The following is a 57671-nucleotide window of genomic DNA, read 5'->3' as shown; positions in this document are numbered from 1 at the left end:
TGTGAGAAGATATGGCAAATATCATATTCCAGAACATTTAAAAGGCATGATTGCAAAATACTATTTGGTTGATGCAAGAAAAGATAAGAATTCTAAAGATTTTCAAGACAGTGTAAAATTTGAAGAATATATGCAAGAGTTAGGGCTTAGAGCAGAAACTGAAAGAGGTTTTGGACTTGTGCCACTACGCTTTGCAGCTATGAAAGCTGGACTTGGAATAGTTCGAAAGAATAATTTCTTTTATACTGAAAATGGCTCATCAGTGTATTTGGATGCATGGCTTATTGATAAGGAATTAGAAGCAGTAGAAATACCAAATGTAAGACCTTGTTCCGATAAATGCAATCTATGCATGAAGGCATGCCCTTCAGCTTCATTATCAAAACCATATACAATGAATCCTATAGCATGTGTATCTTGTATAACTACATTTATGGGAAGAGATATGATTAATGAAAAATATAGAGAAGAAATAGGAAATTGGGTTTATGGTTGTGATGCCTGCCAAGATGCATGCCCTATGAATAAAAATCGTTGGCAGGAAACAGAAGAATTTCCTAATCTGCAGGAATTAAGTGAACAAATATCTCTAGAAAAAATAATCAAAATGGATTATAAATTTTTAGAAGAAGTTATGCAGCCTAAGTTTTGGTATATAGATAAATCAAGTGTTTGGAAATGGAAAGTTAATGCTATCAATGTAATGGTAAATGACTATAAAGAGCAATATAAAGAACATATACTGTATGCTTGTAATGATAGTAATCCAAAGGTACGAGAAATGGCAGAGTGGGCAATTGAAAAATTGAACTTAAAATAATTTTTTAAAACCAAAGAAGTTATTTAATGATGGTCGCTTACGCTGTGACTACTCAATAAGTGTGCACAAGTTAAGTTTACTTTATAAATTGCAATTTAATAATATATTTAAGTAATGGAGGAGAACCAAGTCCGGATTATGGATGTGGTTCTCCTTCTTATTATCTTGTTTATGCAAGAAAGTTTATGATAAATGTTGTGAATATAAAGATTTATATAATATTTTGCAAAACTAATTCTTCATCATAATTCTAAGAATATTACAAGAATTTTAGCCGTAATTGTGGAATGTGCATTGTGAATTGTAGTATATATAGATTTTACTAAATCGTAGTTAAGAAAAGGCATGAACGTAGTGAGATTTTTATATCATGGCTCAATAAAATACAATAAAGTATAACAAAGTACAATAAAGTGCTTGACGTAAGTAAAAAGAATTATTATAATTTGACCATAGATCAATTTTGAAAGGGTAGATTTTTTATGGAGAATCAATTTTATACAATAGATAAAGTAGCAGAAATATTAGGCATGCATCACAAAACTATTAGAAAGTTTATAACAGAAGGAAAACTTGCTGCAAGTAAAGTGGGAAAGCAATGGAGAATTTCTGGTCATGATTTAAGTCTTTTTATGGAAAAGAATAATGTTAATATAAATAATAAAAAAACTAGTGATGAATCAAGTATTGATTTTCTTACTAATGGAGAAGTTAAAGAAGCAGAAAAACAAAAAATAAATGTATCTACTGTTGTTGATATAAATGATGTGGATAAAGAACAATACTTTAGAATATCAAATACGCTTATAGCAGTAATGAATTGTAAAGACCCCAAAATGGGGAAATCAACAATTAATATGAAATATGATGAAAAAGAAAACAGGCTAAGGGTTTTATTATGGGGGAATGTAAGCTTCATTGAAGAAATGCTAAAATCTATTTCTATGCTTGTGGAACAAACTAATATATAGAGGGGAGTGAATATTTTGAATTATAAAGTGGTAAATAAAAATAATGTTAAATATATAGAATTTGCTTCTGAAGTATGGAAACTTTCTTCAGAGCAAGATGTGGTGGATTGTATATCTATTTGTATGGAAAATGACGTTTATACAATTATGTTTCATTCAAATGTATTATCTGAAGATTTTTTCAATCTTAAGACTAGACTCGCAGGTATGGCGTTGCAAAAATTTATAAATTATCACGTGAAAGTCGCAGTTATTATAGAAAATGAAGAAAAACTTAATGATAGATTTAAAGAAATGATCATGGAATCTAACAAAGGAAACAATTTTAGAACTTTTAAGGATATTGCAGAAGCTGAAAGTTGGATTTCGAAATTATGATACTAAGGAGAAAATAGATGGAGATGGGTAAAGTATTTAAAACAAATGAAGGAAAAAATGATGTTATAAAATTTTATGATAAATTCCTTCAAAAATTGGCACTATCATATGAAAAGTTTTATGTAGATACGAGATATGGAAAGACGTTTATTATAGCTAGCGGTGAAAAAAGTAAAGATAGGCAAAAAGGCTCGGGGATTTAAACCTGGAGTCTTTTTTTTATCCTATAATAATCAAAATTTGCTATAGGGTTGAGCTAATAATAGTTGTTATGTTTTTAATGAACATAAAATTCTAATAGAAATAAGATTATTAAAGAACAAATATAAATTGATGGATAAGGTTTGTAATTAAATGAAAACAGTAATGATGAATTTTATTAAAAGATAATAAGAAATCTTAGGCTGGCTGCGGAATATTTAAAGAAATATGACTTATGGGAGCAAATTCGACCATGTATAGAGATGCTTTTTCAATAATATAGAGAATAGCTTTAAAATAACAAAATATTTCATGAAAACCAATGATAATAATAATACGAATTTTGATGAAAAGATGGTATAATAATATTATTAGGTCAAAAAATGTATAAAATATGAATTTAGGATCGATATTAAAGAGGATTAATCATCTTAAGTTCAAGTATTAATTATATTAAAGGGGGATATTATGAGAAGTATAAAAACAAAATTAACAGTATTCTTTGGGCTGATAATAGGAATTGCATGTATTGGATTAGGCATAGTTTCTGTTATAAGCGCATTAAATGGATTAAAGTCAAATTTAAATAAGACTTTACCTAGAATTGCAGAGCAGACTGCAAGTAATATTCAAGGAAGAATTGAGGGAGAATTAAATTCACTAGAGGCTATTGCTGCAAGGCCAGATATAAATAATCCTAATAGCTTATTACAAGACAAAGTATCGATTCTTTCAGGTGAAGTTAAGAGGACTGGCTGCAATAGACTAAGTTATATAGATAAAGATGGAAATCTTATAAATACATTGGGATTAACAGCCAATGTAAAAGACAGAGACTATTTTAAGAAAGCTATGAGTGGTACAAGGAGTGTATCAGATCCATTAATAAATAAAACTGATGGAACTCTTCTAGTTATATATGCAGTTCCTATTAAATACAATAATGAGATTGTAGGAGTATTAGCTGAATCACAAGATGGTAACGACTTAAGTGATTTAACAGATCAAGTTAAGTTTGGGCAAACAGGAGCTTCATTTATGATAAATAACAGTGGAGTGGTAATAGCCCATAAAAATAGGGATTTAGTTACTCAAATGTATAATGGAATTGAGGCAGCAGAAAAGGATGCTAATTTACAGGGGTTAGCAAATATTGAAAAGAAAATGATCTCTGGAGAAACAGGGTTGGGCGAATATCAATATGAAGGTGTAGATAAGTTTGTAAGTTATGCTCCAGTAAAAGAAACTAATTGGTCTGTAGCAGTTACAATAGCAAGAAATGAAATATTATCAGAATTAAGCACTTTGGAAATTTCAGTTGCATTATCATCCATAGTATTCATATTAATTGGACTTGGTATAATATACATAATTTCAAATAGTATATCTAAGGGAATAAAGTCTACATCAAAGCACATGGAATTACTAGCGGAAGGTAATCTATGTGAAGAAGTTTCTAATAGGTATTTGAATTCAAAAGATGAAATCGGTGCTATGACTAATGCAATGAAATCAATGCAAGAATCTTTAGGAATAATGATTAAAAAAATAAAAGAAAATTCTTCCAATATTAATTCACAATCAGAAAATCTAGCATCGATATCAGAAGAGATAGCAAGCGTATCACATAATGTTGCAGAAGCAATATCTGAAGTTGCGAAAGGGACAAGTAATCAATCTGAAGAGTTAATAAATATAACAGATATTCTTGATGAATTTAGTAATAAGTTATCGAGAATGGTTAAAGAGATACAAGTTGTAGATTCGAATTCTAGAGAAATAAGTTTAATGGCAAATGATAGCAGTAGCGAAATGAAAGGATTAAATCAATCAGTAATAAATGTGAGTAATTCATTTAAAGAGTTTTATAGTAAAGTTATATCACTTGGAAAAGACATAAATGAAATAAATGAGATTACAAGCCTTATAAATAGTATTGCAGAACAAACAGATTTATTGGCACTAAATGCTGCTATTGAAGCAGCTAGGGCAGGAGAAGCAGGAAGAGGATTTTCAGTAGTTGCTGATGAAATAAGAAAGCTTGCTGAACAATCAAAAGAATCATCTGAAAATATTAGTAAATTAATAAGTTTAATATCTAATAATGCTGATATCATAGTTCAAGAATCGACCACTATGGATGATGAAATGAGAAATCAAGGTAAAATTATAGATAATTCAATAGCATCTTTCAAGAAAATAATACAAGCAGTGGATGAAGTAATTCCTAAAATTGAAACAGTTAAAAGTTCTGCTGATAATATAGAAAATGATAAGAATGCCATTTTAAATAGAATAAATGGATTATCTTCAATTTCAGTAGAAGTCTCGGCATCAGCAGAAGAAATTTCAGCATCATCAGAGGAAGTGAATGCTTCAACAGAAGAAGTATCTTCTTCTGCACAAATGCTTAGTGATATGACTAATGAAATGATAGAGGAAGCAAATAAATTTAAAGTTTAGAATAAAGAATTCTAATGGGATATGATGGAATATGAATTTGAGAAATGTATTTCTAAAGTTTTAAACACTTTGTTTATGGAATGAATCATTAAGATGTTCTTGAGTCTCTTAAATTAATAGACACAAGAAATTATGTATTTAATAATAATTTAAGATTCTTAATAAAATGAAGCCTCACTATAAATTAGATATCTATAGTGAGGCTTCATTTGTTTAAATAAATATCAGGTATCTAGATTTAGACTATAACTTTGATATATTTATTTAGATAATTGAATCTCATCCCCAACAGTATATGCATTAATTAAACTTATAGTTGGATCATAGTCTATTTGAGTATTTACATCTTTTTTTACATTACTAAATTCTACAATATAACCCAAAGAATCATTTGGGTCCTTAGAGAAAGTAGTGCGTTCGTTACCGTCGTAATAATCATGATCATAATAATCTTTTTTACTATTCTCATGTTTATAATCCATAAACAAACTACTTGCAAGTAATAAACTTTCTTTTTCATTTACGCCTTTTAGATAAACTTTTACGCTATTATCGTCTCTTTGAATATTATAGATTTCGCCTTTACTTCCATCAGAAAAATCAAAAGTCTTGGCATAACTTACATTATTGATAGTCTGCATGTCTTTATCATTATGTTCTTCTTTATATAAGTTTTTTTGATCCTTTGAGTTAATAGTAAAACTTATAGGGATTAAGCTTATAGCTGTTTGATCTTTGATCTTTTCATAAGTTGCTCCTTCTGCGTCATAAGTAGTTACCATTGACCTGTCATTTTCATCACTGCCAGATGAATAGCTATTAGAATGTCTCAACAAATACATTTTATCTCCAGCTTTTAAGATAAAGGAATGTTCTGTTAATACATCATTATTCCTCATTAAAGAAGTTTCTTCCGGTTCACTGAAAGAAAGATGAGTCCCCAAAATATCGGATTCTAACTTATTAAATGTAGAATTAAATTGAGGAATTTTAATTGAATAATCCTTTTCCATTGAATTTTTTAATGAGTCTGAAAAATCAACGTTTGCATCTAATCCAACATTAACCTTGTATTTTTGCATTACTACATCAATTCTTAAAGGGCCTTTTTCAGGTAATACAGATTTATTCAATCTATATTCAATGGTTATAACTAATGTCTTGTCATCTGTATGTATAAATGACGTACTTCCACCATTAAATTTATTGTCACCATAATTTAATAAAACATTTGTTTCTTCTCTGTCATCTTTATCAAAAGGCGTTGGGGTTTGTATTGTGATTGTAGCTTTGAGGTCATTTTTTGTTCCAACAACACTGTTTAGAGTTATCTTGACTCCATTTTGCTCAACAGAATTGTTATTTCCAATTAATCCAGAGTTAACTGCATAGGATGATTGAGCTTGTACATTATCAACAGCAAAGGCAGGCATTTGAATAAGGCCAACAATTAAAGCAGCCCCCAGTATGGAGCTTAATAGCCTATTTGTTTTTTTGTTTATCATAAAATCTCCTCACTTTAATAATTTTTTATATTGATACAATTTTCCATAAACTTAATATAGGGTTCATTAATTTGATAGTTTTATTTCATCACCCATTTTGTACATACTAATTTCTTTTAGCATATAACTAATATTTAAAGTAGCAGCTTTATCCTTATCAACATTATCAAATTCTACAATGTAGCCAAGAGAATCTTTTGGATCTTTATAAAAACTTACAAATCTATTGTAATGATAAATAGTAGCATCCTTTTGTCCTTTAACATGATTATAGTTCAAAGAAATATTGCTTGCTATAATTAAACTTTCTAACTCAGAATGTCCTTTGCAATATACCTTTACACTATTATCATTTCTTTCAACATTGTATATTGTGCCTTTCAATCCGCTAGAAGAGCTGAACTCTTTTTCGTAGCTTAAGTTGTTTGCAGAGTCGGTGGTAGTGTTTTTATTACTATTATTGGATATTATATCAGAGTCATCCATTGACACTTTATAAAGCATTGAAATTACACTAATATCCTTTCCGTTTTTAATATTATCATAAGTTGGCAATTTAGATGAATAATGTCCAATAATTGTTCCGTCGTCTCCAATGCTATCGCCCCTAGAATCTAATTTATAAAAATTGTTGTCAACTTTTAATAATATTTGTGAATCCCAAAAATCATTATTGTCATCAATGTTATGTCCACTGTGTTTAGGTCGAGTATAACTTACGGTTGTCCCCATAGAATCTGAATCTAATTGTTTTAAAGTATAATTAATTTCAGGTATTGTGCCTGTAATATCTTTAGTAAATACTTTATTAATAGAATTAGTGAAATCTACAGGTACATCCATGCCAATATTAACTTTATAATTTGAAAGTACTACATCAACTCTTAAGTTTCCACTTTCAGGATATTCACCTTCATAATTATTCTTTTCTAAGGTTAAAAACATAGTTTTATCATCTGCATATTGTCTAGAAGAGGTAGAGCTAAAGCCGTAATCTTTGTCACCATATGATACTTCAAAAAGCGAATTATTATGTTCAATTGCTTTAGGATCAGTAATTCCTTCAATTTTAAGAGTTACTTTTAAATTATGTTTTGTGGCTAGTGCACTATTAACAGTCACCTTAATTCCATTTTCTTCTGAACTTTTATTTATAGCTATAGAATAATCTTTAATTGGTGTGGCTGTATTATCTGTATAAGTAGCACTAGCACTAGTGGTTGTAGCAGTAGCAGGCGCCATTGCTGCTATAGTATCATCAGCAAAAGCTGATGTATAAGTTATACCGGAAGCTAACATAAATGTCATAATCCCCAATATAGGACCAAGAGTTTTAATCAATTTTTTATTTATCATAAAAATATCTATCTCCTTTACTGTAGTTTGTATGTAAAACTTTGTAAGCAATTTTGTCTTCATTGGTATTGTATACCATTTCTTAAAATTTTTCATCTTAAATTTACCATAATTTTTACAATGAGTAACTAGAAAATAATAGATCAGTATGCTAGTCTATTTATTATTTATAGGAGGATATTAATCTTCATAAAATTGTGAATACCAATGGTATAAATTCAAGTGGTAAAAATTTTTTCTAAAAATGAACCAATTAGTAACTTAATGTCTCTAATATATAGATGCATCGATAAGAATCGAAGGGAGAGAGCAAAGTGTCTGAAGAAGAACTTGTCATAAAAATCCAGTCTGGTGATATGAACGCATTAGGTGAACTGTTTGAAATATATAAAAATGAATCATTCAAATACTCATATCTTATTACAGGTAGTAAGTATACAAGTGAAGATATTGTACAAGAAGCATTTATAAGCTGTTACAATAATATAAAAAGTCTTAAAAATCCTGAATTTTTTAAATCATGGTTTTTTAAAATGCTTACTAGAATTGCATGGAGATATGCAAAGAAAGATAAAAAATCACTGCCAGTTGATAATATTTTTGAAAAGGTAGATGAAAAAAGTATTGATACTTCTATAGAGCAATATTTGAGAAAAGAGAAAAATAATAATCTTTATGCAGAAATTGAAAAGCTTGATTTAAAACAAAAAACAGTAATAGTTCTATATTATTTTAATGGTCTTACAGTTAGTGAAATTGCAAAAGTAATGGGGTGCTTTGAAGGAACGGTCAAATCGAGGCTTTATAGTGCAAGAAAAAAATTAAAAAGCAGTTTAATTAAATGTGACGATGAATATAATCATAGAAATTTAAAGAGGGTGGGACTTGATGGATAAAAATTTTGATGAAAATATAGATCAAAAAATTAGAGAAGCCTTAATTCATAAAGCAGATGATGCTTCAGTATCTGAGAATATGTTTTTCAAAATTAGAAATGAAATATTAAAAGAAAAAGATAATAAAGGAGTTTTTACTATGAAACATAAATTCTTAAAGCCAAAGACATTTATAATTGCAGGAATGGTCATTATTGCAACAACTGTAACATGTGTTGCAGCAACTAATCTTTCTGGAATATTTAGTTCATCATCTCATCTAACTGAAATTAAAACTTTTCCAAGTAAAGATAAAGTAAAAGAGTCTGTTGGCTTTACCCCTAAATATGTTGAATCCTTTAATAATGGTTTTAAATTTGATACATTTAATTATGTAAACAATGAAGTTCGTAATCAAAAAGGAGATGCTACTGAAAAATACAAGAGCGCAGATTTTGATTATAAAAAAGATGGTTCTAAAAAAGGACAGATTTTATCTATGTCTGCTGAAAAAACAGATGAGAAATCTTTTTATGGAAGCACACGAAAAAATGCTTCTGAAGTAGAATATAATGGAGTTAAAATCATATATACTAGTAGTCAATACAAATCAGTTCCAGAAGGATATAAACCAACAGACGAAGAAAAAGACTTAGAAGATAAAGGGCTTCTTGAAATTGGATATGGAAGTGAAAAAGATGAAATAAAGGTTAGTCAAGATCAATCAGTCATGTGGTATGAAGATGGACTATCTTATTGCATTATTAATATGGATTATACTGAATTAAGCAAGGATGATATGATTAATATGGCAAAGGAAGTTATAGGATAAAAATAAGCTCCGAGGAATTACACGAAGGGCTTTATTTAGTAAATGTATAAAGATAGGCTACATTGTGGATATAAGTTCCAAAATGTAGCCTGTTTTATTTCAATATATTATTTTGAAATTTCTTTATTCTTTATATAATCATCCCACCAAACTGTTAATTCATAAAGTAATGGCAATAGATTTCTTCCCTTATCAGTTAAAGTGTATTCTACTCTTACAGGCATTTCATTATATTGATTTCTAATAACTAACTCATCATTCTCGAGTTCACGTAATGAATTTGCTAGCATTGTATTTGTTATTCCTGATACGTCTCTTTTTAATTGATTAAAGCGACATACGTCCTTTCTTAGTAACTGCCCTAATATATTCAGTTTCCATTTGCCTCCGATTACTTCCAAAGCATATTTTATAGGGCAATTTTCATTAAAATCTGATTCTCTCAATATATTTAAATATTTCTCTAATTCTTGTTTGCTTGCCATATCTATTCCTCCTAGGTAAGAAAAATAATACCTGATCATTAAATTCTGCGTTCTTGTTAATATAAATTTATTTAAGTACAATAATTATACCAAGTACTTTTATTTGAGTAAATATCAAATGAAGGAGAATAAATATGGTAAGTAGATAGTTAATCTAATTTAAGAAATATTTGTATTTAAAAGGAGAGATATTAAATGTCAAAAGTGGTTATTTTTAATGCTAGTCCAAGAAAGAATGGATATAATTCAAAATTATTAGAACAAGTGGCAAAAGGTGCTGAGTCTAAAGGTGCTGAGATTATAGAATTTAATTTAAACGATACTGGAATTCGTGGATGTCAAAGCTGCTTCTATTGCCGTACTCATGATGGTTGTGCTATCAATGATTATCTTAAACCAATGTATGAGGCTATTAAAGAAGCAGATGCTATTGTATTTGGATCTCCAATCTACTACTATCAAATTACAGGTCAAGCAAAAGTTTGGTTAGACCGTACATTTCCATTGATTGACCATGATGGAAACGCCATTACACCTAGACATCCAGGTAAAAAGGTAGTAACAATATTCACTCAAGCTAATTCAAATCCTGAAGTAGGTGCAGAAGGTATTAAATATGTTACTAATGTCTTCAACACATATGGCTGGAAACTAGAGGATAATATTCACGTTTGTGGAGCTACTCTTGTTCCTGATTCAAAAGCGTTAGAGGAATTTTCTTTAAGAGCATTTAAGGCTGGGGAAAATCTAGTTGGATAGAATCCTAGAAAAATATTATAGATAATAATATAGGAAATCAATATAAAACTTATAAAAAATAAAGCGTAATGAAGATAGAACATTTAGAGATAATTGTTCTATCTTTTTTAATATTTAAACATAAATTATACAGAATTATTTATGAACTTCTCACTATACTAGTATGTTAGATATAATTTAAATAATAAAAAATAACTTAAAATGAAAGGCGTAATTATTTATGGAAAAAAGTAAATATGATGATAAGATCTTTTTTGATAAGTATAGTAAGATGTCAAGGTCGATTTATGGTCTACAAGGGGCAGGAGAGTGGGAAGTATTTAAAAGTATGTTACCCAAATTTGATAATAAAAGAGTATTAGATTTAGGATGTGGATTTGGATGGCATTGTAAATATGCTATTGAAAATAAGGCTAGTGAAGTAATAGGAGTAGATCTATCAGAAAAAATGTTAGAACAGGCTAGAAAAATTAATGCAGATAAGGCTATAAAATATATAAAGTCAAGCATAGAGGAAGTGAAGTTTGAAAGTGAATACTTTGATATTGTAATAAGCTCACTTGCATTTCATTATGTTAAAGATTTTGATAAAGTATGTAAAAGTATATATACTATGTTGAAAAAAAATGGGGATTTTATATTTTCAGTGGAGCACCCTGTATTTACAGCCTATGGAAGTCAACAGTGGCATACTGATGAGAAAGGTAATAAAGTCCATTGGCCAGTAGATAATTATTTTTATGAGGGCATAAGAGAAAGTATTTTTTTAGGTGAATGTGTTACTAAATATCACAAAACCTTAACTACATATATAAATGGCTTATTAAAATGTGGCTTTGTGATAAAAGAAATTATAGAACCTACCCCAACAAATGAAATGTTGAATGAAATTGAGGGTATGAAGGATGAGTTACGTAGACCAATGATGTTGTTAATTTCAGCTAAAAAATAGATAGCATAGATACTGGTTCCAACTTCACTCGGAGTAGGTATGGAGAACTGTATCGTAAATAAAGACGAAAACAGCCCAGAAGCAATATATTATAATGTTTCTGGGCTTCTTTATATTAAGAAATATTAATGATAAGCAGAAAGATTGGAACTTGAATTACAAAAAAGAGGCATCAAGCTTTTCATGCAGGTTTTATTACAAGTATAATATTCATGGTGATAGGCATTATTCCAGATTTGTTTCTAACCAACAATCTGATGGAGGACAACAAAATATCAGCAATGACTGACAATGAATCAGAATAAAAAAGATGAGTTCTATTATTTGCCGATGTTACGGAGAACTTCATCATAAGCAAATAATAAAGCAGAGAATGTTTGATATTAAAATTACTTTTTTACAGAATGCAACTTTTAGTTGTCAACTGTGTTATATTTAGGTGGTAGAAATATGATAATATTGTAAGTATACTAATACCAGGAGGGATTAAACTATGAGTTTTCAGGAACAATTGCAAACACTTAGAAAAGCAAAAGGTCTATCGCAAGAAAAATTAGCTGAATTCTTAGGCATATCAAGACAATCAGTTGCAAAATGGGAAGTAGGGCAGTCCTATCCAGATATAGCTAGATTAATTGCATTAAGTGAGTTCTTTAAAGTAAGCATTGATAAATTAGTCAATGATTATGAAGAAAATTGTAGGTTATCAATAGAAGAAAATAAAATTAATAATATAAATAAAAATATAATTGATTTTCTATGTAGGGCTAAAAAAGCTACGTATTCTGGAAATGGTGCAGAGTGTAAATCTTCAAGACCAAATTCTCATGATTTAGAATATGTAGAAGGAAACTTAAAATATATTGATACCTATTTAGGTGGAGAAAGATTTTCAGGGGAAGAAGGTTTGTGGCAAGATGATATTCCATTTTGGTCAATGAATTATACTGGAAGAGTTTTGGATGAAAGATTTTCAGGTAGTTTTTTAAAGGAAGCTTTGAGTTTAGTAACTGAAGATAATCCATATAGAGGTCCTATTATTTATCAAAATGGACAGTATAAATATCATTGCATTATAAATGGTGAATTTAAGTGGTTTCAAGGGCATGAGGAAATATATTTTGATAATATTAAAGTTTATGAATGTTATTTTCATGGAGGATCAATTAAATAGTTAAAACAAGGAGTAATATTATGATATTAAATAGGAATGATTTATGTTGGTGTAAAAGTGGCGTGAAATATAAAAATTGTCATTTAGAATTTGACAAAAAGTTAAGTGATTTAAAAAGAAAAGGACATATAGTACCAACAAAAGATCTTATAAAAACAAAAGAGCAAATTGAAGGAATAAGAAAGAGCGCAGAGGTTAATAATGGTCTTTTAGACTTGATTAGTGAAAACATCAGGGAAGGCATGACAACAGAGCAAATAGATAAATTAGCATATGAGTATACTACATCAAAGGGTGGAATTCCAGCAGACCTTAATTATGATGGATTTCCTAAAAGTATTTGTATATCAATAAATAATGAAGTATGTCATGGAATACCAAGTGACGATGTTGTCCTTAAAAATGGAGATATTGTAAATGTAGATGCAACTACTATATTAAATGGATATTATTCAGATGCATCAAGAATGTTTATGATTGGTGAAGTAAGTGAAGAAGCCAGAAAATTGGTTCAAGTAACTAAAGAATGCGTAAATAAAGGACTGGAAGCAGTTAAACCTTGGGCATTTTTAGGAGACATTGGAGCAGCAATTCAGGAACATGCGGAAAGTAATGGCTATTCAGTAGTTAGAGAATTTGGAGGACATGGAGTTGGTTTAGATATTCATGAAGATCCATTTGTTTTTCATTTTGGAAAAAGGGGAACAGATATGGTTTTGGCGCCTGGAATGGTGTTCACAATTGAACCAATGATAAATGCTGGAAGTCATGAAATATTTATAGATGAGGATAATGGATGGACTGCATTGACAGCTGATGGTTCTCTTTCAGCACAATGGGAGCATACAGTTCTTGTAACAGAAGATGGGGTAGAAGTTATTTCAAAATAGTTGTTTAATTTCATTTATATATTATATAAATAAGCAAACAATTAGATAGTTCTTATTTGACAAATAAAATCTATTATTGATATAATTTCTTTATGATTTAAGAATGGGAGGTATTATATTAGCTATGATTTACTAATTCACTTTCAAGCCTAATTTTATAATGAGCACAAGTTTGTGTTTTTTTGTTATACGCTGGAGTGGATGATTAGTTAATAATATACCTTTTATGTATAGGATTATTATAATATTTTAAAAAATATATTTTTTCTATTTAGGGAAGTGTAAGGAAAATTAATGGATTAAAGTTGAGTTGTCAGCTTTTCTATAGTTTTAGGTATATTTCATAGCATTTAAGGGTATTTTTAGATATGAAAACAATTGACATCCTCTCCAGTAAAATGGAGGGGATTTTTTATGCTTTTGCTATTATTAACTTAATAAATATTTTAATATAATTCCTAATAAATTGTATATATGGTTTAGGGAAAAAATATATATTGATATTGTTCAATAAGAGAAAATTTATAAAATATAAGGAGATAAAATATAATGAATATAAAGATTAATGAATATTCAATTCGGACCTCTCAATCAGGTCCGTATGGAATCACTGCAGGTATTGATGAAGCACTATGGTTTACAGAAAATAAAGCGAATAAGATAGGAAGAATTACTGTAAAAGGTGAAATAGAAGAATACCTTGTTCCATCACAGGAGGCTGGACTTTCTATTATAGTCTCTGGAGCAAATGGAGACTTATGGTTTACAGAATATAAGGCTAATAAAGTAGGGAAAATCACAATAAAAGGCGAAATTGAGGAATATAGTATCCCAACTGCTGATTCAGGACCTTTTGGAATAACTGAAGGACCTGATGGAGCAATATGGTTTACAGAAATTACAGGGAATAAGATAGGTAGAATTTCAAATTTAGGAGAGATTATAGAATATAAATTACCTAATGATAGTTCATATCCGTCTTCTATAGTATGTGGCAGCGATGGTGCACTTTGGTTTACAGAGAATCAAGGTAATAAAATAGGCAAAATTACTATGTTTGGAGAGATTACTGAATATCCTATACCTACAATAGGGTCAGGACCAGTTGGAATTACAAGTGGGCCTGATGGAGCATTGTGGTTTGTAGAAATAAACGGAAATAGAATAGGAAGAATTACAACGGAAGGAATTATTAATGAGTATGATTTGAAAACTGTAAAGGCCAGACCGCATGCAATTATTACTGGTAGTGATGGAGCACTTTGGTTTACTCAATGGGGAAGCAATCAAATAGGCAGAATTACAACAAATGGAGAGGTTAGTGAATATGAAATTCCTACAGCAAATTCAGAACCACATGGAATAGCAGTAGGACCAGATAAAGCAATTTGGTTTGCTGAGGAATGCAATAAAATAGGACAATTAATACTTTTGTAAAATTCCAGAAATAAGACTGACTCTGAGACTTTCTTTGGGTCAGCCCACAAATGAATCATATGCGAACTTTGATTAAAGGAGTTGTCTGTGGTGTTCAAGTGGAAGAGATTGAAGAACCAACTATTCAGGAAATTCGCTATTTAGATAAGCTAATAGATGAATTAGAAAAAGCAGCTGATAAACCATTTAAAGTAGATACTTTCCCAGTAAATATGAGCGGATTTTCAGGGCTCCCTTGTAGGGTGATTGCTGAAGTATAGTGGTGTGAGAGGATGGAAACAAAATAATTGTTTTCATCCTACTCCATTTATTATAATGTATTTTGCTATAGCTTATTTTTAGGTTATAGTGATTAACTTGATTGATTATTTTCAGTAGCTTTCATTTCTCCGTAAACATCATATTATAAACCAATTCCAAATCTCATTTTACTCATACATTGAATAATTGTTACTTTAATCTCTCATCAAAACATAATTGAATTTTAATACCAAATGGGTCTTCAACAATACCATATGCTTTACTAAATATATTACTGGATAATGGTACAATTATTTTAACTCTTTCATCTGTAATTAAGCTATTGTAGAATTGTTGGATTTCCTCCAAATCAGCACTTTGAATACATAGAGAAGTATTATTGCCAGCTTGGTACTTTTCATTAGCATCCATTGGATTTTCATTAAGCATAATTTTAGTCTTACCTATTTTTAAAACAGAGTGAGAGATGTGATTTTTATTTTCGTCATTAATTTCTATTGATTTATCCCCCATCTTTACCAGGTCTGCATATGTTACAATCATTAACTGTTCTGCATTAAAGTGTTTCTTGTAAAAATTAATAGCATCTTGTGCTTCTCCATTCATTGAAAGGAAAATAGCAATTTCTAGCGTTGTACTCATAATATTAATCTCCTTTGTATAATAAATTAGATATCAATGACTATATTATTGATATAATTAGAGTATAATACTCAAAGGTGTCAAAATATGAAACCTTTATTCAGAAAAATTTTACAACGGAGGATATATGAAAAAATCAGAAAGATTAAACCATATGATGATGTATTTGAATGACTTCGATTACTTTAATTTAAGTGATTTAATAAATAAATATAGCATTTCAAGAAGTACAGCTTTGCGTGACATTGCTTCATTAGAAGAATTGGGAATGCCTATTTATGCAGAGCAAGGTAGGTACGGAAGATATGTTATATTGAAAAATAGATTATTGTCACCTATTATATTTACCATAGATGAAGTATACGCTTTATATTTTGCAATGCTCACACTGAAAGCCTACGAGTCTACACCTTTTCATTTAAGTATAGAAAAATTAAATGAAAAATTTGAAAACTGCCTATCAGGAGAACAAATAAAAGAAATTAATAAGATGAAAAAGGTCTTAAAATTTGAAGCATCCAAGCATAATAGTGTTAGTCAATTCTTAGATAAGATTTTAGAAAGCATTATTAATGAAATTAGCTGTAAGATTAAGTATTTGAAAAATAACAAAACTGTAAATTATCATATACAGTTTTTTGAAATTTCCTCTAAATTTGGACAGTGGTATGCTAGTGGAATAGAGCTTAAGAGTAATAAGTACAAAGTTTTTAGATGTGATAAAGTGACCTCATTAGAATTTAGCAATGATAAGTTAGAATTTCCAATTGAAAAATTAATAAATTCTCCCTTAGAGTTCTACCAATCTGATAAAAGTATTCAATTCGAAGTAGAAATTTTAGATAGTGCAAAAGATATTTTTTATAAGGAAAACTATCCTTCTATGAAAATAGAATTAGGTACAAAGACAATTATAAAGGGATTTTTTAATGTGGGTGAAGAAGAATTCATATCTGATTATTTCCTTAGATACGGTACGTCTATTAAGTCAGTGAAACCACAATCATTAAAATCTATTATTTATGAAAAAATTAAAAAGATTCTAAATCATTATGAAGAAATTTAAGGCTTATATATACTAAAATATTAATTTTATTAAAGTCCTAATTTATAAGTTTTCTATTGAGGATATTAAAAAATTATGAGCGATAAATTCAAATTTCTCGTTAAGGTAATTTACAATCTGTAAAAAGTGTGTATTAAATTAAGAAATGCTCTCTGAAAATTGAGTAATATAGCTTTTACAAGATATGTTATAATCAATTTTCAATGGTAAATTATTGTAATGAAACAAAATTTATATTTCAAATTGATTTGGAGGTGATACATATGGATATTACTATTGAATTTGGGCAAGTAAATGATATTGATGAATTAGAAAATCTTTATAATGATTTAAATGATTATTTGGCAGATGGAGTAAATTATCCGGGATGGATAAAGGGTATATATCCTGTAAGGCAAAATGCAATTGATGGCATTAAAAACGGAAATCTTTATGTAGCAAAGCATAATGGAACAATCATTGGTTCTATTATTTTAAGCCATGAGCCTGAACCGGCATATTATAATGTTAAATGGGGATTTGAGTATGACTATTCAGATGTTTTTGTTATACATACATTTGTTGTTCATCCAAGATTTATGAAATGTGGTGTAGGTAAAGCACTAATGGACTTTGCTGATAAACATAGTGCTAAGTCAAAAGTTAAATCAATTAGGTTGGATGTTTTTGAAGGTAATATGCCTGCCATTAAGCTTTATGAAAAATGTGGATTTAAATATATTGATACTGTTGATTTGGGCCTTGGAAACTACGGATTGGATTGGTTTAAACTGTATGAAAAATTAATATGAAATAATATGTATAGTCCTATATAGTATTTGTTGAATATTTTCCATATAGTTATGAATCAGTAAAATTAAATAGCAAATTTTAAAATCGTATTATTCAAGATTGGATTTACGATTTTTTTCACGCAATTCTAAAAAGGAAGTAATAAAGGTTTTATTACTTTCCAATTATACGGAGGATCACATTATAAGTAGAAAGCGATTTTATTGAATATTTGAAAGTAATTGGTATATAATTAGATTAATGTAAATAAATGCGAATAAACTCGCTATGGATTTTGAGGGGATAATTATGTATTATAATACTAAATTCAAAATTATTAATATAACAATATCAATAATAACTATTTTAACAGCAATATTTTCTGTTTTGAAACCTAATCTAAGAATGATTATTATGCCAATTGTGCTTATGTTATTAGGAATACAACAATTAATAATGGGTATTAATTCTTTCAAGTTAAATAAGAAAAAAGAATACACCTTATCAATGGGAGTCAGCATATTTTTGTTCTTATGTTCAATAGTTTCAATTAAACTTATAAATTCCTAATATTATTAGGAGGAATTTTTTTGTGAAAATTTCAGAGAAATGCTTTAAATATTATAAATAAAGAAAATTACATAAGTGAGGATGTATTATGACAAAACATAAGATTTATACAATGAGTGTAGCAAGTGTCTATCCACTTTATGTTATGAAGGCGGAGAAAAAGGGACGTACAAAAACAGAGGTTGATGAAATAATCCTATGGTTGACAGGATATAGCAAAGAAGAGCTAGAAGCTGAGCTGGAAAAACAGACTAATTTTGAGACTTTCTTTGCAGAAGCTCCTAATATGAATCCTTTACGGACTTTGATTAAAGGAGTTGTCTGTGGTGTTCGAGTGGAAGACATTGAAGAACCAACTATGAAGGAAATTCGCTATTTGGATAAGCTAATAGATGAGCTAGCAAAAGGAAAAGCGATGGATAAAATTTTGAGAAAATAATTATCAAAAGCAAAGAAACACTGATTTTATATGAGAAATATAAATAATTGGTGTTTTTTGTTGACCTGATTAATTTTGAAACATCATGTAATGTATTTTTAGTTAGTATAAAGGTTAGTGAGGTTATGTGAAATAAGTTATATAAAAAATGTTAGAAAGAAGATTTTGCATATAAATTATTTCTTTTGTAAGAATAATGTACCATCACTTTGAAGTTCTCCATATATTATATCAGCTAAATTAGATATATTTTGCATTTTAAGTTGAGAATATAACCAATCTTCGCTTAAATTTAATTCTTTCAAATTATGTCTAACTATTTTTCCGTCAGAAATTATTTCAGATGGTAAATATTTTGGTGTAGGGATAGTAATGTTCATATCAGATTTAGTAATTTGCTGATCTTGTGGCTTTTTCATTACACTTAAGTTTCCGTTAGGTTCTAGTATAGCATATTCTACTTCTTTAATAGAGAAGATATTTTGTTTCCTAAGTAGCATTAATAAATCATCTAAATTAACACGATTAGATGTTAAAGAAGCTTTTAAAATTACCCCTCTTTTTATAACTATTGTAGGTTGACCATCAATTATTTGTCTTAATTTACTGAATTTTAAGCCAATGTATTCAACTAAAAGAGTTAACACACACCAAAAAATTAACCCTATAAAATCATCCCAAAAAGGTTCTTCGGTTTCACGAATCATATTAGCTGCTATTGAGCCAATTGTAATTCCAGTAAAATAATTAAAAAATGTTAGGTGGCTCATTTGTTTTTTTCCTAATATTCTGGTTAAAACTAGTAATGTTATAAAAAGTATAAATGTTCTTAGTAAGACGTCAGGTGTGTTTGTTGGGATCATTGGTATTACCTCCTAAAGTTATAGCGAAAATAATCTTTATGTAAAGAAAATAGTGCAGTATAAAAAGTAATAAATATAAATGAATTATTGACTATTAATAACGTTTATATTCAAATAAATAGTCAATTATAATGATTAATGCATAAATTATCCAAATATTAAAAAGAAATGTATATAGAAAATTGATAGTAATATTAGATGTGTGTAATATTGAGTCATATGTAGATTTTGCGTAGCAATTAATAAAAATAGATTTTTGAAAATTAGCTGATGTAATATTTTGAGATATGTTATAATTATCCATAAATAAATCAAAATCATAAGTGGGTTTAATTTTTTATAGACAGAATATTATATTGCTTTTGATGGAGGAAATCAGTGAAAAAATTATTTAAATTTATAGGTGTTTTTTTATTAATAGTTGTGATCTTAATTTCTGTATTTCTATATATACAAATAAATAAACCATATACTGAGGTTATTGATATCAATTGGTCTATTAAATTACCAGACTCATATAAAGAAATTTATTCAATTGAGAGTATAGCAAGTGTTCATGGGGATGGTGAAAGATATCATATTTTTGAATATACAAAAGAAGACGATATTGACCAATCTCTAAATTGGGAAAGTAATAAAGATAAATCTATCGAAGCAGAAATAGATAAAGTTTTGTCTGGATTAAATGTTCCAAAGGAGAATATGCCCAATTTTCAGAGTGACTATAAATACTATATTGAAAAGAAGGATAGTGATTCTTCAAAATTATATCTAATATTTATGACTGACACAAAAAAACTTTTTGTAATTGAAGATATACTATAATTCATTTGATTTAATTCTGTTACAATTAATGTAATTTGAAACATAAAACTAAAAATGATATAATTAAAAATAAAATAAGAAAGCGGTGATAAATTTGGATAAAATATCGCTAGATAAAGAAACGATCCTTAATGCAACAGAAGAAATAATTCGCCGTTTCGGACCAGATAAAGCGAATATCACTGACGTGGCAAAATTATTAAAAGTAAGTCATGCTGCTATTTATAGATATTATAATGGAAAAACAGATCTATGGAACGCTGTTACCGAGCGTTGGCTTACACGTTTGCATGCTCCGTCAAATAACATATTAAAAGAAGATAGTCCTGCAGATGTTAAACTTAGTAATTTACTCGAAAGTTTTGTTGAAGCTAAGCATAACAGTGCTATTAATGATCCGGAAATGTTTGCGAACTACATAAAACTAGCTCAGAGATCAACGGAAGTAATAAAAAAGGGTATAGAAGAGGGAATTAATTCTATTGAGAAGGTTATAGTGCAAGGAATTACAGAGGGTATATTCTTTACAGAATCTCCTTATCAAGAGGCGAGATCTGTATATCTTGCAACCAGCGTTTTTATTCATCCAAACACATTTGAAGATCCTGACCGAAAACAAAACATAGAATCTGTTATAAATCTTCTAATAAAAGGACTTAAGAATTCCAATAAGTAAATATTCTATATAAGAAATGGCCGACTATTATCGGCCATTTCTTATATGGTTATCTAAATCACAGTCACATTAAAATATAAATTAATGCAACTTATACAATTTCTTTCTTATTATTTTCCCCAAGTAACCTGCAATGGGCTTCTATCTACCAAACGGTTATAAGTGTATTTTGGAAAGCCGACCATAAGTCCTGCTGTAACCTTCATATTTTCTGGTAAATTTAAAATATCAAGTAATGGTTTATAGCCAGCAGTAGCACAAGCGTCAAAAAATCCAGTAATGCAACTTCCAAGTCCCATTGAAGTCGCATAAAGTTCAGCATATGCTAGAGAAAAAAGCGTACTGTCATGTCCCATTGATGAAGAATTTTTATGAACTATTGGTATCACTAGACAAGGAGCATTACGCAATACAACATCATCACCAGTCTCACGATAGTGTCTTACATGACTGGTAAATGGTGCTTCTAATGGTGATCCAGCATAAGGTGGGTGTTTCAATGCCTCTTCTAACCAATCAACAGCAACTGATGTGATTTTGCGTAATGTATCAGGATTATCAATTACATGATAGGAAACTCCTTGTGAATTACCACTTGTTGGCGCAAACCTGGCAACATTTAAAAGCTGTTCTATCTTTTCTCTAGGAACTGGTTTATTTTGAAATTCCCTAATAGAACGTCTGCTGCGGAGAAAGTTAGATGCAGTATCTTCGTCAAGAACTGGTGTTTTTTCTAGTTCTACTTGATTTGCTAAAGGTGTTTTTACATTGTCAAGTGCTGCACTGTGACAAACAGCCACACAGTGCCCACAGGAGATACAAAATTGTCCTACTACCTTTGGCCCATTTTCATCCATACCTATAAAATCAGTTGGACAGACTTTGGAGCAGCTTCCACACTTAGTACATTTAGATTGATCAACCTGTATCAAATTTCTATTATCTTTTTCCATATTATAATTCCTCCCCTTGAGATGATTATAGAATTTAATTGAAAGTTACAAATGCTTAAGTATGTAACTTGTAATTTGATTTTATCATACAATAAAATTAATTACAAGTTTATAAATATGTAACTTATAATTAGTTATGCCAGCTCCACATGTAATTTGAGTATATAAAACACCATCAGTCCTGTCTTTACTAATAAGATAATTTTTATATTAGTAGATTTCTTATTTTTTGCGATAATCAAAAATTTGAAAATAATCTTTTAAAGTAGTTTTATTTTAAAAATTGAATAATGTGATATTTACCAAATATGTTATAATTGTTTTGCTGAAGTAAATTTATGTGAAACAATGATGAAATAAAGCTTCAGTGGAGTAGCATATAAATTTTATTTATTGGAGGAATAGAAAAAATGAAAATAGGTTTTTTTGATTCAGGTATCGGTGGTATTACTGTATTATATGATACGTTAAAAGTGTTACCTAATGAAGATTATATATATTATGCAGATACATCAAATGTTCCATATGGACCAAAACCAAAAGATGAAGTTAAAAAGTATATTTTAAATGCTATAGATTTTATTGTTAAACAAGGAGTTAAGGCAGTAGTTATTGCTTGTAATACTGCTACAAGTGTGGCAATAGAGGAGTTGAGAAGTAAATATAGCATTCCGATTATTGGTATGGAGCCTGCAGTAAAGCCCGCTATTGAGAAAAACAAAGATATGAATAAACGAGTTTTGGTAACTGCTACTGCTTTGACGTTAAAGGAAGAAAAATTACATAATCTTATTTATAAATTAGATAACGAACATGTTGTTGACTTACTGCCTCTTCCAGGATTAGTTCAATTCTCAGAAAAACTAGAGTTTGATGAAGAAATAGTATTACCGTATCTTAAAGATGAGTTATTTAAATTTGATTTAAATAATTATGAGGCTATTGTTTTAGGATGTACCCATTTTTCGTACTATAAAGATATGGTTAGAAAATTAGTGCCTTCAAATGTTAGTATAATTGATGGAAATATTGGTACTGCAAAAAATCTTAAAAGAATTTTGAAAGAAATGAATTTATTGAATGAAGGGCATGGCAATATCACTTTCTATAATTCAGGAATTATAGTCGAGGATAAAGCAGAATTAGATAGGTATAACAGACTATTTAAAAGAATGGATAATATAAACGAATATAATTAACTTACCTATGCAAAGGTTCATACCTGTGATTTTGGAGATGAATGCAGATTAACAGCCGGTGATGATTTTTATGTTGCCGATTTAGGCACTTCCCAAGGTAATGTAAAAATAGGTGCAATGATTTGCTATGACAGGGAATTTCCAGAAAGCGCAAGAATTCTTAGGTTAAAAGGCGTTGAGATTATTTTAGTACCAAATGCTTGCCCTATGGAGATAAACCGCATTTCACAGTTGAGATCAAGAGCATATGAAAATATGGTTGGTATTGCAACTGTAAATTATCCAAAAGGTAAACCTGACTGCAATGGCCATTCTTCTGCATTTGATGGGATTGCGTACAGACCTTCCGACTTTGGTTCAAGAGACACGCTTATTTAAAATGAATGGTGTGTTTTTTTATGCTCAAAGTTTTTAGGAAATGAGGGGGGACAATTTTGAAAGTCCAAGTTAAAACCGCCCCCCCATCTTATATAGTAAATAACTCATAAAATAAATTCTAAAATTTCATGTTAATGTTTTATTACTTAAATAAAAATAACATCTACAAATGAATTAATTAAATCAGTCGGATCATCTAATCCTTTTTCTGGTTCTAGATGCCCAGTAGAGTTAAGCTCAACAAGACCAAGAATAAATGAAGATGCCATTGCGGTTAATTGTTTCGGCGATTTATTAACAGTACATTTTTGTTCATGAGCTTTTTCCAAACATTCATACAAGAGTGCAAATACTTCAATGGCTGAAATGTGCAGGGTAGGATATTGCTCCTTATTCCATTGCTTGCGGAACATTAATGGATAATGCTCTTGATTCTTTATGCCAAAATCATAAAATGCATATAAGACTTCATAAACAAGTTTTTTAGGATTATTTATTTCTCCAATTAATTTTGAAATACGGTTTTTTAGCGTATCAAAATTTTCAGTCACAATGGCTGCAAGTAAATCATCTTTATTTTTAAAATATACATAAACTGCACTTCTAGATAAATTCGTTTCTTTTCCAAGGTCACGCATACTAACCGAATCAACACCACTTGTATCAATCATTTGCCTTGTGACATCAATCAATTTTTGTTTTGTATCATTACTATTTTTCATATGAACCTCTTTTGCCAATATATTTATAATAATTTTACAACACTATGTTGACACCGTCAATGTTAGGGATTATAATAAATTCAAGTTGACAGTGTCAATTACAAAATATGTTAAATTTACTTGCAAAGAAGGAGTGTTATTATGTTAAATGAAATGAATTCAAATAAAAAAACAATTATTATAACTGGGGGGAACTCAGGATTAGGTTATGAATGTGCTAAAAACATTGCTAAAGCTAATATTAATAATCATGTTATACTAGCTTGCCGTAATGCAGCTAAAGCAAATGATGCAGTTAATTCACTAATTAAAGAAACAAACAATAACAACATAACTTCTTTGGAACTTGACCTTGCATCCTTAGAATCAGTAAGAAATTTTGTGAGCAAATTTTCAAAATCAAATTATCCACCACTATATGCTTTAGTTTGCAATGCAGGATTAATTATGGTTGATAAAACTCATTATACTAAAGATGGCTTTGAAAGTACCTTTGGAATAAATCATCTTGGACATTTTCTACTATCCAATATGCTGCTAGAAAAGATGACTGATTCAGGTAGAATAGTCTTTGTTAGTAGTGGAACTCATGATCCATTACAAAAAACAGGGATAGCTGAGCCTGTATATGAAAATGCAAGATTATTAGCTTATCCTAAGGATGCTAATGAAAGTAAAAATATGATGACGATTGGTCAACGTCGCTACACAACTTCAAAATTATGCAATATATACTGCGTATATGAGTTAGCCGAAAGAATAAAAGAACAAACTAATAAAAATATTACAGTAAATGCTTTTGATCCTGGACAAATGCCAGGTACAGGGTTTTCACGCACTTTTCCTCCTTTAATGAGATTTGTTTGTGATTATATTCTCCCTATTTTTACTTTAGTTCGTCCAAGTGCTAATACTGCTAGCAAATCAGGTAAAGCATTAGCATCACTCATAATTAATCCTGAACTTAATGAAATTACAGGTAAATATTTTAAAGGCACAAGAGAAATAAAAACTTCGAAGCTTTCCTATAATAAAGAAAATAGAAAAGATTTATGGAGGACAAGCGTTGAATTATCAAAACTAAATAAAGATGAAACAATATTAAAATTAGACTAAGAATAATTGATAAATTTCCTCTTACATATGTAAGAGGAGGAAAATATCATGGACAAAAAAGGACATACAAAAACAGAAGTTGATGAAATCATTCGCTGGTTGACAGGATATAGCCAGGAAGAGCTAGAAGCACAAATGGAAAAACAGACAGATTTTGAGACTTTCTTTAGGGAAGCTCCCGCAATGAACCCTTTAAGGATCTTGATTAAAGGGGGTGTCTGAGGTGTCCGAGTGGAAGATATTGAAGAACAAATTATGAAGGAAATTCGCTATTTGGATAAGCTAATAGATGAGTTAGCAAAGGGAAAAACGATGGATAAGATTTTAAGAAAATAATAATTAAAAACGAAGAAACACTGATTTTATATGTAAAATATAAAATCAGCGTTTTTTTTTGGCCAGATTAATACTCAAATAAGAAATAATTATGTATATATTCAAAGATGTTGAATAACACATATATTTATGTTGACTTATTATTGGTATCTTTATAACGAAGTCCATCGATAACAATGGACATTAATTTATTGAATCGTTCGATATCCCAATCACCTTTACGCTGTTCTATAGCAAACAGAAGACTCATCATAAGGGTAATTAAATCCTTTATATCTATATCTTCACGTACAGCCTTGGCTTGCTGAGCACTGGTGAGGAGAGTAGCAAATGTTGACTGAAAATCCTGTAGCACATCAAAATCTGTCATTCCGGTATTTAAAGCATCTTTTAACGCCTTGTTAGTAAATCCATCTTCTATGATATGTGTAAAGAAATTAAAAAAAGCTTCACCTGGATCAATATTATTAATTAGAGACTTAGCTCTTTTTGTAAGCTGCTGTTTATAATTAATATTTACTGCCTCAAATAGTGCTTCTTTGTTTGGAAAATGGCGGTATACTGTACCAATGCCTACACCAGCCTGACGAGCAATTTCACTTATAGGAATTGACGTTCCTTTTTCAGAAAAAATCTTATATGCCGCATCAAGTATTTGCTCTCTATTTTGTTTTGCATCCGCTCGCAAGGATTTTGAATTATTATCATCAGGCTGCGGAATATTCTCTGTATTGTGTACAGAGCACTCTTTATTTGTCATCCAGATAACCACCTTTCTTTTTTATTTTACTTCAAAGTTTGAATATTGACAACGGAATCATCATTCCGTATAATATTAACTAAACGGAATATGAGTTCCGTTTAGTTAATATTAAAAGGCGGTGTGTATTATGAATGAAGAAAATAAAAATATCAGAAGTCCAAGGGAAATATTTGAACTTGCCCAAACTATGTTTCTAAATAAGGACTTGAGCAGTTTTTCTGACTTATTTGCAAGTGATGGTATATTGGAATTGCCGTTTCATATTCAAAAATCAATGAGGTTAATTCAGGGACGTGAGAATATTCGTAATTATCTTGCGATGATGCCAGCTGCACTTTTAAAACCAATAGGATATAAATCCATGACAATACATGAGACAAGCAATCCTGAAATTATTATAGCTGAGTATGATATGTACGGTGAAGTTACGGCTAATAACAAGCCTTTTCAGAGGAGGTATCTTCAAGTTGTTGAGGTTCGTAATGGCGAAGTTATAACTTTACGCGACTATTGGAATCCTATTGATACTTTCGAAATACTTGATCGTTTGCCTAAACGTTGCACTATTCTTACACAAAAGTAAAAGTGATTATTGTATTTAGAAGGAGAGATATAAAATGCCAAAAGTTGTTATTCTCAACGGCAGCCCAAGAAAAAATGGGTATACTACAAAATTGTTAGAACAAGTAGCAAAAGGAGCGAAATCTAAAGGTGCCGAAATAATTGAATTCGATTTAAATGATTCTGGAATTCGTGGCTGTCAAGGGTGCTTCTATTGCCGTACACATGATGGTTGTGCGATTAAAGATTATTTACAGCCAATGTATAAGGTTATTGCTGAGGCAGATGCTATTGTATTTGGTTCTCCAATCTATTATTACCAAATTACAGGTCAAGCAAAAATTTGGTTAGATCGTACATTTCCAATGGTTGGAGATAATTTTGCACCGAGACATCCCGATAAAAAGGTAATATCGATATTTACTCAAGGTAGTCCAAATCCTGAAATGGGTGCAGAGAACATTAAAGCTGTTAATAGTATGTTTGTAGCATATGGCTGGGAACTAGAAGATAGTATTCTTTGTTGTGGAACTACAAATTTTCATTCAGAAAAGCTTGAGAGGTATGATTCTAATTTAGAGCAGTTCGAGGAACTATCTTTGAGAGCATTTAAGGATGGAGAAAATCTAGTTAGGTAAATTTCAAACACGCAATATCATTATTAATCAATAAAAATAAATAATAGATTTTAAAGTCGCATTATTCAAATGAATTTGCGATTTTTTTAATGCTCGATTTTAAGTAGAGCTGCTTAAAAACTCATATCTACAAATGAATTAATTAAACTGGTTGGATTATTTAATCCTTTTTTAGGTTCTAGATGCCAGCAGAATTAAGTTAAACAAGATTCAGTATAGATCCTTATGGTTGACAATTAGTCTAATTAGACTATAATATTTAAGAGAAGTTAGTCTAATTAGACTAGTAGTAAATATATTAAGAATAACTAATATATAAACAAAGTAAATACTTAACATTTATTAAGAATCAGAAGAATTTCTTAGTAAAGATAAAGAAAGGATGAAAAAAATGATTAAATCGTTTTTAATGATAGGACAGTCAAATATGGCTGGGCGTGGATTTATTCATGAGGTACCCCCAATTTATAATGAAAGAATACAAATGCTGCGTAATGGTAGATGGCAGATGATGACGGAGCCAATCAATTATGACAGGCCTGTTTCGGGAATAAGTCTCGCTGGTTCATTTGCAGATGCATGGAGTCGTCAAAATCAAGAAGATACTATTGGTTTAATTCCTTGTGCTGAAGGTGGAAGCACACTAGATGAGTGGGCTGTAGACGGAGTGCTTTTTAGACATGCTATAAATGAAGCTAAATTTGCTATGGAAAGTAGCAAGCTCACAGGAATTTTATGGCATCAAGGAGAAAGTGATAGTATTAATGGTAACTATAAAGTATATTATAATAAATTACTTTTAATTATTGAGGCTTTTAGAAAAGAGTTGAATGCTCTAGATATTCCAATTATCATTGGTGGATTAGGAGATTTTTTAGGTAAAGAAGGATTTGGGAAAAGTTGCACTGAATATAAATTCATTAATGAAGAGTTACAAAAGTTTGCTTTTGAACAAGATAATTGTTTCTTTGTTACAGCATCAGGTTTAACTTCTAATCCTGATGGTATTCATATTGATGCAATTTCTCAAAGAAAATTTGGTTTACGTTATTTCGAGGCCTTTTCTAATAGACAACATGTATTGAAGCCATTAATTAACGAAGATGAGTTGCTGAATTTAAATAATGCTAGAACACATACTAAAAATGAAAAGATATATATAAAAAGTATGGAGTTTGCATTAGGAAAAATATCATATGAGGAATTTGTATCTCAATTCATGCAAACCAACAATGATTAAATCTTATAATTATGAAATAATAGTTAATATAATTTTGCTGAAGAGCATAAAGGAGGTGTTTTTTTGATACCATTACTAATTTTAGGTTTATTAAAACAAAACCCTGGTTCTTATGGATACGAATTATTAGCCTTAATGGAAGAGAGACACTATAAATATATAGCAAATTTCACTAAAGGTTCATTCTACTACAATCTTCAACAATTAGAAGAAAAAAAATATATTAAAAAAGTTAACAAATCAGACAATACTAGGGAGACTAATAATTACATTATAACTGAACTAGGAGATAAGGAATTTGAAAAATTAATGTATAAGTATGGATCTAAGACAGATTATATAAACTTATCTTTTTATGCAGCAATGCTATTTGCTGATGAATATAAAAGCGAGGATCTAACAAAACTAATAGAAATACAAATTGAACAAACTAAAAAGAAAATTACTTTATTAGAACAATCTCTTGAGCATGATGAAACTATTTCTACATATTTTAGAAAAATGTTGGAGAATTCCCATTCACATCATTTAGTAAATGTAAAGTGGTTTGAAGGACTATTAAAAGATATAAGAAATGAAAATTGATTTAAGGAAATATCTGTTATTTAGAAATTAGAGAGGAAAGAACGATAAACCAAGGAGTTAATGGATATTTTATAGAAAAGTATGGGTGTGTTTTCTGTTTCAAGGTCGTTAAGGTAAACAGAAACACACTTATTTTTTTATCCTCGGGAATAAACCTTTTAGCATTTTGTATATATTAATATGCTCTCATAGATAATTTTTTAACGTTTAAGAAGAGACGAATATTTCAGGACATAAATTTGAACATTAAGAGCTTTTTCATAGAGTTCTTGGGGCATTTTTTAGAGAATTATTTTATTTAACAGCTTTAATCCCATTCATAATAAAGCTAATAGTTTTTTCGATATTGTATTCTTTATCATTCTTACTAAAATAGCAATATTGAGCACAACTATATACTGATGAGGAAATTAGTTTGACTAATATATTTGTGTCTTTAGAATCTAACTCATTTCTAGATACCATACTATTTAATATTTTTTCAATAAGATTGTCTATTTTATATTTTAATAAATTATCTACAGTAGAAGCTATAGATGTAGAATCAATTTTACGCTTTTGATAAAATGAAATATTGTATTCATAAAGGAAGAAAATAAGTTCCTTTATAATTTCTTCATTTAAATCTGTAGCGCTTAAAATTTCTATTGGTAACATTTCTTCAAAACAATCTATAACAAGTTCTTCTAGCAAAATATACTTATCTAAATAATGAGCATAAAAAGTTGCTCTATTTATAGTTGCCTTTGTTGTAATATCTTTAATTGTTATATATTTAAAATCTTTTTCCTCAAGTAATTGGACAAACGATTCTTTAATCAAATTTTTAGTTCTTACTGCTCTTGGATCTTTTTCATTCATAATTTATCATTAATCTCCTTTGATAAAACAACAGATTTAAAAAAATGTTGTTTATACAACATAGCTAAAAATCTATTGGTTGTAGCTTTATGAGTAATCAAATATTATATTAACATACACTTATATTTTAAACAACACATGTTTAATAGGAGGGAATATAATGAAAATTTTAATGATAGGTAGAGGAGTAATTTCAACACAATATGGATGGGCTTTAGAACAAGCAGGGAATGATGTGACATTTTACGTGCGTAAAGGAAGAATCAATCAGTATGGTGATATAGTGAATTTAAAAATATTAGATGGCAGAAAGAATAAAAAAGGTGATTTAGTAAATAAAGTTTGGAAAATTAAAATGATAGAAGAATTGTCATCTGACCATGATTTTGATTTGATTATGATAAGCGTAAATCATAATCAATTAAGTACTATAATAAATTGGTTAGAACCACTTGTTAAGAATTCAACTGTTTTAATATTTAATAATATTATTAATGAGCCTTTAAACTCAATTGGATCAATTCCAAAAGAGCAAGTTGTTTGGGGATTCCCTGGAGCTGGTGGATCTTTTATAAATAAAAACACATTAGATGGTGGGTTCATGAAAAACATATTTATGGGCTTCGTTGATAATACTACTAATAAATCTAGATATGATATGGTGACTCGCTTATTTAAAAACTCAGGTTTTGGTATTTCTGAACAGAAAGATATGCGTAATTGGCTATGGTTTCACGTAATTACTAACGCAAGCATGATGGCGGCAGCATCAAAAGTAGGTTCGCTTAATAATCTATTTGATTCTGCAAATGCCCTTAAAGATTTTGCTTTAATATTAAGGGAACTTACACCATTGATGGCAGCTAAGGGCTCTAAGGTTAGTACAATAATAAACATCGCAGTGAATTTACCTGCAGGTCTTGTGGCTTTTGTAATGAAATTAGCATTAGCTGAAGGTAAGCTGCCAAGAGAAATAATGAGAAGTGCTAGTGGGAGTGAAAATCTAAAAGCTGAAAGTAATGTGATATTTGTGCGCGATACTCTTGCTGAAGCACGTAGGCTTGGGATATCCATTCCTAGGCTTGAATCTTTAGACTCACCTATTTATAAATAATTTTAGTGGTTTTTAAACACAAATAACTAGGCAGTTTTTTAGTTCGTGTAAATTTTAAATTGAGGTATAAAATGTTTGAAGGATATGACCCAACTAAAGTACCTGAATACTATAAACCTGGTAATCCTAATCAATAATTAGATATGGCCGATTTTTCGTATGATATGCTTGAAGATAAATAAGTATTAATAGAAAACACTGGAACTATTAAAGAAAAGAGATTCTAATATAGATAACCCCTATATTACTTATTTATAAATTCAGAAACTGTCGTTGCCATATAGTCATCACTTTGTTTCATACCATTTTTAGCCCATTCAATTAATACATTATATAATCCACCTGCCATATACTCAATCCAAAATTTATGCTTCTCTGGAAGAAGTGAATTCTTGCAGAAAATCGTTTGGGATAGCTCATAAAAAGATTCAATACATTTTTCAAGAAGTATATTAGTTAAACTGGAATTTATTAAATTAGAAATTAATTTTTCATGTTTTCTAAAGTAAGAAAAGTATAGGCGTAGATTTTCATAATTGTATAGGGTTTCTTTTTGCATTACTTCCTTTGAATATTCATTAAAGAGTTCATCAAGGTATGTGGTTATAATATCTTCCTTTATATTATAATTTCTATAAAAAGCCATTCGAGAGACTCCAGCTTTTTTTGTTATTTCTGTAATGGAAATTTCTTTGAAATTCTTTTTTTCCATTAAAATCATAAGTGAAGTAAAAATACTTTCCTTTGTTATCATATTCTGTATATTAGTAGATTTATTTACCATAACAATATCCTTTCTTTTGTAACGTTTGATCTATCTTCTATTGAAATATTCTTTTGCTCACATTATACTATACACAAATAAGTGTTACAATTGTAACGTTGAAATTTAAGGAGGATATCATGAAAATTTTATATTTCACAGCAACAGGTAATAGTTTATATATAGCAAAAAGCCTTGGAAGTGATTATTATTCAATTCCTAAATTAATAAAAGAAGGTAAATATGATTTAGAAGACGAAAAAATCGGGATTGTATTTCCAATTTATGGTGGAGGGGTTCCTAAAATCGTTGAAGAATTTCTAAATAAAGCAAAATTTAAAAGTAAATATATTTTTGGAATAGCAACTTATGGAATGTATGCAGGAGCTGCAACAAGACATCTTTTAGAAATCGGAAATAGAAATGGAATTGAATTTTCTTATATTAATGAAATAGTTATGATTGATAATTATCTTCCAGGGTTTGATATAAATAAGGAGCTAGAAAAAGAACCTAAGAAAAAGATAGAAGAGAACTTAGAAAAAATAATTAAAGATATTAATGAAGAAAAGAAATATATTAAAAAACATTCTTTTATTGCAAGTGGTCTTAGAATACTAATTGAAAAATTGTCTTATGATGATCAATTTGAAAAGAATTTTATTGTAGAAAATACTTGTACTGGCTGCAAAACTTGTGAAAAAGTGTGCCCTGTAAATAATATAAAAGTAGATAAGAAACCCGTATTTATGAACAATTGTCAGAGATGTTTGGCATGTACTAATAATTGTCCACATAATGCAATAAGAGTTAAAAAGGAAAAAAGTAAAACTAGATTTATTAATCAAAATGTTACATTGAAGGAAATAATAAATGCAAACAATTAATTTGTCTTCTTCCATTATTTTCTTTCTAATATATTATATGTCATGACAATTATTATGACTTATAATTAATTGTATATCAAACAATAATAACAATAAAACAGGTGAAAATCAAAATATCTTAGACAATTAGGGAGGCTTTAATGTGAAAAGAAAGATAATTTTAAATCTGGCAATAAGTCTTGATGGATATATAGCTTCAGAAGATGGTGGATATTATTGGATAGTTGGACATGGAGATAATACATTAAATACTGAAAATAAATTTGATTTTGACAAATTCATAGAAGGTATAGATATAGTAGTTATGGGTAAAAATTGCTATGACCAAGATATGCATAATGATTATAAAAATAAAAAAGTATATGTAGCAACATCTCAAAAACTTCAAAATCAAGATAATCTTCATTTTATTAGCGGAGATATTGTTAAAATAATACAAGAAGAAAAAGAAAAACATGAGATAGCGCTTCTATAAAGTCAAATTAGAATATTAAATAGGGAATACTCTTGCTTATAATAAAACTTTAGGCAAGAGTATTTTTGTTTAAATTAATAATATTAAAACTTTATTTATTTTATAATTTCATATTCAATCATACTTTTTAGTGAAGCAAGAATAGCTTCTTCTTTAGTTGCAATGGGTTTCCAACCTAGAATTTTTTTAGCCTTTGAATTACTCACATTTCGGTTCATCCTTAAAAGAAGGGTTGCTTCTTTTGCTTGCTTATTAAATAATGCTGCAAAATAAATAATCCAATTAGGTAAGGTTTTTGTAGGAACTTTATTCGCAATATTGGGATTACTATTTTTAAAGAGTTCTGCAATTTCAGGCAAAGAAATTTGACCATCTGATGATGCTATAAAGCGCTGGCCGTTTGCATTAGGATTTGTCATTGCACGAATATGTAAATCAGCTACGTCTCGAACATCAACAATATTTAATGGTATATTAGGAATTGCCTTCATGGAGTCGTCTAATAAATGTTGTATAAGCCCAAAGCTACCTGAAACGTGATTGCTTAAAGAAGGTCCTAAAATAGCAACAGGATTTACGGTAGCAAATTCTAAATTGCCACCTTCTTTTTTTATAAAATCCCAAGCTGCATGTTCTGCTAATAATTTTGATTTTTCATAAGCTGATAAACCTTTTTCATTTGGGTCTGTCCAATCTTCTTCTGTTGTAACAATATTTGAGTTCTTATTGCTAAATCCAACTGCACCAAAATTTGAAGTCATTACAACACGTTTAACATTAGCATTTTTAGCAGCTTTTAGCACACGAATTATTCCATTCACTGCAGGGCGCATCATTTCATTTTCATCTTTTGGAATCGTAAAAAATACTGGTGATGCTACGCTTAATACATATTCACAACCTTTCATAGCTTCTTCCCAATTATCATCTTTTGATAAATCTGCTTCAACAAATTGGAGATTTTCAAAGGCAGTTATACCGTTAACTTTTAACGTATCAATTACTTTATCTTTGCTCTTTAAGGAGCGTAGGGTTGTTTTTACTTTATAACCCCCTTGCAATAATTGAAAAATTATATGTGTACCAACAAAACCTGTGCCACCTGTCACTAAAACAGTTTTTGACATCTCTTATACCTCCAGTAAATATTTATTAATCATTTAGGAATTAATATCTTATTAGTTATTCTTCTACTTAAATTTGAAAGTAGAGTATTATCTTGGTCATTAATTTTAATTCAACTAAGCATATATTAATCGCTTGAAAATTAAAGTCTTATGATTTATACTCATGTTAATACCTAGAGTTATATCGAGGTCAAGGTTTTTTTGAAAATAAATTTTAAAGGGGATTTAAAAATTGACTTATAGTATTAAAGATATATCAGAAATGTTTAATATATCCATATACACAATTCGCTTCTATGATAAAGAAGGACTTATGCCATTTGTTCTAAGAAATAAAGCGGGAAACAGAGTGTTTACAGAGTCAGATGTAGGCCTGTTTAGGACAATTTGTTGTCTAAAGAACACAGGCATGCAAATTAAAGATATTAAAAAGTACATAGACTTATGTATGGAAGGTGCTAGCACTATAGATCTAAGAGAAAAATTACTTTTAGAACATCAAGAGGTAATTATAAACCAAATAAATGCTCTTAATAAAAATCTAGATCATATTCGTACAAAAATTGAAAAGTATCAATCTCCTAATGCTTTCGAAATTATTAGTGAAGAAAGAAAAAAAGTTTATGAGGAGAAATGTGAGAATCACTTATTATAATAATAAAATAAAAGGAATACTCGGAGTAATCAAAGCTTTGAAATAGAGAATATTATGAGATTAAGGAGAATGTCAGAAAATATATTAGGAATATATATAAAACGGACAGATATAGTAAAGAGTTACTATCATGACCAATCATTTTGGTGGAAATGGACTATATATTTTAGATGAACCAGAAGCGGCATTGTCAGCAGTAAAACAAATGGCTATGCTTACTATTATTAATGAACTTGTAAAGAAAAAATCACCGTTTATTATTGCAACTTATTCACCCATATTAATGGCATATCCAGGTGCAGATATATTTGTTATTGATGATGATGGAATTACGAAAGCTCCGTATAAAAAGACTGATAACTATATTATAACAAGAAAATTTTTAGAGAATCCTGAAAAAATGATAGGTTATTTATTTGAATAAGGTATCACATGTAGAAGATATAATACTATGATGAGAGGTTTTACGTATTATATTTACAAAAACAGCTTTTTATTGTAAAATGTATTAAAAGCAATGAAAAGAAGAGTAGATAAAATAGTTCATTTTCAGAGAGCTCTAGATGGTGGGATTGAGCAATGGATTTTTATTGAAGAAGGTCTTGGAGCTGCACACTGAGTCTATTTTATCCGATAGCTAGTAATCTGTAATACTCTCTCATATATAGGTGGAAGATAACGGCTACACGCTCTTGGACAGGATACCCATTGAGGGTATAAGTTAAACTAGAATTTAGATGGGGATAAAAACCCAGCATGAATCAAGTTTCACTTAATAGAGGTAGGATGTGACGGAATACCCCGTTATAGGTATAGAGTATCTCATTTTTGATGTACTTGAAGAGGTGTATACGGCAACGCATACATAAACTGAGGTGGTACCACGAATTTATAACTTTCGTCCTCAAGATTAGAAATCTTGGAGGTGAAGGTTTTTTTTATTTGTATTAAGGCAATATCAGAAGAATAACAAGTAAATCCGCTTTCTTACCTGATATAAAATATCTAAGGCAAAATTGAAAGTGTTATTTTCTTTTATATGCCTGAATTAATCAATAAATAAGTAAAGGTGGTAACAAAAATGTATGAGCAATATGAAAATCTAAATGAATTAGAAAATATAATGACAAATGCAAATGAATTTATAGTGGAGAGAATAAAAAAGTTAAATAAACTTAGTGAGTTAGGAATAAATCCATATCCTTATAATTACGATTTTAACAAAAAAACTTATACAAAAGAGATATGTGATAATTTTGATACTATTGATGAAAGTAAAGTGTTTTCTTTAGCAGGAAGAATAATGTTTCTTAGAAGAATGGGAAATGCAACTTTTGCTAATATAGTAGATGAAAGAGGAAATATACAGATATTTTTTAGTAAAAAGTTAATTGGAAGTGAAAATTACAATGTCTTAAAATTAATCGATGTCGGCGATATTGTTGGGGTAGAGGGAACTGTATTTAAGACTCAGACGGGAGAAATAACTATTAGAGCAAACAAATTTGAATTGTTATCTAAATCGATAAGAACCCTTCCTGAAAAATATCATGGGATTCAAGATTCAGATTTAAGACAAAGACATAGATCTTTAGATATGATAATGAATTCAGACGTTAAAGAAAGATTTATTAAACGTTCTAAAGCAATTACTGTAATTAGAGAGTATTTAAATAATATGAATTTTATTGAATGTGATACTCCTGTACTTGACACTAAATATGGTGGAGGAGAAGCAAAACCATTTAAAACTTTTGTTAATGATTTAGACTCAGAAGTATATATGAATGTTTCTCCAGAATTATATTTAAAAAGACTTATTGTTGGAGGAATAGAAAGAGTTTATACATTTGCAAGATCTTTTAGAAATGAAGGAATTGATAGAACACATTATCCAGAATTTACTCTAATGGAATGTTACATGTCTTATGCGGATTATGAAGATATGATGAGAATTATGGAAGGAATATATGAATATGTGTTTATGTCTGTTAATGGCTCTACTAAAATAAAATATGGTGAAGAAGAAATTGATTTTAAAGCTCCATGGAAGAGAGAAACTATGTGCAATCTTGTAAAACAAGATACAGGAATTGATGTGGAGAATTTCACTAAAGAAGAAATTATAAGTAAAATTAAAGAGAATTCTCTTTTGCTTGAAGAACAAAATGAAGGTTTAAATATAAATGAGGCTTCTAAAGGAGAATTAATAACAAATCTTTTTGAAGCATATAGCGAGAAGAAATTAATACAACCTACTTTTGTTATAGACTTTCCAAAAGAATCATCACCACTTTGTAAAGTTCATAGAGAAAATCCAGATTTAATTGAAAGATTTGAACCATATGCCTATGGAGTAGAGCTTGGAAATGCTTATTCAGAATTAAATGATCCATTAAGGCAGCGTATATTATTACATGACCAAGCTGAAAAATTAAGAGGAGGACTAGAAACAGCAAGTCCAATGGACGAAGAATTTGCTATAGCTATTGACACAGCAATGCCACCAACTGGAGGCCTCGGTATCGGTATTGATAGAATGATAATGTTTCTAACTGGATCAAATACAATAAAGGATGTTATTGCATTTCCTTTAGTTAAAAGATAAAAATAGAAACCCTAGATAAACAACATTAGATTTAAGCTTATGTAATAATCCCCCAAAAGTAGAAACATTGTTATTTCGCAGGACTATGAAAATTTCGCTGAAAGTACTAAATTGCAGATTGCATCACTAGTGCTTGTTCCCAATTTCATTGTGACAAGCATTAGTAGAACAACCGCTAGCGGAAACTCGACTCACGTTCGTTCGCTGAGTAAGCGATTCTCACCAAATCAAAGATTCGGGTTCTCTGCTTAAGAACTTTTAACAGCTTATTTTCAAATGCCTGCTGCATAAAAATGTTTCTGCTTTCTAGTTGGGATATATTTTAGAGTATAGATTCAGATTGTAATTGTTTTATTATATAGGGGCTCTGAACTGAGAGTTGAGCTTATGTGCATATTGGGCGAAATTGAATACATATTTGTTCCATATGACTATGAAAATTTCACAAATATGTATCAAATTTATCTGATTGAGACATTTCAAATTTTCAATGAGAAACCCTATAGAGAAGCAAGAATAAAAATAAACGTATATTATGATAATACACCAATATAATTAGAAGGAATACTTAGAGCAATAAGAGCTTTTGGTATTCCTTTTTTATTTTTATGAATGTACTAAGCTAATAAGCAATAGGGCGCAAGAATTTTCATAAGGCTTTGTAAAATTTAGAGAGATATTTAAAACAAGCTCAAAACATTTAGTCAATATTCTTATATGGTAAAGAATATATATTCTCCACCATATTTATTCTTCAGAATACTAGAATATATATTCTGATATTCTAATATTCTGAAGAATATGCTGGAATAATGCGGGTTTGAAGGTTGTTTGGTTAAAAAGTTCGATTTTTATGTGGTTTAAGATAGGAAAATACGTCTTAAATATTAGTAGAGAAAAATTTTAATATAGTAATAAAATTATGGAATGCATTTGTTAAATGATTAGGGGTGAAATAAAAATTGAATTAAAAAGAGAAAAGACTTTTGTAAAAAGCAGATGGCTCTGTAATTTTTATTATAAAGTTGGATTGATAGCAATGGTTATTTTTTCAATAAACGTAGGTGGTATCCTATCTTTGCATCACATTTCATTGGTATAGGCTTAAGATAGTGGAAACAGTTTGTGAATTTAATTAGCATTGATATTATGAAAAAAGTAAATTATTGTGTCAACGTATTAAGATATTCGTAGTTATTTGGAGATATTGTACGTAACTAGTGGGCTCATCTATTTTTATTTTCAAAAATGACTTTGCATGAATTGGGAGTATAAAAAAGAAACCGCCATTTCTGGCGGAAGAGTATCTATTGATTCTGGTTTCTACATTTAGCTGGGAGTTTACCTTACCATAGCAGGATACTATCAAGGAAACCAGATTAGAGTTTTATTTTACTATATTAAAAGTTCCTTCTTTTCTAGGTGCTGCTTTAGTTTCTTCTTTACTGTTATAGCCCAAAACAGCAGTACCAAACACTGCATAATCTTCAGGAACACCTAGTTCTGTAAGTACGCTTTTAACTTTAGGATCTTCTCCAGTAATAGCTAATATATGAATCCAGCAAGATCCAATATTAAGTGAATGAGCAGCTAAAAGCATGTTTTGAAGTGCAGCAGCACAATCAGATTCCTTTGTAGGTAAAGTTTTATCATAAGATGTAATGACTATTGTAGGTGCATTATAAAATGGATTAAAATTAGGATTTTCACCCATTTTTCTATATTGTTCTATAGACGACTTTAACATAGCTTCTTTTATTGCAGAAATTAGCTTTTCAATCTTTTCTTTATTTTGAACTGCTGTGAAATGCCAGCCTTGTTTGCCCATAGCTGTTGGAGCAAATTGGGCAGCCTCTAAAACAGTATTTAAGTCCGCATCAGAAATTTGATCTTCTTTATAAGTTCTTATACTTCTTCTTGTTAAGATATTTTGAATTATTTCATTCATAGTTTTTCTCCTTTCAATTTAAAAGACATTTTAATTTAATCTTTATATTTACTAAATGGTAATAAATATATAAGATTTTTGCTTAATAAAAAAACATCATCACCTTTGACTAATACATAAATTAAATTTATAATTAATCTATAAAAAGTTAAATGTAATTTATAAAGTAATATAATGATATCAATATGTATATCATATGTCTAATTAATATTTTTCATTGAATCAATAACTAAAAGTTATAGATTACTATTAATGCTTTATAACTTAAAATATTATAAATTAAGGAGTGCATTTATGAACTGGCAGCAATTAGAATATTTTAAAACTGTAGCGGAAACACAGAATTTTACATCAGCAGCTAATTTGCTTTCCGTAACACAGCCAGCCTTGAGTAAAGCTATTTCAAAATTAGAAGAAGAGCTAAATGTACCATTATTTGAAAAAAATGGTCGTAATATAAGATTAACCCGTTTTGGAGATATGTTTTTAATACGTGCAAATGCTGCAATAAGAGAGATAAATGAAGGAGTAAAGGAATTACAGGATATAATTAATCCTATGGCAGGTACAGTTTCCGTATCTTCCCTTTACACTATTGGAACACATTTTATTCCTTCGATTATAAGTGATTTTTTGAAGGAAAGTCCAAATACGAAATTCGAGTTTGGGATTGAATCAACTTCCAATATCTTAAACGGCCTTAAGGCTGGGAAGTTTGATTTAGGCTTTTATGATGAATTCGGAGATATTAAAGAATATGAGGAAATCGAGTCAATTCCTATAAAAAATGAGGAACTTGTTATAATAGTACCTAAAAATCATCACCTTGCTGATAAAAGAGAAGTATTACTAAAAGATTTAAAAGAAGAATCTTTTGTGTTTTTTTCAGAAGGAATAAAAGGAAAAATGTGTTCTATTTTTAAAAGTGCTGGTTTTATTCCCAAAGTATCTATGAAACCTAGTGAGAGCAGTATGGTTGTAACAGGTTTTGTTAGTGCAGGTCTTGGTATTTCTATAGTTCCCGATACCCCTAATTTAATAACTGATGGATTATCAGTACTAAGAATAAAAGAACCTTACTGTTATAGAACAGTGCATATGGGATGGCTGAAGAATGGATATATGATTCCTTCTGCAAAAATATTTAAAGATTTTGTTATTGAAGTCTCCTCAAAAATCGATATTTAATAAGATTTGCATTAAAGTATAGTTTTTGAGTAATTGTTTATGCAGATTAATGAAAAAATCCACCTTATTGGTATGCACAAGATAATGACAAAAGAATAATTAATGATTTAGTTGAACATAGTGGTTTGCAATTTTATGCTGAAATGCAACAAGAAGAATGGGATAAATGGTTCGAAATATTTAAGAAGGAAGCTTCAGTATTATTAGGTTTTGAAGTAGGGGAACCAAAAGATGGATTTGAGTTTCATATCTATAGATATGAAATTACATTTATCAAATATCTATTGTTACTATAATTTACTAAGTATTGTTATCTTATTAGTAAAATAACAAGGGAAACAGATAAATTAAGTAGAAATATATTAACATGGTTGAGCTAACTAATCTGATTTTTAATAAGAAAGGAATTAAAATAAAAAAATGATAGGACTTTTTTTATACCTAATATTCATGATAATCCCAGTAGTTGCTGTTGTTATTATTAAAAAGAAGAATAGAGGATACTGGTCAGATAAGGCCATTGATCAAATAGGTGGAATGTTTAACCTGGCTTTAATAAGTGTATATATTGTATTATCAATAGTAAGCCTCTTTTTATGTGTATTATCGGCAATGTCCGAGCTGCCAAACTCTCACACATTTAATGCACGAGATTATATCTTACTTATAATGCCAGTACTTTCTGTAGTAAGTATTTCTCTTTCTTCAATATTAAGAATTAAGGGTAAAAGCATAATATCATTTTTGATTCAATTTTTAGCTCTTGTAATTTTTATATTAAATCTAGTAATTACTTAAACTATATATGTATAGAAGTTATATATCAAGTTGATAAGTTGTATAGAAGTGGTCGTATATATTATCTTAAATAAACTTGAGGTGTTTTTAATTCAGAATACTAAACGTTAAAGCTTAATGAATGTGAGGTTATTTTATTTATTACAAAGAAAACTTTACATTATTTATATAACAGGGATTATTTTAGTATTGAGTAGGCAAGTTGCAGCATAAAAAAATGAAGGAGAATTTCTTATGGAAATACACAATCATAATTTGAATATTCATTACTCATCACCAGATTATATATGGGATAAATTAGCTGAATTATATTCTGAAATGCCAGGATGGAGTGGTTTTATTGATGGAATTCATTATTGGTATGCACAAGATAATGACAAAAGAATGATTAATGCTTCAGTTGAACCTAGTGGTTTGCAATTCTATGTTGAAATGCAGCAAGAAGAATGGAATACGTGGTTTGAACTATTTAAGAAAAAGGCTTCAGCAACATTAGGTTTTGAAGTAGGAGAACCAGAAGATGGATTTGAGTTTCATATCTATAGTTAATCAGTTTTGAAAAAGAGTGCAACAAAGGAAGTATTGGAGATATCAATGATAGTGATTAGATAGTAAGTGAAGATGCTTTTATGATGTTGAGTCCAATAGAAAAGTATAAAATACGGGATAAATAATATTAAAGATATTATAGTACAAGATAAATGAATCAAAACCCAAATATGATGAGCTAAAATTTTTAGTCCTTGACTTTCTGAGAAGAATTGTTGAGGACTTTATTTGCAGTCTAATACTTTGACTATACTTTATAAAAGCATGGTCAAACTGAAAAAAGAAAAATATTCTTAGTATAAAATTTATAATAAGTTACATATTTAGTATATTGTAATTTGTAGTCGAGTGTGTTATATTAGCATCATAAGTTACAAGAATGTATTAATGTAACTTGTAATACTTGCTCAGAGTTTTAACAGAGTTTGCGCGAGCAATTACGATTAGTCATAACTATATTGGACATATTTTTGGTGGTTGTACATGATTTTTGATAATAACTATACAAAATAATTATATGGATGATATTTATTATAACAAATAAGGAGGTAATTGAAATTGAAAAGTGTTATTTATTATTTTACAGGAACAGGAAACAACTTACAGGTAGCTAAAAAAATAGCTGAGGCATTGCCGGATTGCAAGTTGGTATCCATGGGTAAAGGGAAACATGACAGCAATGAAGTGTACGATTATATCGGTTTTGTATATCCTACATATGCCTTGAATTTGCCACGAAGAGTAACACAATTTATAAGCGAAATGTCGCTTGAAAAAAGTAAAAACGCATATTTTTTTGCTGTGACTGGATGTGGTAATATAAGTGGTGTTGCGTTAACTGTCCCTGCTAAAATTTTAGCAAAAAAAGGTGTGACACTTAATTTCGCAGAGAAAATTATTATGGTTGAAAATTATGTCGCGATGTATAAAATGAACGAGAGAAATTCAGAGAAATATCAAATTGCTACTGATAATATACCTGCATTAGTACAAAAGATAGTAGCTAAAACACAGCAGCCAGTGGGTAAGGTGAACGAGCCCCTTAATATATCGACTGCTATTGGTCAAAAATTAATATATGCCAGAAAAGACAAAGGTTTTAATGTTTCTGATAGTTGTACAGGCTGTAGAACATGTGAGGCAGTTTGTCCTGTTTCCAACATAGTAATGAAAAACAAAAAGCCGAGTTTTAAGCACAATTGCGAACAATGTATGGCGTGCGTTCAATGGTGTCCAAAGCAGGCTATTAACTATAAGAATAAGACACAAAGCAGGGGACGTTATACTAATCCTAGTATTAGTTTGAAAGAATTAATAGATGGCAATAAATAGAAAAGTAAGAATTAAAACTGAGATATATTTTGAAAAATTAAGATTAAAATATGATTTGATATTTGATTATAAAAATCTAATAAGAAATATATTGATATTGATTTTTGATATATAATAATTAGCTGTAACTCAATGAGTTACAGCTAATTTTAAAATACACTAATATTTTATTCCAAACCCGTACAGTTGGGCTTAGACAGTAAAATCAGTGGAAAAAGCAAGCTCTTTTTGTGCTTCAAGTTCTTTAAGACGATCAGATAGCGCTTTATGAATTGAATCATAGGCATCACTACCGAGAGTAATTCTTTTTGGAGACTCTTGCTGGTCTACACTGTCAATCATAGCTTTGACCATTTTGGCTGGATCTCCAATAGAAACAATTGATTCATCTTCAAGGATACGCCTTTTTAATATAAATAATAAGAAACTTTATTTAGGAGCATTTGTAGGAAAAGCAGATGAGGAACTTTTGGATTTATTTATAAGGCTTTGAAAATGGAAAGCTACCACTTAGAGATATAAGAGATTTGAGAAAAGGCTTTGGAACTGACATATTAGAAAATGGTATATGAATGCAAGATAATTAGTAAAAATAGTGTTTTTTGAAAATTGAACAATAGGATACTTGTAATATATGTTATAATTAGGAATATATTTGTTGGAATTGGGTTGTGAGAATATTTTTTGAACTACTGGGGGGATTTGTATGCAAATTAATTCTACAGCAATTAATTTTATGTCAATACTTATTAAGTTTATTTGTATCGCAGTGGTAGTAGCGATAGTAATAGCAATGGTTTCACCTATGGCATTTGATTCACCAGGTTCGACGGAAAGCATATATACATGGATATTTTTCCTATCCACTTTTTCACTTCCAGCAGTCATATTAATATCAGTAATGATATCATTTTTTCTTTTATTCAAATCAAAATTATATAATAAAGCAATTATAGTTAGCTTAGCACCAATAATTTATTTTGCTGCTATGTTTCTTCTTTTTAACACATAAAATTTTTTGGTTAAATTCTTTTTATATTATGAATTTGTACAAATTGACGCAATATAAGAAATTGTTACGGAGAAAATATATGAAAAAGAAAAATATTCAAAGAGTAAGCGCTTTAATTATATTAGCTCTTATTATATTTTTATTTAGACCTGCATATACACCAAGCATAAATGGAAGTAAAAGTATTAGTAAATTAGTTAGTATTAGAGTTGGAGGTCAAAATTAGACATTTTATATTATATTAGATTACATATTGACGTAATTGAGGTGAAAGTTATGTTTAAATGCCCGCATTGTAAATTTAAAACCATTACTTTTTGGAAAAAAGTTGGTGGTGATTCTCGTTTCACAAAACGTATCACATGTCCATATTGTTTTCGTAAAAGTAAACTGCCATGGTGGAGCTTTTTTGTACAAATGGCATTCTTTGTTTCTGCCATGCCTATTTTTGAAGATAGTAACTTTCGTTTAATAAGTGCTTTTGGGATTGTGATTTACTCAATGATTGTTATTGTTGTAATACCTGCATTGTTTCCATTAAAAAAATTAAAATGATTAATTAAGTTTCAGTACCTTAATCATGCTAATAACAAAAAGTTACTTAAAAAGTGTTGCAATTGTAAATTTTAAATTGTCAATCATAAGGGGAATGGGGTAAAAAAATGAGTCGAAAAAGTATAGAAAAATTAATTGTTAAGGGATTGATATTAGTTGGAGTTTTAGCAATGTTTCCAATAGGTGCAGATGCTGAATGGAAAAAAGATAATAACGGATGGTGGTATACAGAAGGAAGCTCATGGTCAAGTGGATGGAAGTTTATTAATAATAACTGGTACTATTTTGATAGCAACGGATATATGAAAACAGGATGGGTAAAAGATAAAAACAATTGGTATTATTTATATGATAATGGAGAAATGGCTAAAAATACTAGTGTTGGTGGTTATGAATTAAATGCTGATGGAGCATGGATTCAAATAAAAGAAAACAGTTCATCAAGCAATATTGTAAATTCAACAGATGTTGACAATAACAACACTACTGAAAATATTGACCAGGCTGTAAGCAAAGCCATAAAAAGTAGAGGGACAAATTATCTAAGGGGAGAAGCGGCTACAGAAGGGCACATAGTTTTAGATGTTGAAGAAAAAGATAATATCGCGAAAGTTTACACTATTTCAAGTTTTGGTTATTTTGGCTTTGAAAATGGAATTTTCACAGAAACCAGTGGAAGTGGAGCTATTCCTACGGTAATGACATTTTCTGAAAATTCAAATGGTGGTTATTCGTTAATCGAATATAAAGAACCTGAAGATGGAGAAGAATGTGAAAATTCTATAAAACAGATGTTTCCAGAGAAGTTATGGGACAAGGTTTTAAAAGGTCAGGAAAGCTATTCGCAGCTTGCAGAATCAAAAGAGAAAGAGGCTAAAGAATACCTAAAACAAATTGGTAGAACTGCTGATGTGAGCTCAAAATATGTTGAAAAGAAACGTCCTAATATTAATGTTACAGCAGAAAATAAACTATTTGTATATTTGGGGAAGAATGATTCATTTCTAAATCACTGTCCTTATTGGATAGGAACAAAAGAGCGTGTTGAAAATGGTGTAAGGCTAATTTATGAAACATCTCAAAGTAAAAGCACTGATGGATATGATGTAATAACTTTTAAAGAGACGAAATCGGATGGAACAGTTGTTGAAGAACGCAGCTATAAAATAGTAGGAGATGAACCAGAGCTTCAGTAGAAATTGTAGAATTCTCTAGCAAATAATAAGCTTGTAAAACTATATAATAATTTTTAAAGCAAAAATTAAAAGTGGATTTTACAGAAATATTCTATAACTTATTCGTTATAGTAAATTAATGGTCTTTATATAGAGTATTGGGGTGATTATATGAGTAAAACATTACTCTTTACCAAAGTTATTTATTTAATATTTTTTATATGTACAATAATTACATGTATTATTGTTTATGGCAACATAGATAATAGTATGGCTTTAAAATTTGTGATTGGTTATGCTGTGTTTGCTCTATTTATGTTATTGTATGTGCCTATAATTACTTTATTTAATGCAAGAAAATTGAAATGGGATTATCTTAGAAAAGTATTAAGTAAATTTGCTATTAAGTTTGCAACATTTTTTGCGCTTAATTGCGTTTTTGATTACATTTTTAAAAGTCCTAATGTAGACATACTTAATGCTGCTTCTCATGCCTTGAGTTTATCCTTTGGTTTGGCTTTTTTAGATGTTACATTTTTAGATAGAAGAAAAAAATAAGGATATGCACTTTTCTGTTTTGATTGCTACATATACCTATGATTGCATTAAAGATAATTGTCCTGAGAAACTGCTAAAATATAATCCCTAATGTATTTATTGCATATATATTGCAAAAATAATTCTTCATCATAATTCTAAAAATATTGAAAGAATTTTAGCCGTAATTGTGAAATGTGCATTGTGAATCGCAACATATATATATAAATTTAATGAGCTATTATCGGACTCACTAATCTTTTGAAAACTGTTTATGGAAAAGTTGTTTGCTTCTCCGCGATGCTTCGGGAGAAACAAACATTTCCTGCAAGAATAAGGTGCTGGGCTGTTTTAAACTTGTCTAGAAGTTTTGACATGCTTGGATGGTATGATGATTTTCTTCTGTTTTACAACAATCAGTTTAGTTTTTGCCCTATTTCCTCAGCTTGTTTTAACATTTCTTGTTGACTAAGGATATCATCCTTACTTTGCAAATTTCCTGCGATGATATTACCTGCATTCACCATTTGACTATAGCCGCCAAAAATTTGATTAAGATATTCTGTAACATTTTTAAATGCTTCAGCAGATGCACCGCTACATGTAACAGTTATATACTTTTTCCCAGGTAAAAGTCTTGTGGTATGATTGGATTCTATAAAGAACGTAAATAGTCTATCGAGGAAATTTTTTGTATAACCGCTTACTTGTAACATATAGACCGGTGTTCCAACTATAATGCAATCAGCATCAGCTATCTTAGGTAAAAGTTCAGTCATCTTGTCGTTAATAGAACAATATTCCACTTTATTTGCTTGACATAAACCACAAGCCCTGCAGCCTTTATTATCAAGTTCTGATAAATTATAAGTTTCAACATCATGTCCATTTTTCTTAATGCCGGAACAAATGGCATCAACTATTTTTGAAGTATTTCCGTCCTTTCTTGCACTGCCTACAAAAGCTATAACTTTCATTTTTATTACCTCCTAATATCAATTCAAAATTAAAAGAGTATTCGAACCAGCATGACATTCCAAGATGATAGGCTAGTACCGGTTCAAAGACTAAATTAATTATAAATGTTACATAACAAGAATATTTGCCTTTTTCTCCAGATCTTTATTTTTTCTCAGCCACATTAGAAAACTGAGGGTGTTAAACCAGCAGAATATTCTTCATTAAATAGAAAGAAAGCCCGCAAGCTCATAGGCAGCAGGCATGATAAAGCAGTGATTGGAGTCTCTTTTTTGTGGATCAAAAATCATATCAATTACTATAAACTCAAAGCTATATTTTAGATTAATATGTTTTTTGGGGTTGTCTATATAATTTGTCTATATCTTTTCTAGGGGGAGCTCCATAAAAAGCGCTGTAATCTCGGCTAAATTGAGAATTACTAACATAACCTACCATTCTGCTGGCAGTGGTCGCATCCATGTGTTGGGACAGCATTAAATTCCTCGCTTCATGTAGACGCAGAGCTTTTTGATATTGCATAGGGGACATCGAAGTGACCGCTTTAAAATGATTATAGAAAGAGGATTCACTCATATGTGTCAGTTTGGCTAAGTCTGAAACTTTAACTGACTGAGAAAAATTTTTACGGAGCCAAGCTATTGCATCTGACACTTGATGTACTCCTGAGTCTGCAAATCCCATGGCCGCAACATGAACTCCAGCGGAACTGCGAAGTAGGCGAATTAGAATTTCGTCCATAATCAGTGGTGCAATGAATTCTACATCTCCTGGTTTTTGCAAGCACTCCAAAAGCCTTATCATTGCATCAATAATGCTTATATCTGCATTCATAACATGTCCAGCACACCACTGTTTTATTTCAGGCAGACCATCAGAATATACTTTCGGAACAATCTCAGCAATACGCTCGGGATTAAGATCCAGCCTTATAATAAGGAGAGGCTCAGATTTAGTTGCCTTCATAGTTTGCAGAGAAATTGGCAGGGTGATTGGATTCATTAACATTTGTGATTTATCAAGCTTGTATGTCTCGTGACCTATTGAGATAGACCTTGCTCCTTGAGCAACAATACTTAAAGAAGGTAAATAGAAAGTCTTTGGACAATCTATCTCTGTTCCTGAATAACGAATGATAGATAGACCAGAGATGGGCAGAGTTAAAACACCATCCTGTGGAGCACAGGTATATAGTAGGTGTGCTAATCGAGTCATTTTTGTTTGGAGTAATCTTTCAATGTTATCCGATTCTGGAATGACATACTCACTATATATATTCATGATTTGAAAACGCTCCTTATTATATAAATTTTATTATTATATTAATAATTTAGATTATAAAAATTTAGTTATCTATTTTAATATAATAGCAGTTTATCATTGAAATTTATATAGAATGTTTGGGACATCTTCGAAATGAAAAGTATCGAATTAATTAGTAAGATTCATTTATACTGAAAGTATACGTATCAAGCTAAAACGTATACTTTCAGTTTACATTTAGTAAAATATTGATTTGTGCTTAATTTAACGATTGGGAATGAGTTCGCTTACATTTATTTGAGGATTGTGATAGCGACCTCTCTTAACAGTAGCTTTTTTATATTGTATAGATTTTTGCGGGCACCATTGCATACAAGCAAGACATGATTCACATTGATGCTCCCATTTTGGTTTTCTATCGTGCATAACTATATTATTTGCGGGGCAGATCTGAGAACATAAACCGCATCCTATACATTTTTCATCAGTCCAGAAATTCTTTCCCATACCTTTTGGCCTAAAGGTAGCAGTGTATAGTAAGTTGTAAACAGAACTCATAATAGCATTAGACGTATATTTAATATGTTGCTTGCTTTTTATAGCAAGAGCTATTGTACTTATCTGTCTTTCTTCATCGTTGAAAAGTTTATTTTGCTCTTCTTCAGAAACGGTAGGAAACATCAGCTGATCACTGCCAGGCATAAATACACAAAAAGATGAAGCTAAATTAATGTCTTTTTTGTTTAGTATTTTTTTTATTTGATTAAGAGCAGCACCTACCATTCCTCCACAAGTTGCTATAGCAAAAACATAGGTATGTTTATCAATCGGCAATGTTTCTATAAAATTTTTTACAATCACAGGTAGTCCAAAATTATATACTGGAAATACAAAACCTATTTTATCTGATTGAGTGTCTTTTGATGTTGGAATGCTTTTTTTAGAGATTTGTATTATCTTAGTATCAGTTAATTGTTCACTTAAATCCTTTGTTACTTTTAAACTATTTCCTGTAGCGGAAAAATAATAAATTGTTGTACTCATAGTTGTATCACTCCTTGATTTTCTTTAGTACGTTTATTATACTTAGATCATATATATAGCACAAGTACGCAGAATATATAGACTAAGTATATTTAAGCGTACTGACTTTTAAAACCAAAGGAGAATAAAATAAATGATAGACATAACATTTAAGGAGTATCAAGAACAAATAAAAGATGTAAGAATTGATAAAAGTTGTGGGACATATAAAACATTAGAGATTTTCCAAGGAAAATGGAATATTCGAGTGCTCTTTGAGTTAATGAAATGTGATTCTATTCGTTTTGGTGATTTAAAAAAACAAATAGGAGAAATAACTAATACAATGCTCACATCTACACTTCGAGATCTAGAAAACAAGGGCTTAGTTGATAGAACCCAATTTAACGAAATTCCACCACATGTTGAATACTCACTATCTCAGGCAGGAAAAGATTTATACCTTATTTTTGTTGAAATGATGCGATGGAATAATAAGCATCAGTAAGCACATATTTATAACAACGTTTAATTAAAGATTGTCAAATTGGGTACATATTATTGTAAACGGGAATGCATACCGTTAAAGTATGATCATTCCACCAATTTAGGCAACTTATCGATGTTTTTATGCAATATCTTCATATTTACGAAAGCAAATATAATTCCTATTGTTACCCAGATAGAAATTTCAATAACAGAGTATCTCAAGATATTCTGAGCAAGTTTTAAAATATAGCAACATGGAATAACTGTTAGCCATGCTGTTATTTCACCAGGGACATAATGATGGTAGGAAATGGTAATAATATAATATGAAATAAGATCAGATGAACGATATTTGCTACAAGTAAACCGTACCACAAACCATAAGATCCACTAATATTACCAATGATAGTAGCTATAATCCACAAAATCAATTCCTCATATACACCAATTGCACATCCAGCTGTACTTTTTGTACCTCCAAAGGGTGTTATAGGAAGTCGGACATATTGTTTTAAATTCTTTTTGCACCAATGCTTTGCCATAATAATCTCTTCCATATTGTGTACAATAAATAATAACGGAAAAAGCCATACAAACCATTTTAATTCATTCATTTTTCATTCCCCCTTTGTTATTTATTTTACTCATTTACTTTAATGCTTCAAACATCAATATCTAAGTGTTTATGCACTTAAACTACAAAAATTATACAAAGTGTTGTTTATCTATATAAACTTCTTTAAATAATGGTATGGAGGAGCTACATATGAATGAAAATGATTTGCGTGTTATAAAGACAAAAAGAAACATAGAAGAATCTTTTATTTATTTACTTGGGCAAAAAGACTTTTACAAAATAACAGTACAAGATATATTGGACAAGGCTTTGATTAATCGCTCTACATTTTACAAGCATTATGCAGATAAATACAAACTAGCTGAAACTCTTTGCAATGAAGTATTTGACTTGCTAAAAACTGGTGTAAAAGATCGATTTGACTGTGCTAATGTAGAAGATGCAATTATGGTTATAAAACCTTTATATCACATATTATCTGTTAAACGAGAAGAAATTTTAGCTCTTTTTACCATTCATACAGATACGATTCATCTGTATGATGATATGTCTAATTTTTTAAAGAGAAGCTTTTATGACCAGTATGAAACAAAAAATAAAAAGTCACCTGAAATTTTAGATTATATATCAGACTTATATGCAGCACTTGTTATGACTGCAATTAAGTGGTGCCTGAAAAACGACGGGTATGAAGAATTGACTAGTCATACTCAGCTTGTTTTAAAATTAGCAGAAGTGTTTGATTATCCATGTAAATGAGTAGCGTTATCTAAAAAAGCAGACAATTTATAAAAATAAATAAGTTAAATAGAAGTGGTAGCAACTAAATATGAGTAGTGGCTACTTTTTTTTCGTCACAAGCACTTCTAACTACCTAGTCATATCATGTCCATATTAAAATTTCTAATAAACCGTTGTGATAAATAGCAAAACAGTATATAATAAGGAGCAATTGATAAAATTTATCAATTGATATGAAATATCAATTGATACAAAGTATTATAGAGTTACAAAAGGATATTTTTATGGATAGATTTTATGAAATGGAAAGCTTTTGCATGGGCACAATAATAAGTCAGAAGGTTTACGGAGAAAATGCAAAAATAGCAGCAATTGAAGTTGAATATGAAATGAAAAGATTAGAAGGGCTTATGAGTTTCTTTTTAGAATCTAGCGAAGTGAGTAAATTAAATAGAGCGGCTGGCCAATATGAAGTTGAGCTTAGTGATGAAGTTTTATTTGTATTAAATAAAGCGAAACATTATTCAGAGATTTGTAAAGGGAGCTTTGATATTACTATAGCTCCACTTGCTAGACTATGGGGAATCTTTACTAGTAGTGAAAAAATTCCTTTACAAGAAGAAATTAATGAAGCTTTAAAACTTACTGGGCATAATTACCTAAGTATAAATAATGAGTTGAAGACATCAAAACTTGAAAAATCAGGGCAATGCGTGGATTTGGGGGCTATTGCAAAAGGTTATGCTGCTGACAGAGCAATTGAAATATATAAACAATATGGAGTAGAATCGGCTTTTGTAAATCTTGGAGGCAACGTAGCAGTTCTTGGTAACAAGCCAAATGGAGATCCTTTTAGAGTTGGTATTCAAAACCCATTGCTTCAAAGAGGGCAATGTTTAGGAGCAGTGAATGCAGCAAATAAAACAGTTGTTACGTCTGGAGACTACGTACGATATTTTGAAAAAGATAATAAAAAATATCACCATATTTTAGATCCTAGAACAGGTTATTCTGCTGAGTCTTTTTTAATGAGTACAACTATAGTATCAAAGCAGTCTATAGCTGCAGATGCATTGTCCACAGCTATATTTATATTAGGACTTGAGGATGGAATTAAGTTAATTGATAACCAAGAAGACATGGAGGCTATATTTATAACTAAAGATAAAGAAATATATGTTACAAAAGGTTTAAAGGAAGATTTTATTTTCTTTAAAATTGAGGGATTTACATTAGTGTAATCATAGAAGTTTCAGACATATTATTATTTTTCATGTGTTTAAAAAGAAATTTGGGATTTAAATAAGTTCGAATAAAAACTTTGGAGTGCAGTTAATTTTAAAATTTAACTGCTGATAATTTTTTATAAAATATTTAATGCAACTTATATAATTGTATTTTTGTATTGGAGAGTCAGCTAAGAGACTCAAAAAGTTTTCAAGAAAAAAGATATTGAAAATCATTATCAACTATGGTATTGTTTTGTAGTAAAGTTTTTATATCTTAATCTTATAAATAATTTACATAAAAATTTTATATTAAGACGAAAAGATAAAAAGGTTTTAATGGCGTTATTTTAATACATTACTTTTAAGTAAATCAATGAAATTGATAGCTTAAACACATATTTTATTATTTAGGAGGTCATTTATGCTTAGTAAGAAAAGCAAATTATTAATATCACTATTGGTTGTTGGGAGCAGCGTGTTTACAGGTTGTGCAAATTTCAATTCGGCCGAAAAATCATCAACTGCAAAACCAACTTTTGCAGCTTGGGAGAAAAAAGAAAATGTTTGGCCAGAGTGGGCAGAGCCAAGTACAGTAGATATAGATGAGGATGTGAAATATGCAACTTTCCAATTAAGATCTTCCATTGATCTTGAAAGTGCTCACGATAATATTAAGCAGCTACGTTATTTAATTGAAAATACAAAACCATCAGAAGAGACTCCTTCATATTACTATTGGATGTATAACCTTGGGGATAGTCTTTTGAAAGTAGGTGAATATAAGTTAGCATACAACTATTTAACAAAAGTAATAGACTTACCAGCTGATACAGTTGTTAGTGAAACTAGAAAAGACGGTAAGATAGTAAAAAATACAAAGAAAGACTTAAATTTAGATAGTAATGCAAAAATTATGATTTTAAAGATATTAGCAGTTGAAGGATATGATGAAGAATTTAAGGCTAAGAATAAAGATATTGAATATGATAGCCCAACCGATGCCTCAACAATAGCATTTGCACTTGGAACTTTAGGTAATAAAGAAGAAGCATATAAGACCTTTGAATTTGCATCAAATCCAGATAACTTTAAGGAAAAGAACAAATTAAAGACTGCAACTTCAAATGTAGGTTCGGCAGCTTATGCTTTTTCAAATGGAGATTATGATAAAGTCTTACAATTAACAGATAGAATAAGTAAAGAAGGTGTTGATAGCAAAAATCCAGCATATTTTGAAGGTTTTGAAGATAATAACGAGTATGCAATGAGACAATGGAAAGCATCTTTTACTCAAATTCAAGCTTATAGAGAATTGGCAGAGAAAGCTAAAAGTGGACAAGTAGCTGATTTAAAAGAACTTAAGGACGGAGAATATGAAGGCAGTTCAATTAGTTTTATGCAAAGTCCTGTAAATGTTAAAGTAACAGTTAAGGATGGCAAAGTATCAAATGTAAAAGCTAATCAAGCAACTCCTCAAGATGATAGATCTAATGGAGCTTTTGATATTATTGCAGATAGAATTGTGGAAAAACAATCTACAGATGTTGATACTATTTCTGGTGCTACTTTATCAAGTGAAGCTGTTAGAATTGGTACTTTAGAAGCATTATTAAAAGCTAAATAATTAGAAAGTTGGAGAAATAACTTGAAAGTAAATGTAAAAAAAATCGGAATAAGAAAGATAATTCAATTAATAGCAGCGCTCCCATTAACTATAATGTTTATAAATAATTTTAGCTATAGTGCCACTATACTAGTTATAATAGCGGCAGTTTGTGGCTCCTTTTATTGCGGATATTTGTGTCCTTTTGGTTTACTACAAGAGTTATCTTCTGCAGTAGGAAAGAAGCTCAAAATAAAAAAGAAAACAATACCAGATAAACTTGATAAGATATTGAGATTGCTTAGATATGTACTATTTGTTTTAGTAACTTTTTTCTCTATAGGTTTTATAAGTTCTTTATTAAAATTTGATGCGAGATCTAATTTGTTCTTAATTCTAACGGGTAAACCAGCTAAAATTATTATGTTTGTAAGCATTTTAGGATTTGCCGATTTGTCTTTATTTTATAATAAAATTTTCTGTAAATATTTTTGTATTCAAGGAGCAAAATATGGAGTAGCTAGTTACTTGAGGTTGTTTACAATAAAAAGAGATGCAAACTCCTGCATTAATTGTAAGCGCTGCGATAAAGCATGTGATATGAATATTAAAATATCTACCTGCAATAAAACAGTTAACTCGCTTAATTGTATAAACTGCTTCGAATGTATTAAAAATTGTCCTAAGAAAAATACCCTTACATATGGGATGGTTGAAGGTAAAGCACGTAATATAAAAATTGCCTGCTCTCTGGGTGTATTATTGATGTTTTTTTGTATAAACCAATACAGGCAGCAGACTAATATAAAATCAGAAGAGGCAGTAGTAAAAGAAGAAACAACCGCGCCAAAAAAAGAAGAAGCTGATAGTTCTGTATATTATGTTGGTAACAGTGCTGGGTATAAGGGTAATATAAAAGTTAAGGTAGGAGTTAGTGATGGCAAGATTACTAAAGTATCTGTACTAGAGCAGCAGGATGACTGGGATTATTACAGTAAAGCCAAAAAGGGTGTAATAAATGAAATTTTAGAAAAACAGTCTACAGATGTTGATGTTGTTTCAGGTGCTACATATTCATCTAAAGGTATAATTGGTGCAGTAAAAGATGCTCTTGAAAATAAAGTAGTAGCGGAACAATTTCTTATAAGTTAATAAAAAGATCATATTCTTATGTTTAGAAGATCAATAATTAGATAGAATGTGGTAATGAATAGGATATCTAAATTAACGCTGGCAATAAGTAGTAGCAGCTTTTGCCAGCGTTATAATTTTATTTTACTATTACAGTTACTTTCTTTCTAGGTAAAGTTTTGGGGGATTTTCTTCCACTAAAGCATAGATCAGCTTTACGATTATTATTTTATTTCTAAGCAAAAACGATTCACAAGCACCACTGTATTCTAATATTCTTTACCATAAATATGGTGAAGAATATATATTCTAAGCCATATTTATTCTGAAGAATACTAGAATATATATTCTTCAGAATATGCTTGAATAATGCGGGGTTGAAGGCTGCAACCTTAAGAAAACATAGATTTTTACGTTATTTAAAATAGGAGAACATGTTCTAATATCAGCAGAGAAAAGTTTTGAGAGTATAAATAAATTTATGGAGCGTGTTTTTAAATGATTGAGGATGAAATAAAAATTGAATTGAAAAAGAGAGAAGACTTTTGTAAAAAGCAAATTGCTTTAGATAGCTAGAAGATCTGATTATGATGATAGCATCGTTTGGCAGAATATAATCAAATAAATATTGAAAATATGGATGGAAAATAATAGAGGTAATAAATTATTCATATAAGAAGTTTATTAAGTATAAAATATTAGAATACTATATCATATATAAGAAGGAATGACTATTTATGAAAATTTTAATAGCACCTATGGCAGCAATGGCGGAGACAAGTGGCCCTTTTTCAAGAGCAGCAGCTTTATGTAATAAATTAATAGAAAGAAAACATGAAGTTGCATTTTGCGCAGCAGAAGATATAAATTATAAAAAAATAGAAAATGTAAAAAATTATTATGCGCCAATTCCATCACCATTTGGAATGCCTATGTCTTTGGGAAAAAGAATGTTTAAAATTGGACAATTACTTGGAATTCAAAACAAGAAAAAGGTTAATAGTTATGAACAGGTGCTTCATTTTGTTGGAGCAATTACATACAAGCATTTTTCAGAAGATGTGTCTTGTATAAGAAAGGCAATACTAGATTTTAAGCCGGATGTGGTATATGCCGAATTTAGAATTGCGGCTATTGTTGCTTCAAAACTTGAAAATATTAAAGTTGTTACAGGATTCAGTTATCCTGCTTCGAAGTATTTTGCCTCTAATCCTGAATATAGCACAGGAGTTAAAAGATTTATTCAAGAAAATAAACTACCTCCAATCGAATCAGCACTTGATATATTTAATTGGGCCGATCTAAAAATAGTTCCAAGCTCCTATGAGTTAGAACCCATTAATGATGAAAA

Annotated in this window: 60 protein-coding genes, 5 pseudogenes and 1 other annotated feature (2 of these 66 running past the window's edge); of the genes and pseudogenes, 48 read left to right on the top strand and 17 right to left on the bottom strand. The window is 29.7% G+C overall.

Annotated features, from left to right (window positions below):
• The 5 genes from PZA12_RS18455 to PZA12_RS18435 all read left to right on the top strand — a co-directional run.
• A protein-coding gene (locus tag PZA12_RS18455; RefSeq protein WP_103697968.1) for an epoxyqueuosine reductase crosses the window boundary here: on the top strand, nt 1-820 show its 3' portion. 212 nt of this gene lie to the left of the window's left edge; 820 of the gene's 1032 nt are visible here — the last part of the coding sequence; the start codon falls outside the window, past its left edge; it ends in the stop codon at nt 818-820.
• A 482-nt stretch (nt 821-1302) separates the two neighbouring features.
• Entirely contained in the window at nt 1303-1791 is a 489-nt protein-coding gene (locus PZA12_RS18450) for a helix-turn-helix domain-containing protein (RefSeq protein WP_012059798.1), read from the top strand.
• A 15-nt stretch (nt 1792-1806) separates the two neighbouring features.
• Nucleotides 1807-2169 (top strand): DUF4180 domain-containing protein, encoded by a 363-nt coding sequence (locus PZA12_RS18445; protein ID WP_078116745.1) that lies wholly within the window; start codon nt 1807-1809, stop codon nt 2167-2169.
• Nucleotides 2170-2186: 17 nt separating this feature from the next.
• A complete protein-coding gene (locus tag PZA12_RS18440) occupies nt 2187-2372 on the top strand; it encodes a hypothetical protein (RefSeq protein ID WP_242964548.1) in 186 nt (61 codons plus the stop codon).
• 466 nt (nt 2373-2838) lie between these two features.
• Nucleotides 2839-4833 (top strand): methyl-accepting chemotaxis protein, encoded by a 1995-nt coding sequence (locus PZA12_RS18435; protein ID WP_078116744.1) that lies wholly within the window; start codon nt 2839-2841, stop codon nt 4831-4833.
• A 260-nt stretch (nt 4834-5093) separates the two neighbouring features.
• Here PZA12_RS18435 and PZA12_RS18430 read toward each other — a convergent pair whose 3' ends face one another.
• Together PZA12_RS18430 and PZA12_RS18425 are read right to left on the bottom strand one after the other, a co-directional pair.
• Nucleotides 5094-6338 carry a DUF4179 domain-containing protein gene (locus PZA12_RS18430; protein ID WP_103697969.1) on the bottom strand — a complete coding sequence of 415 codons (1245 nt, stop codon included), beginning with the start codon at nt 6336-6338 and terminating at the stop codon, nt 5094-5096.
• A gap of 66 nt (nt 6339-6404) precedes the next feature.
• Nucleotides 6405-7694, bottom strand: coding sequence for a DUF4179 domain-containing protein (locus PZA12_RS18425; protein ID WP_103697970.1), 1290 nt, complete (start codon nt 7692-7694; stop codon nt 6405-6407).
• 314 nt (nt 7695-8008) lie between these two features.
• On the opposite strand from PZA12_RS18425, the gene PZA12_RS18420 reads away from it, so the two are divergent.
• Together PZA12_RS18420 and PZA12_RS18415 are read left to right on the top strand one after the other, a co-directional pair.
• Nucleotides 8009-8590 carry an RNA polymerase sigma factor gene (locus PZA12_RS18420; RefSeq protein WP_103697971.1) on the top strand — a complete coding sequence of 194 codons (582 nt, stop codon included), beginning with the start codon at nt 8009-8011 and terminating at the stop codon, nt 8588-8590.
• Nucleotides 8583-9401 carry a hypothetical protein gene (locus PZA12_RS18415; protein WP_103697972.1) on the top strand — a complete coding sequence of 273 codons (819 nt, stop codon included), beginning with the start codon at nt 8583-8585 and terminating at the stop codon, nt 9399-9401. Before PZA12_RS18420 ends, PZA12_RS18415 begins: the two co-directional genes overlap by 8 nt.
• A 107-nt stretch (nt 9402-9508) precedes the next feature.
• Here the strand turns inward: PZA12_RS18415 and PZA12_RS18410 are convergent, their stop codons facing one another.
• A complete protein-coding gene (locus tag PZA12_RS18410) occupies nt 9509-9886 on the bottom strand; it encodes a winged helix-turn-helix transcriptional regulator (protein WP_242984810.1) in 378 nt (125 codons plus the stop codon).
• 195 nt (nt 9887-10081) lie between these two features.
• On the opposite strand from PZA12_RS18410, the gene PZA12_RS18405 reads away from it, so the two are divergent.
• The 6 genes and pseudogenes from PZA12_RS18405 to PZA12_RS18380 all read left to right on the top strand — a co-directional run.
• Complete coding sequence (locus PZA12_RS18405; RefSeq protein WP_103697974.1) at nt 10082-10645, top strand: flavodoxin family protein; 564 nt, start codon at nt 10082-10084, stop codon at nt 10643-10645.
• 220 nt (nt 10646-10865) lie between these two features.
• Nucleotides 10866-11597: a class I SAM-dependent methyltransferase gene (locus tag PZA12_RS18400; protein ID WP_078116737.1), complete on the top strand. Its 732-nt coding sequence runs from the start codon at nt 10866-10868 to the stop codon at nt 11595-11597.
• A 493-nt stretch (nt 11598-12090) separates the two neighbouring features.
• Nucleotides 12091-12771, top strand: a complete 681-nt coding sequence (locus tag PZA12_RS18395) for a DUF5680 domain-containing protein (protein WP_078116736.1) — start codon at nt 12091-12093, stop codon at nt 12769-12771.
• Nucleotides 12772-12791: 20 nt separating this feature from the next.
• Entirely contained in the window at nt 12792-13661 is an 870-nt protein-coding gene (locus tag PZA12_RS18390) for a methionyl aminopeptidase (protein WP_103697975.1), read from the top strand.
• Nucleotides 13662-14210: 549 nt separating this feature from the next.
• Nucleotides 14211-15098, top strand: a complete 888-nt coding sequence (locus tag PZA12_RS18385; RefSeq protein ID WP_103697976.1) for a virginiamycin B lyase family protein — start codon at nt 14211-14213, stop codon at nt 15096-15098.
• Between the two features lie 12 nt (nt 15099-15110).
• Nucleotides 15111-15358 (top strand): annotated as a pseudogene (locus tag PZA12_RS18380) (DUF2200 family protein); the annotation flags it as partial.
• Between the two features lie 190 nt (nt 15359-15548).
• Here PZA12_RS18380 and PZA12_RS18375 read toward each other — a convergent pair.
• Nucleotides 15549-16001: a VOC family protein gene (locus PZA12_RS18375; protein ID WP_103697977.1), complete on the bottom strand. Its 453-nt coding sequence runs from the start codon at nt 15999-16001 to the stop codon at nt 15549-15551.
• Nucleotides 16002-16128: 127 nt separating this feature from the next.
• Between PZA12_RS18375 and PZA12_RS18370 the strand changes: the two genes are divergently transcribed.
• The 4 genes from PZA12_RS18370 (at nt 16129) to PZA12_RS18355 (ending at nt 18847) form a co-directional block, all read left to right on the top strand.
• Complete coding sequence (locus tag PZA12_RS18370; protein WP_103697978.1) at nt 16129-17067, top strand: helix-turn-helix transcriptional regulator; 939 nt, start codon at nt 16129-16131, stop codon at nt 17065-17067.
• A gap of 263 nt (nt 17068-17330) precedes the next feature.
• Nucleotides 17331-17858, top strand: a complete 528-nt coding sequence (locus PZA12_RS18365) for a GNAT family N-acetyltransferase (RefSeq protein ID WP_103697979.1) — start codon at nt 17331-17333, stop codon at nt 17856-17858.
• A 289-nt stretch (nt 17859-18147) separates the two neighbouring features.
• Nucleotides 18148-18408: a hypothetical protein gene (locus PZA12_RS18360; protein ID WP_242984811.1), complete on the top strand. Its 261-nt coding sequence runs from the start codon at nt 18148-18150 to the stop codon at nt 18406-18408.
• Nucleotides 18409-18496: 88 nt separating this feature from the next.
• Nucleotides 18497-18847, top strand: a complete 351-nt coding sequence (locus tag PZA12_RS18355) for a DUF2200 domain-containing protein (RefSeq protein ID WP_078116730.1) — start codon at nt 18497-18499, stop codon at nt 18845-18847.
• 176 nt (nt 18848-19023) lie between these two features.
• Here the strand turns inward: PZA12_RS18355 and PZA12_RS18350 are convergent, their stop codons facing one another.
• Nucleotides 19024-19710 (bottom strand): YetF domain-containing protein, encoded by a 687-nt coding sequence (locus PZA12_RS18350; protein ID WP_103697981.1) that lies wholly within the window; start codon nt 19708-19710, stop codon nt 19024-19026.
• A 378-nt stretch (nt 19711-20088) separates the two neighbouring features.
• Here PZA12_RS18350 and PZA12_RS18345 point away from each other — a divergent pair, with 378 nt between their 5' ends.
• Complete coding sequence (locus PZA12_RS18345) at nt 20089-20535, top strand: hypothetical protein (RefSeq protein WP_103697982.1); 447 nt, start codon at nt 20089-20091, stop codon at nt 20533-20535.
• 85 nt (nt 20536-20620) lie between these two features.
• Nucleotides 20621-21211, top strand: coding sequence for a TetR/AcrR family transcriptional regulator (locus tag PZA12_RS18340; protein WP_242984812.1), 591 nt, complete (start codon nt 20621-20623; stop codon nt 21209-21211).
• 110 nt (nt 21212-21321) lie between these two features.
• Here the strand turns inward: PZA12_RS18340 and PZA12_RS18335 are convergent, their stop codons facing one another.
• Nucleotides 21322-22164 (bottom strand): nitroreductase family protein, encoded by an 843-nt coding sequence (locus PZA12_RS18335; protein WP_103697984.1) that lies wholly within the window; start codon nt 22162-22164, stop codon nt 21322-21324.
• Between the two features lie 410 nt (nt 22165-22574).
• Between PZA12_RS18335 and murI the strand changes: the two genes are divergently transcribed.
• Both murI and PZA12_RS18325 read left to right on the top strand, forming a co-directional pair.
• Nucleotides 22575-23363, top strand: coding sequence for a glutamate racemase (murI, locus tag PZA12_RS18330; RefSeq protein WP_103697985.1), 789 nt, complete (start codon nt 22575-22577; stop codon nt 23361-23363).
• 42 nt (nt 23364-23405) lie between these two features.
• A pseudogene (locus tag PZA12_RS18325) lies at nt 23406-23741 on the top strand (carbon-nitrogen hydrolase family protein); the annotation flags it as partial.
• 146 nt (nt 23742-23887) lie between these two features.
• On the opposite strand, the gene PZA12_RS18320 reads toward PZA12_RS18325, so the two are convergent.
• A complete protein-coding gene (locus tag PZA12_RS18320; protein WP_103697986.1) occupies nt 23888-24463 on the bottom strand; it encodes a TetR/AcrR family transcriptional regulator in 576 nt (191 codons plus the stop codon).
• A gap of 141 nt (nt 24464-24604) precedes the next feature.
• On the opposite strand from PZA12_RS18320, the gene PZA12_RS18315 reads away from it, so the two are divergent.
• Together PZA12_RS18315 and PZA12_RS18310 are read left to right on the top strand one after the other, a co-directional pair.
• Nucleotides 24605-25579, top strand: a complete 975-nt coding sequence (locus PZA12_RS18315) for an SDR family NAD(P)-dependent oxidoreductase (RefSeq protein WP_103697987.1) — start codon at nt 24605-24607, stop codon at nt 25577-25579.
• 51 nt (nt 25580-25630) lie between these two features.
• Nucleotides 25631-25915: pseudogene (locus PZA12_RS18310) on the top strand (DUF2200 family protein); the annotation flags it as partial.
• A 127-nt stretch (nt 25916-26042) separates the two neighbouring features.
• Here PZA12_RS18310 and PZA12_RS18305 read toward each other — a convergent pair.
• Nucleotides 26043-26675 carry a TetR/AcrR family transcriptional regulator gene (locus PZA12_RS18305; RefSeq protein WP_103697988.1) on the bottom strand — a complete coding sequence of 211 codons (633 nt, stop codon included), beginning with the start codon at nt 26673-26675 and terminating at the stop codon, nt 26043-26045.
• A gap of 130 nt (nt 26676-26805) precedes the next feature.
• Here PZA12_RS18305 and PZA12_RS18300 point away from each other — a divergent pair, with 130 nt between their 5' ends.
• The 4 genes from PZA12_RS18300 (at nt 26806) to PZA12_RS18285 (ending at nt 29702) form a co-directional block, all read left to right on the top strand.
• Complete coding sequence (locus tag PZA12_RS18300) at nt 26806-27261, top strand: nuclear transport factor 2 family protein (RefSeq protein WP_103697989.1); 456 nt, start codon at nt 26806-26808, stop codon at nt 27259-27261.
• Between the two features lie 34 nt (nt 27262-27295).
• Entirely contained in the window at nt 27296-27877 is a 582-nt protein-coding gene (locus PZA12_RS18295; RefSeq protein ID WP_103697990.1) for a flavodoxin family protein, read from the top strand.
• A gap of 391 nt (nt 27878-28268) precedes the next feature.
• A complete protein-coding gene (locus PZA12_RS18290) occupies nt 28269-29117 on the top strand; it encodes a sialate O-acetylesterase (RefSeq protein ID WP_103697991.1) in 849 nt (282 codons plus the stop codon).
• A gap of 63 nt (nt 29118-29180) precedes the next feature.
• Nucleotides 29181-29702, top strand: coding sequence for a PadR family transcriptional regulator (locus PZA12_RS18285; protein ID WP_103697992.1), 522 nt, complete (start codon nt 29181-29183; stop codon nt 29700-29702).
• Between the two features lie 294 nt (nt 29703-29996).
• Here the strand turns inward: PZA12_RS18285 and PZA12_RS18280 are convergent, their stop codons facing one another.
• On the bottom strand, nt 29997-30563 hold the full coding sequence (locus PZA12_RS18280) for a TetR/AcrR family transcriptional regulator (protein ID WP_103697993.1): 567 nt from the start codon (nt 30561-30563) through the stop codon (nt 29997-29999).
• Nucleotides 30564-30723: 160 nt separating this feature from the next.
• Between PZA12_RS18280 and PZA12_RS18275 the strand changes: the two genes are divergently transcribed.
• The gene (locus tag PZA12_RS18275; protein ID WP_103697994.1) at nt 30724-31677 is read left to right on the top strand and encodes a ketopantoate reductase family protein; all 954 of its coding nucleotides are present in this window, start codon (nt 30724-30726) and stop codon (nt 31675-31677) included.
• A 244-nt stretch (nt 31678-31921) separates the two neighbouring features.
• Here PZA12_RS18275 and PZA12_RS18270 read toward each other — a convergent pair whose 3' ends face one another.
• On the bottom strand, nt 31922-32461 hold the full coding sequence (locus PZA12_RS18270) for a TetR/AcrR family transcriptional regulator (protein ID WP_103697995.1): 540 nt from the start codon (nt 32459-32461) through the stop codon (nt 31922-31924).
• A 119-nt stretch (nt 32462-32580) separates the two neighbouring features.
• On the opposite strand from PZA12_RS18270, the gene PZA12_RS18265 reads away from it, so the two are divergent.
• Both PZA12_RS18265 and PZA12_RS18260 read left to right on the top strand, forming a co-directional pair.
• Nucleotides 32581-33327, top strand: coding sequence for an EFR1 family ferrodoxin (locus PZA12_RS18265; RefSeq protein WP_103697996.1), 747 nt, complete (start codon nt 32581-32583; stop codon nt 33325-33327).
• A 142-nt stretch (nt 33328-33469) separates the two neighbouring features.
• Nucleotides 33470-33781: pseudogene (locus tag PZA12_RS18260) on the top strand (dihydrofolate reductase family protein); the annotation flags it as partial.
• A 116-nt stretch (nt 33782-33897) separates the two neighbouring features.
• Here the strand turns inward: PZA12_RS18260 and PZA12_RS18255 are convergent.
• Nucleotides 33898-34929, bottom strand: coding sequence for an SDR family oxidoreductase (locus tag PZA12_RS18255; protein ID WP_103697997.1), 1032 nt, complete (start codon nt 34927-34929; stop codon nt 33898-33900).
• Between the two features lie 232 nt (nt 34930-35161).
• Here PZA12_RS18255 and PZA12_RS18250 point away from each other — a divergent pair, with 232 nt between their 5' ends.
• The 3 genes and pseudogenes from PZA12_RS18250 (at nt 35162) to lysS (ending at nt 38192) form a co-directional block, all read left to right on the top strand.
• A complete protein-coding gene (locus PZA12_RS18250; protein WP_103697998.1) occupies nt 35162-35584 on the top strand; it encodes a MerR family transcriptional regulator in 423 nt (140 codons plus the stop codon).
• Between the two features lie 121 nt (nt 35585-35705).
• Nucleotides 35706-36008: pseudogene (locus PZA12_RS18245) on the top strand (ABC transporter ATP-binding protein); the annotation flags it as partial.
• Between the two features lie 84 nt (nt 36009-36092).
• Nucleotides 36093-36493 (top strand) — a binding site (T-box leader).
• A 172-nt stretch (nt 36494-36665) separates the two neighbouring features.
• Nucleotides 36666-38192, top strand: coding sequence for a lysine--tRNA ligase (gene lysS / locus PZA12_RS18240; RefSeq protein ID WP_103697999.1), 1527 nt, complete (start codon nt 36666-36668; stop codon nt 38190-38192).
• Nucleotides 38193-39579: 1387 nt separating this feature from the next.
• Here the strand turns inward: lysS and PZA12_RS18235 are convergent.
• Nucleotides 39580-40140 (bottom strand): nitroreductase family protein, encoded by a 561-nt coding sequence (locus PZA12_RS18235; RefSeq protein WP_041898438.1) that lies wholly within the window; start codon nt 40138-40140, stop codon nt 39580-39582.
• A 294-nt stretch (nt 40141-40434) separates the two neighbouring features.
• On the opposite strand from PZA12_RS18235, the gene PZA12_RS18230 reads away from it, so the two are divergent.
• From PZA12_RS18230 to PZA12_RS18215, 4 genes are all read left to right on the top strand, one after another.
• A complete protein-coding gene (locus PZA12_RS18230; RefSeq protein WP_103698000.1) occupies nt 40435-41328 on the top strand; it encodes a LysR family transcriptional regulator in 894 nt (297 codons plus the stop codon).
• A gap of 420 nt (nt 41329-41748) precedes the next feature.
• Nucleotides 41749-42126: a hypothetical protein gene (locus PZA12_RS18225; protein WP_103698001.1), complete on the top strand. Its 378-nt coding sequence runs from the start codon at nt 41749-41751 to the stop codon at nt 42124-42126.
• A gap of 234 nt (nt 42127-42360) precedes the next feature.
• On the top strand, nt 42361-42675 hold the full coding sequence (locus tag PZA12_RS18220; protein ID WP_103698002.1) for a hypothetical protein: 315 nt from the start codon (nt 42361-42363) through the stop codon (nt 42673-42675).
• A 558-nt stretch (nt 42676-43233) separates the two neighbouring features.
• Complete coding sequence (locus PZA12_RS18215; protein WP_103698003.1) at nt 43234-44007, top strand: EFR1 family ferrodoxin; 774 nt, start codon at nt 43234-43236, stop codon at nt 44005-44007.
• Between the two features lie 192 nt (nt 44008-44199).
• On the opposite strand, the gene PZA12_RS18210 is transcribed toward PZA12_RS18215, so the two are convergent.
• Nucleotides 44200-44361 (bottom strand): hypothetical protein, encoded by a 162-nt coding sequence (locus tag PZA12_RS18210; protein WP_197714530.1) that lies wholly within the window; start codon nt 44359-44361, stop codon nt 44200-44202.
• Nucleotides 44362-44713: 352 nt separating this feature from the next.
• On the opposite strand from PZA12_RS18210, the gene PZA12_RS18205 reads away from it, so the two are divergent.
• From PZA12_RS18205 to PZA12_RS18185, 5 genes are all read left to right on the top strand, one after another.
• Nucleotides 44714-45019 (top strand): hypothetical protein, encoded by a 306-nt coding sequence (locus PZA12_RS18205; RefSeq protein WP_103698004.1) that lies wholly within the window; start codon nt 44714-44716, stop codon nt 45017-45019.
• Nucleotides 45020-45098: 79 nt separating this feature from the next.
• Complete coding sequence (locus PZA12_RS18200) at nt 45099-45245, top strand: hypothetical protein (protein WP_161222707.1); 147 nt, start codon at nt 45099-45101, stop codon at nt 45243-45245.
• A gap of 50 nt (nt 45246-45295) precedes the next feature.
• Nucleotides 45296-45574: a hypothetical protein gene (locus tag PZA12_RS18195; protein WP_103698005.1), complete on the top strand. Its 279-nt coding sequence runs from the start codon at nt 45296-45298 to the stop codon at nt 45572-45574.
• Between the two features lie 107 nt (nt 45575-45681).
• On the top strand, nt 45682-46770 hold the full coding sequence (locus PZA12_RS18190; protein ID WP_103698006.1) for a cell wall-binding protein: 1089 nt from the start codon (nt 45682-45684) through the stop codon (nt 46768-46770).
• A 150-nt stretch (nt 46771-46920) separates the two neighbouring features.
• On the top strand, nt 46921-47307 hold the full coding sequence (locus PZA12_RS18185) for a hypothetical protein (RefSeq protein WP_077308182.1): 387 nt from the start codon (nt 46921-46923) through the stop codon (nt 47305-47307).
• A gap of 395 nt (nt 47308-47702) precedes the next feature.
• On the opposite strand, the gene PZA12_RS18180 is transcribed toward PZA12_RS18185, so the two are convergent.
• The 3 genes from PZA12_RS18180 to PZA12_RS18170 all read right to left on the bottom strand — a co-directional run bounded on the left by PZA12_RS18180 (nt 47703) and on the right by PZA12_RS18170 (nt 50571).
• The gene (locus PZA12_RS18180; protein ID WP_103698007.1) at nt 47703-48263 is read right to left on the bottom strand and encodes a flavodoxin family protein; all 561 of its coding nucleotides are present in this window, start codon (nt 48261-48263) and stop codon (nt 47703-47705) included.
• Between the two features lie 325 nt (nt 48264-48588).
• The gene (locus PZA12_RS18175; protein ID WP_103698008.1) at nt 48589-49545 is read right to left on the bottom strand and encodes an AraC family transcriptional regulator; all 957 of its coding nucleotides are present in this window, start codon (nt 49543-49545) and stop codon (nt 48589-48591) included.
• Nucleotides 49546-49791: 246 nt separating this feature from the next.
• Entirely contained in the window at nt 49792-50571 is a 780-nt protein-coding gene (locus PZA12_RS18170) for an EFR1 family ferrodoxin (RefSeq protein ID WP_103698009.1), read from the bottom strand.
• 133 nt (nt 50572-50704) lie between these two features.
• Here PZA12_RS18170 and PZA12_RS18165 point away from each other — a divergent pair, with 133 nt between their 5' ends.
• Complete coding sequence (locus PZA12_RS18165) at nt 50705-51058, top strand: winged helix-turn-helix transcriptional regulator (RefSeq protein WP_023974115.1); 354 nt, start codon at nt 50705-50707, stop codon at nt 51056-51058.
• Nucleotides 51059-51317: 259 nt separating this feature from the next.
• Here the strand turns inward: PZA12_RS18165 and PZA12_RS18160 are convergent, their stop codons facing one another.
• The gene (locus PZA12_RS18160; protein WP_242984815.1) at nt 51318-51653 is read right to left on the bottom strand and encodes an HXXEE domain-containing protein; all 336 of its coding nucleotides are present in this window, start codon (nt 51651-51653) and stop codon (nt 51318-51320) included.
• A gap of 152 nt (nt 51654-51805) precedes the next feature.
• Here PZA12_RS18160 and PZA12_RS18155 point away from each other — a divergent pair, with 152 nt between their 5' ends.
• The 5 genes from PZA12_RS18155 to PZA12_RS18135 all read left to right on the top strand — a co-directional run.
• Nucleotides 51806-52375, top strand: coding sequence for a TetR/AcrR family transcriptional regulator (locus PZA12_RS18155; RefSeq protein WP_103698010.1), 570 nt, complete (start codon nt 51806-51808; stop codon nt 52373-52375).
• 266 nt (nt 52376-52641) lie between these two features.
• A complete protein-coding gene (locus PZA12_RS18150) occupies nt 52642-53598 on the top strand; it encodes an FAD:protein FMN transferase (RefSeq protein ID WP_103698011.1) in 957 nt (318 codons plus the stop codon).
• A gap of 409 nt (nt 53599-54007) precedes the next feature.
• Entirely contained in the window at nt 54008-55210 is a 1203-nt protein-coding gene (locus PZA12_RS18145; protein WP_103698012.1) for an FMN-binding protein, read from the top strand.
• A 21-nt stretch (nt 55211-55231) separates the two neighbouring features.
• Nucleotides 55232-56341 carry an FMN-binding protein gene (locus tag PZA12_RS18140; RefSeq protein WP_103698013.1) on the top strand — a complete coding sequence of 370 codons (1110 nt, stop codon included), beginning with the start codon at nt 55232-55234 and terminating at the stop codon, nt 56339-56341.
• 716 nt (nt 56342-57057) lie between these two features.
• Nucleotides 57058-57671, top strand: partial view of a glycosyltransferase gene (locus tag PZA12_RS18135; protein WP_103698014.1) — the 5' portion only. The gene runs 544 nt beyond the window's last position; only the first 614 of its 1158 coding nucleotides appear in the window; the start codon lies at nt 57058-57060; the stop codon falls past the right edge of the window.

The sequence above is a fragment of the Clostridium beijerinckii genome (assembly GCF_036699995.1).
GTDB lineage: Bacteria > Bacillota > Clostridia > Clostridiales > Clostridiaceae > Clostridium > Clostridium helianthi.
The sequence above is the reverse complement of the archived record's forward strand: the minus strand, read 5'-3'. Positions and strand labels throughout refer to the sequence as shown.

Excerpts from the sequence above, each read along its gene's own strand:
- PZA12_RS18450 (WP_012059798.1), top strand. The coding sequence starts at position 1,303 with ATGGAGAATCAATTTTATACAATAGATAAAGTAGCAGAAATATTAGGC.
- PZA12_RS18440 (WP_242964548.1), top strand. The coding sequence starts at position 2,187 with ATGGAGATGGGTAAAGTATTTAAAACAAATGAAGGAAAAAATGATGTT.
- PZA12_RS18435 (WP_078116744.1), top strand. The coding sequence starts at position 2,839 with ATGAGAAGTATAAAAACAAAATTAACAGTATTCTTTGGGCTGATAATA.
- PZA12_RS18430 (WP_103697969.1), bottom strand. The coding sequence starts at position 6,338 with ATGATAAACAAAAAAACAAATAGGCTATTAAGCTCCATACTGGGGGCT.
- PZA12_RS18425 (WP_103697970.1), bottom strand. The coding sequence starts at position 7,694 with ATGATAAATAAAAAATTGATTAAAACTCTTGGTCCTATATTGGGGATT.
- PZA12_RS18415 (WP_103697972.1), top strand. The coding sequence starts at position 8,583 with ATGGATAAAAATTTTGATGAAAATATAGATCAAAAAATTAGAGAAGCC.
- PZA12_RS18410 (WP_242984810.1), bottom strand. The coding sequence starts at position 9,886 with ATGGCAAGCAAACAAGAATTAGAGAAATATTTAAATATATTGAGAGAA.
- PZA12_RS18405 (WP_103697974.1), top strand. The coding sequence starts at position 10,082 with ATGTCAAAAGTGGTTATTTTTAATGCTAGTCCAAGAAAGAATGGATAT.
- PZA12_RS18400 (WP_078116737.1), top strand. The coding sequence starts at position 10,866 with ATGGAAAAAAGTAAATATGATGATAAGATCTTTTTTGATAAGTATAGT.
- PZA12_RS18395 (WP_078116736.1), top strand. The coding sequence starts at position 12,091 with ATGAGTTTTCAGGAACAATTGCAAACACTTAGAAAAGCAAAAGGTCTA.
- PZA12_RS18390 (WP_103697975.1), top strand. The coding sequence starts at position 12,792 with ATGATATTAAATAGGAATGATTTATGTTGGTGTAAAAGTGGCGTGAAA.
- PZA12_RS18385 (WP_103697976.1), top strand. The coding sequence starts at position 14,211 with ATGAATATAAAGATTAATGAATATTCAATTCGGACCTCTCAATCAGGT.
- PZA12_RS18375 (WP_103697977.1), bottom strand. The coding sequence starts at position 16,001 with ATGAGTACAACGCTAGAAATTGCTATTTTCCTTTCAATGAATGGAGAA.
- PZA12_RS18370 (WP_103697978.1), top strand. The coding sequence starts at position 16,129 with ATGAAAAAATCAGAAAGATTAAACCATATGATGATGTATTTGAATGAC.
- PZA12_RS18365 (WP_103697979.1), top strand. The coding sequence starts at position 17,331 with ATGGATATTACTATTGAATTTGGGCAAGTAAATGATATTGATGAATTA.
- PZA12_RS18360 (WP_242984811.1), top strand. The coding sequence starts at position 18,148 with ATGTATTATAATACTAAATTCAAAATTATTAATATAACAATATCAATA.
- PZA12_RS18355 (WP_078116730.1), top strand. The coding sequence starts at position 18,497 with ATGACAAAACATAAGATTTATACAATGAGTGTAGCAAGTGTCTATCCA.
- PZA12_RS18350 (WP_103697981.1), bottom strand. The coding sequence starts at position 19,710 with ATGATCCCAACAAACACACCTGACGTCTTACTAAGAACATTTATACTT.
- PZA12_RS18335 (WP_103697984.1), bottom strand. The coding sequence starts at position 22,164 with ATGGAAAAAGATAATAGAAATTTGATACAGGTTGATCAATCTAAATGT.
- murI (WP_103697985.1), top strand. The coding sequence starts at position 22,575 with ATGAAAATAGGTTTTTTTGATTCAGGTATCGGTGGTATTACTGTATTA.
- PZA12_RS18320 (WP_103697986.1), bottom strand. The coding sequence starts at position 24,463 with ATGAAAAATAGTAATGATACAAAACAAAAATTGATTGATGTCACAAGG.
- PZA12_RS18315 (WP_103697987.1), top strand. The coding sequence starts at position 24,605 with ATGTTAAATGAAATGAATTCAAATAAAAAAACAATTATTATAACTGGG.
- PZA12_RS18305 (WP_103697988.1), bottom strand. The coding sequence starts at position 26,675 with ATGACAAATAAAGAGTGCTCTGTACACAATACAGAGAATATTCCGCAG.
- PZA12_RS18300 (WP_103697989.1), top strand. The coding sequence starts at position 26,806 with ATGAATGAAGAAAATAAAAATATCAGAAGTCCAAGGGAAATATTTGAA.
- PZA12_RS18295 (WP_103697990.1), top strand. The coding sequence starts at position 27,296 with ATGCCAAAAGTTGTTATTCTCAACGGCAGCCCAAGAAAAAATGGGTAT.
- PZA12_RS18290 (WP_103697991.1), top strand. The coding sequence starts at position 28,269 with ATGATTAAATCGTTTTTAATGATAGGACAGTCAAATATGGCTGGGCGT.
- PZA12_RS18280 (WP_103697993.1), bottom strand. The coding sequence starts at position 30,563 with ATGAATGAAAAAGATCCAAGAGCAGTAAGAACTAAAAATTTGATTAAA.
- PZA12_RS18275 (WP_103697994.1), top strand. The coding sequence starts at position 30,724 with ATGAAAATTTTAATGATAGGTAGAGGAGTAATTTCAACACAATATGGA.
- PZA12_RS18270 (WP_103697995.1), bottom strand. The coding sequence starts at position 32,461 with ATGGTAAATAAATCTACTAATATACAGAATATGATAACAAAGGAAAGT.
- PZA12_RS18265 (WP_103697996.1), top strand. The coding sequence starts at position 32,581 with ATGAAAATTTTATATTTCACAGCAACAGGTAATAGTTTATATATAGCA.
- PZA12_RS18255 (WP_103697997.1), bottom strand. The coding sequence starts at position 34,929 with ATGTCAAAAACTGTTTTAGTGACAGGTGGCACAGGTTTTGTTGGTACA.
- lysS (WP_103697999.1), top strand. The coding sequence starts at position 36,666 with ATGTATGAGCAATATGAAAATCTAAATGAATTAGAAAATATAATGACA.
- PZA12_RS18235 (WP_041898438.1), bottom strand. The coding sequence starts at position 40,140 with ATGAATGAAATAATTCAAAATATCTTAACAAGAAGAAGTATAAGAACT.
- PZA12_RS18230 (WP_103698000.1), top strand. The coding sequence starts at position 40,435 with ATGAACTGGCAGCAATTAGAATATTTTAAAACTGTAGCGGAAACACAG.
- PZA12_RS18225 (WP_103698001.1), top strand. The coding sequence starts at position 41,749 with ATGATAGGACTTTTTTTATACCTAATATTCATGATAATCCCAGTAGTT.
- PZA12_RS18220 (WP_103698002.1), top strand. The coding sequence starts at position 42,361 with ATGGAAATACACAATCATAATTTGAATATTCATTACTCATCACCAGAT.
- PZA12_RS18210 (WP_197714530.1), bottom strand. The coding sequence starts at position 44,361 with ATGGTCAAAGCTATGATTGACAGTGTAGACCAGCAAGAGTCTCCAAAA.
- PZA12_RS18205 (WP_103698004.1), top strand. The coding sequence starts at position 44,714 with ATGCAAATTAATTCTACAGCAATTAATTTTATGTCAATACTTATTAAG.
- PZA12_RS18200 (WP_161222707.1), top strand. The coding sequence starts at position 45,099 with ATGAAAAAGAAAAATATTCAAAGAGTAAGCGCTTTAATTATATTAGCT.
- PZA12_RS18195 (WP_103698005.1), top strand. The coding sequence starts at position 45,296 with ATGTTTAAATGCCCGCATTGTAAATTTAAAACCATTACTTTTTGGAAA.
- PZA12_RS18190 (WP_103698006.1), top strand. The coding sequence starts at position 45,682 with ATGAGTCGAAAAAGTATAGAAAAATTAATTGTTAAGGGATTGATATTA.
- PZA12_RS18185 (WP_077308182.1), top strand. The coding sequence starts at position 46,921 with ATGAGTAAAACATTACTCTTTACCAAAGTTATTTATTTAATATTTTTT.
- PZA12_RS18180 (WP_103698007.1), bottom strand. The coding sequence starts at position 48,263 with ATGAAAGTTATAGCTTTTGTAGGCAGTGCAAGAAAGGACGGAAATACT.
- PZA12_RS18175 (WP_103698008.1), bottom strand. The coding sequence starts at position 49,545 with ATGAATATATATAGTGAGTATGTCATTCCAGAATCGGATAACATTGAA.
- PZA12_RS18170 (WP_103698009.1), bottom strand. The coding sequence starts at position 50,571 with ATGAGTACAACAATTTATTATTTTTCCGCTACAGGAAATAGTTTAAAA.
- PZA12_RS18165 (WP_023974115.1), top strand. The coding sequence starts at position 50,705 with ATGATAGACATAACATTTAAGGAGTATCAAGAACAAATAAAAGATGTA.
- PZA12_RS18160 (WP_242984815.1), bottom strand. The coding sequence starts at position 51,653 with ATGAATGAATTAAAATGGTTTGTATGGCTTTTTCCGTTATTATTTATT.
- PZA12_RS18155 (WP_103698010.1), top strand. The coding sequence starts at position 51,806 with ATGAATGAAAATGATTTGCGTGTTATAAAGACAAAAAGAAACATAGAA.
- PZA12_RS18150 (WP_103698011.1), top strand. The coding sequence starts at position 52,642 with ATGGATAGATTTTATGAAATGGAAAGCTTTTGCATGGGCACAATAATA.
- PZA12_RS18145 (WP_103698012.1), top strand. The coding sequence starts at position 54,008 with ATGCTTAGTAAGAAAAGCAAATTATTAATATCACTATTGGTTGTTGGG.